Source organism: Bradyrhizobium sp. NC92 (assembly GCF_025200865.1).
Lineage (GTDB): Bacteria > Pseudomonadota > Alphaproteobacteria > Rhizobiales > Xanthobacteraceae > Bradyrhizobium.
The window spans coordinates 57,178-112,765 of sequence record NZ_CP104171.1; the positions used below are offsets into that span (position 1 = coordinate 57,178).

The following is a 55,588-nucleotide window of genomic DNA, read 5'->3' on the forward strand; positions in this document are numbered from 1 at the left end:
GACGGCGAGCTGATGATCGAGAGCGGCGGCGGCAATCTCGGCGCCACCCACGTCGTCACCGGCACGGCCAGTGCCGAGGCGATCAAGGTGCCGTCGCTGCGCTTGATGCGCATTCTGGAGGAGGCCGGCGTCGGGCAGGTCGATTCGCTCAAGATCGACGTCGAGGGCTTCGAGGACCGCGTGCTGATCGGCTTCTTCCGCGACGCGCCACAATCGCTGTGGCCGCATGCGGTGGTGATCGAGCATCTGTCACAAAACGAATGGCAGCAGGATTGTATTGCCGACATGGTCGGGCGCGGCTTTACGATCGTGCGGAAGACACGAAGCAATACGTTTCTGTCCCGCTGACAGGGACGAACAAGGGAGGTTAGCGATGATCGACCATCTGGGTTTCTCCGTCTCCGACTATGAGCGCGCCAAGGCGTTCTACGTGAAGGCGCTGGCGCCGCTCGGCTACAGCCTGATCATGGAGGTCACGGCCGAGCAGACCGGTCACGCTGCGGCCGCGGGCTTCGGCGCCGAAGGCAAGCCCGATTTCTGGATCGGCGGCGAGGGCGCGATGAACAAGCCGGTGCATGTCGCCATTCGCGCCAAGGACCGCGCCACGGTCGATGCATTCTACAAGACGGCGATGGCGGCCGGCGGCCGCGACAACGGTCCGCCCGGCATCCGCCCGCATTATCACGCGAACTATTACGGCGCCTTCGTGCTCGATCCCGACGGCCACAATATCGAGGCGGTCTGCCACACGCCGGAATAAACCGGGCTTCGAAAGCGGGTGGCGCGGAACATCGGCGCTGCGCCGTCGTTGTTGTTCTCTGCACAACGATCCCGATGGTGCCGATGCCGATCGAACCGCCCGAGATTCCGCCCTCGACGCCCGGTACGCCAACTGAGCCACCGCCCGGAATCCCGCCCGGCAATCCGCAGCCCGAAATCACGCCGCCGGTGCGCGAGCCCGGCTCGCCGCCGCGGCCCGACGAATTGCCGGGCCGCATGCCTGAAGAGATTCCATCGCGCGGCCCGCACGGACCGCTCACGCCCAATCCTGCGACGGATGCAATTCCGCCGCGGGATCACGTGTGAAAGGGCCAACCAGTGCAAGGCGATTGCAACCAGCTTCTGAATGCGCAATGAACGTTGCCATAGTGAGATGATTTGCGTGCAGAAATAAATCGAGCCGCGGTTGCATCGCCCGCCACAATGCGGCCTAACGCGTAGCCGTTCATCACGACACTTCGACAAAGAACCTTCCGGGGAAGTTCACCACCATGACCAACCTTCGTTTCGTGCTGCTTGCGACGACGGCTCTGACCGCGATGCAATTGGCCAACACCGCATCGCATGCGCAAGACGCCGCGCCGCTCGTGGTCGCGCAGGCCCAGCCGCAAGACACGGGCCCTGACGGAAAACCGAAGCAGCCGCCGAAGGGACCGCCCGCAGCCGCGCCGCCTGCAGCACCCGCGCGCCCCGCGGCTCCGCCGCCCGCGGCAGCACCGCCCCACCCGCCTGCAGCGCCCCCGCCGGCAGCCGCCCCGCCGCGCCCGGCAGCGCCGCCACCGCCTCCGCCTCCCCCTGCGGCTCGTCCGGCACCTCCCCCGCCCCCGCCGCCGCCTGCTGCTCCGAAGCAGCCTTCGCCGCCTCCGGCCGCGGCCCCGCAGCAACACGCCCCGACACCGCCGCCTCCGCCCCCTGCCGCGCGGCCCGCTCCCACGCCGCCGGCGCCGCCGCCTGCCGCGCGCCCGGCTGCCCCGCCGCCGCCGCCACCTCCCGCGGCGGCGCCGCAGCAGCAGGCCCCGACCACGCCGCCGCCTGCGGCTCGCCCGACCCCGCCCCCTCCGCCGCCGCCTCCGGCAGCGGCTCCGCCGGCCCGGCCGACCCCTGCGCCTGCGCCGACGGCAACACCGCCTGCTCCGACAGCTGCGCCCACGGCACGCCCCGGCGCGCCTGCGCCGGCAGCAACGCCGGCTCCGACGGCGACACCCGCACCGACGACGACACCCGCTCCGACCGCAACGCCGGCTCCGGGCAGCACGCCCGGCGCACCGCCGGCTGGTCGCCCCGGCGCACCTCCGCCCGGCGTACGTCCTGGCGCGCCGCCACCCCCTCAGGGATCACCGGCCCCGGGCGCCACGCCCGCGCCAACGGCCACGCCGGCGCCCGGCAGCACTCCGCCGCCGCCGGCCGGACGACCGGGGTCGGCAACGCCCGCACCCGGCGCCACCCCGGCTCCGACGGCGACGCCAGCCCCGGGACAACAGGGTGGAACGCCTCCTGCCGGCGCGCCCGCCGCCGGGACTCCGGCTGCGCCCCCGCAGGCGGGTGCCCCTGCCCGGCCGCCGGCACCTCCCGCCGGCGCCGCGGCTCCGACCGTGGTCCCCGGCACGCCCGCCGCAGCGCCGCCGCCCGACAGGGCACAATACAGACCGCCGACGGTCGCGCCCGCGTTCCGCGCCGCGCCGACGGTCGCAGCGCCCTTGCCGCCGCCGCCGCGTCCGCAACAGCGTGACCTGACGCCGCTCGCGATCGGTGCCGGCGTGGTGGCCGGCGCCGTGATCGGGGCCACCATCGCCGATCTCCATAGCCAGCGACGCGAGGTCGTCGAAGGCGGCCGCACCGTCTACACCGAGCCGGACCGCATCATCGTCCGCGATCCGGGCGGGCAGGCCTATGTCCGCGGCAACGATCTCTATCGCTTCCGCTACGGCGCCCGCGACATCCGCACCGACACCGTCGGCGGCGAAACCCGCACCGTCGTGATCCGTCCCGATGGCAGCGAGGTGATCACCGTGGTCGGGCCGGACGGCTCGCTGCTGCGTCGTATCCGCAGGGACCCGCGCGGGCGCGAGATCGTGATCATCGACAACACCTACCGCGATCCGCGGGCGGTCGGCGGCTTCTACGTCGACGTGCCGCCGCCGGTGGTCAGCATTCCCTACGATCGCTACATCGTCGACGCCCAGGAGGCGCCGCCGCAGGTGATCTACGAAACGATGCGGGCTCCGCCGGTGCAGCGGATCGATCGGCGCTACTCGCTCGACGAGATCCGCTACAGCCCGAACGTTCGCATGCAGATGCCGAGCATCGACGTCAACACGATCAACTTCGAGACGGGATCGTGGACCATTCCGCCGGACCAGGCGGCGCGGCTTCAAGTGATCGCCGACGGCATCAACCAGGCGCTCCAGGCCAACCCGCAGGAGGTGTTCCTGATCGAGGGCCACACCGATGCGGTCGGCAACGAGGTCGACAATCTGTCGCTGTCGGACCGCCGCGCGCAGGCCGCAGCCGAATTGCTGACGCAGCAGTTCAATGTGCCCGCGGAAAACCTGACGTCGCAGGGCTATGGCGAGCAATACCTGAAGGAGCAGACGCAGGGGCCGAGCCTCATCAACCGGCGCGTCACCGTCCGCCGCATCACGCCGTTGCTCAACGGCGGCCAGGCCAATGCGGCGCCTCCGCCGCGCCAGTAAGACCTTCGCAAGAAGACAATGGCCGGGAGCAATCCCGGCCATTTTTCTTATCACGCCGTCATTGCTTCCGACGGCAGACATGCCTCACAAACCGCGGCAACATGCCGGTGATCAGTGCCGCAACAGCCGCCGAGAATGCGCATGCCGGGGAATGCGCGCCTGAGCAAATGGTAGCGGCGGCCGAGATCTGCGGGATCACCACTGTCTAGCGCCTCCGATTCATCGAGCTCGGCGTGGCTCTTGACCGATGCATTGGCTCTGATGCCGTGGATGCGCTGAACCCAAGCCTCGCCTGTAGCGAGTGCACTCTCGAAGTGCGTTGGGTGTGCGCAATTGATCAGGAAGTATTCGCAAGCCCGCTCCGTTGCGTCGTCGACCGCCTCGATCGCCTCGCGCAGCGACTCTCCCCGGACGAGGCGGCCATCGGTTTCGACCGTGAAAGAGATCGCGACCGGAATGTCCTGTCTCTGGGCCGCACGGACCACGCCAACGGCTTCGTTGATGCTGTTCAGCGTGAATGCAGTCACCATGTCGGCGCCGGCCTCGGCAAAGGCCGCGATCTGGCCCAAGTGGTAGGCTTCAGCCTCCGCCGCGTCCATGTTGCCGGCCTTGTAGCCGTCGCCTCGCGGACCGATCGCGCCGTTGATGACGCAAGGCGTGCCGGGGGCCTCCCAAGCACCGCGCAATTCGTCGAGGAAGCGAATGGCGCGCATGTTGATGGCCTCGAGCCTGGCGGCATCATAGCCGAGCTTGGCGCCCCAATCAGGGTTGGCACGCCAAGTCGGACTGTCGAGCACAAAGCCGAGCCCATGCTGCCGCGCGATACGCAGATAGGCTTCGTAGTACTGCCTCAAGTGCGCGCGGCCATCCGCGCTGTCGAGCAGCACGAATGCCGCAAAGTGGGGCAGCTCCAGCCCGTGGTGAAAGATAAGGGTTGTTTCCATGCCGCCGTCGGTCAGGAAAATGCCGCCGCCGCGCTGCGGCAGACCATGCCTGTATCTGGCCATTGATCGCTCCATCATTTGGACGGGCCCGCTCTCTTCATTCGGTCGCGCCATGCCCGTGTTCGGTCGCGGCATTTGGTGCCGCATAATGTCGCGTCGCTCTAGAAGCCCCGTGGTGCGGCTGAACTTCCACCGGCAAGCGTAGACAAATCAAAGATTTGCACGAGTCACTCGGAGAGGTGCTTGGTCCCAAGGGCCAATTTCCGCACCGTCGGTACAGTTCTGGAGACATCGATGGGAAAGGGCGAAGCGACGCGCGAGCGCATTCTCGAGATCGCGGAAGCGGCGGTGCTCGCAAAGGGCTTCGGCGCCACCTCGATCGAGGAGGTCATTGCCGAGGCCGGACTGACCAAGAGCGGCTTCTTCTATCACTTCAAGGACAAGAACGCGCTCGCACGGGAGATGCTGCGCCGCTACGTGGATACGAATGATCGCCTGTTCGACGAGATCTTCAGGCGCGGACGTGAGCTCTCCGACGACCCGCTGCAGTCGTTTCTGATCTCGCTGAAACTGCTCGCCGAAGTCATGGCCGATCTGCCGAACGGCCATCCCGGCTGCCTGATCGCCAGCATCTGCTATCAGGAGCGCTTGTTCGACCGCGATGTTCGCAATCTGACCGCGCAATCGGTCCGGAGCTGGAATGGGCACTTCCGCGAAATTCTCGACGGGATCGCCGCCGTCTATCCGCCCCGCGAGCCGATGGACCTCGACGATCTCGCGGAGATGATCTCGTGCGTGGTCGACGGCGCAATCATCATGTCGAAGACGCTCAACGACCCGAAGCGGCTGGAGCGACAGATCCTGCTCTTCCGCAGCTTTGTGAAGCTGGTCTTCACGCCGCCTCACTCGTCGTAAATTCATAGGGCGTGAGCGAACCAGGGCGGCCGCCCTGCCGCGCTCGCGTGCGGCAGGCATGTAGTTGTGCCCAGATTGGCAGTCGACCCGTCATCATTGTCGCGCAGCCAATCCCAGCGCGTCGGCCATGACACGGAACACGTCGGTATTGTCCATCGAGCCGTGCACGCGCTCGCTGCCCGGTCCGGTCGCGGTCAGGATGACGTCCTCGCCCGAATGCACGCTGGCGCCGACCAGCGCCGACAGATTGCCGGGGCGCAGCACCGCGCCCGGGACCTCCTTGTATTTGTCGTTGGCCTTGTAGGTGCCGTCGTCGCCAGCCTTGACGGTCGGCTCGTTGGGATTGTCGAGCTTGGGACGGAACGTCTCGTAGTGGTCGGGCAGGCTCGCCGAGAAGATGGCAAGCCGCCGGCTCACGTCGACGCGTGACGGATAACCTTCCGCATCCGGCGCGGGATAGTTGGGAAATCCGGCCTGATCGTAGACTCCGACGCGCTCGCGCAAGGGCACGTTGGGCGTCGTGCCCATGTCGTCATTCACCGTGCCGACGAGGCTGTTGGGATGATTGTGATCGGCCAGCACCAGGATGAGGGTATCGTCGCCGCGTGCGCGCGCCCATTCGCGCGTCTGACGCACGGCGTTGTCGAGCATGATCGTGTCGTAGACGGCGCGCTCCATGTCGAGCAAATGCGCGTATTTGTCGATCATTCCGGATTCGACCATCAGGAAGAAGCCGCTCTCGTTCTTCGCGAGGATCTTCAACGCCGCCTGCACCTGCTCGGTCAGATCTGGCTGCTCGGGGAATTTCCTGACGCCGCCGCCCTTCAGGAATTTGCGGTCGAGCACACCGTCCATGTTGCCGGTGGCGAACAGGCCGAGCAGCCGGCTCGTCTCCTGTTTTGCGGCAGCGGCGCTGAGCTCGCCCGCGGTGGTCGCCACCTGATAGCCGGCATCGCGAAACTTCGCGATGTAGTCGGTCTCGTCCTTGCGCTTGGAGCCGGTAGCCGACTTCGGCAGAAAATTCGCGCTGCCGCCGCCCATCATCACATCCGGCTTCGCCGCGAAGAACTGCTCGACGATGTCGTCATAGGCGGCGCGCCGACGGGTGTGCGCGACCATCGCCGCCGGCGTCGCGTCTTCGATCTCGGTATTGGTGACGATACCGATCGCCATGCCGAGCTGCCTTTTGGCAAGGCTCGTGATGGTTTCGACCTTGGGATCGTCGAGCGGGCTTGCGGTGCGGTCGGCATAGACGCCGAGGGCATTGACGGCGCTCTTGTGCCCGGTCGCATAGGCGCTCGCCGAGTTGGCGGAATCCGTGATGATCGAGTCCGAGCCGGCGGTTGCCACCAGCGCCATATGCGGCATGTCGTCGATGGCGAGCTTGCCGCGGCTCTTGCCTTCCGAAATCCCCTTGGACAGGATTCGCGCGGCGACCCGATGCGCCGGCGACATGCCGTCGCCGATGAACAGGATGACGTTCTTCGCCTTGCGCGCGCCGGTGTCGTAGACCGTCCATGTGACGCTGCGCTGGCGCGTGCCGTCGTTCACGTCGACCACGATGCTGCCGGGCTTGGTCAGCGTGACGTCGCGCAGGATCAGGGCCGACTGCTCCTTGCCGTCCTCGCGCTCGATGAAGCTCCCGGAACGGCCGAACGCGGCGGCATAATCCGCGCCGTTCACCGTCACCTTCAACTTGGCGGGATCGACCAGACCGGGAAGCTCGACCTTGAAGTCGAATTTGGCTCCAGCGAGGATCTCGGCACGATCGATCGGATAGATCGTCTGCGCCTGCAGCGACGATGTCCAGCAAAGGACGATGAGAGAGGCGAGTGCCGATCTCGTGACCATGTTTGATGCTCCGCAATTCCGTTCCGATGGACACAGGAAGCTAGCGATCGAGCATGACACCGTCATTAAGCCCGTAGCCCGGATCGATCGAAGCGCGATCCGGGAATCTCATCGGCCTGGCAGCGGCCCCGGATTTCGCTTCGCTCGATCCGGGCTACGGGGCGTCAGTAATCGTAGAGCCTGTGAGCCAATTCGTTTTGTTTCGGCTTCGGCATCAAGGGGTGGTATCGCCCCTTGATGGGGGAAGCCGGCGGCGTCAGGCTGTTGGTTATCTATGCTTTTGCGAGACGATGCCCTTGCAGGATGTTGTTGGTGAGGGCGTACCAGAGCACGACGGCACGGACCTTCTCGATGCCGCGCACGGTCAGTTGCCTGAGGTCCCAGTTGCGCCAGCGGGCATGGATGCATTCGCAGATGGTACGGGCCTGGTACTGTGCCTTGCCGGCTTCGCTGGCCATGCGAGCACGCCAGGCCGCTATGCCAGGACCGTCGCTGCTCCGGGGTAAGAAGGGATCGACACCGCTCCTGGATTGGGGCGGTGGACAGTAAACCTCGATGCCCTCGCCATGCGCCCATTCGATGTCGTCGCCAGTGCAGAACCCGCCATCGGCGAGGTAGCGGCGTGGCAAGCGCTTCAGCCGAGCGCGCGTTCGCTCCAGCATCGGGCGCATCAAGCCACGATCTGAGCCGCTGTTGTCGACATCGATCGCGACCACGATCAGTTCGCCAGCCGCGCTAGCCACCTGCACATTATAGGCCGGACGGAAGCCGGCATCGGCCATCTTCATCACCCTGGCCTGCGGGTCGGTGGTGGAGGCCCGAGGCTCCTTCGGCTTCTTGCCATTGCCGCCCTTGTCGTCGAGCTGTTTTCGCTTGCGCTTGATCTCGGCCAGCGCGGCCTGCGCGGCTTGCACCCGCTCGCTGCGTTCGCGCGCCGCCCGCTCTTTGGCGGCCCGGATCCGCCGATTGCTGGCTTCCGGGTCCGCATCGACCTCGCGCTTGAGCTCTTCCACAATGGCCTCGGCCTGCGCCATCTGCCGATCCAGCGTCGCCTCCCGCCGGAAAGATCCGGTCCCGGCATTCGCTCGTATCCGCACCCCGTCCTGGGTCAGCTTCTCCAGATCGACCAGCCCTGCCTCGTTCAGGGCCACCAGATGTTCAACCAGCAAACGGTCGAGCAAGTCGGCACAGCCGACCCGGAAGTCCGACAGCCCGTGATGGTTCAACGACACGCCACCGCAGAGCCAGCGGTAGACGTCGTGGCTGTCGCAGAGCCGGTCCAGCGCCCGCGCGCTGCCAACGGCATCGCTCGCGGCGTACAGCCAAAGCGCCAGCAACAACCGTGGCGATGGCGCCGGATGGCCCGGCCTGTTTTCCCGTGCCTTGACGCGATCTTCCAGCTCGCTCAGGTCCAGCCCTTCGACATAAGCCCAGATCACCCGCGCTGGATGATCCTGCCCGATCAGGCTGTCGATATCGACCGCTCGCAATTCGACCTGATTGCGCACAGGCTCGCGCAGCCGAGGTGCGCCTTGCGGCACCGCTTCGGTTCGTGCCGACTGCTCCGGCAATTCACCAAAAAGTCCGTCGTCAGCCATCATCCTCTCCAGCAGATCAGTCTGCCCAGAGAATCACATTCGTCTGACGCGCGGTACAAAAGATTCACAGTCTCGTAGGGTGGCAAAGGCGCGAGAGCGCCGTGCCCACCACTATCTCGGTCGCGGAAAGATGGTGGGCACGCTTTCGCTTTGCCCAGCCTACGACAGCGAGAGCGTCAGCCCTTGTCGCTCTCGAGCCGGAATATCTGCGAGCCTTCAGTGCCCGACAACAGGCCGGTCTTCGAATAGAGACCGAGCTTGGTGCGGGTGTCGGCGATGTCGAGGTTGCGCATGGTGAGCTGGCCGATGCGGTCGGCCGGCGTGAAGGCGGCGTCCTCGACCTTCTCCATGCTGAGCCGCTCCGGCGCATAGGTGAGGTTGGGGCTCTCGGTGTTGAGGATCGAATAATCGTTGCCGCGGCGCAGCTCCAGCGTCACCTCGCCGGTGACGGCGCGGGCAACCCAGCGCTGCGCGGTTTCGCGCAGCATCAGGGCCTGCGAATCGAACCAGCGGCCCTGATAGAGCAGGCGGCCCAGGCGCATGCCGCTGATGCGGTACTGCTCGATCGTGTCCTCGTTGTGGATGCCGGTGACGAGGCGCTCATAGGCGATGTGCAGCAGCGCCATGCCGGGCGCCTCATAGATGCCGCGGCTCTTGGCCTCGATGATGCGGTTCTCGATCTGGTCGCTCATGCCGAGGCCGTGACGGCCGCCGATCGCGTTGGCTTCGAGGAACAGCGCGACTGGATCGGAGAAGGTCTGGCCGTTGAGAGCCGTCGGCTGACCTTCCTCGAAGCGCACCACAACCTTCTCGGCCTTGACGGCGCAATCGTCGCGCCAGAACGGCACGCCCATGATCGGGTTGACGATCTTGATGCCGCTGTCGAGGCTTTCGAGATCCTTGGCCTCGTGCGTGGCGCCGAGCAGATTGCTGTCGGTCGAATACGCCTTTTCGGCGCTCATCTTGTAGGCGAAGCCCTGCGCGGTCATGAATGCCGACATCTCGGCGCGGCCGCCAAGTTCGTCGATGAACTGCTGGTCGAGCCAGGGCTTGTAGATTTTCAGGCCGGGATTGGTGAGCAGGCCGTAGCGGTAGAAGCGCTCGATGTCGTTGCCCTTGAAGGTCGAGCCGTCACCCCAGATGTTGACGCCATCCTCCTTCATGGCCGCGACAAGCATCGTGCCCGTCACGGCGCGGCCGAGCGGCGTGGTGTTGAAATAGGTGATGCCGCCGGTCGAGATATGGAAGGCGCCGGACTGGATCGCGGCGATGCCCTCGTGGACGAGCTGCGTGCGGCAATCGACCAGGCGCGCGTTCTCGGCGCCGAACTCCATCGCCTTGCGCGGGATCTCGTTGTAGTCGGCTTCATCCGGCTGGCCGAGATTGGCGGTGTAGGCGTAGCAGCGCGCGCCCTTCTGCTTCATCCAGAGCAGCGCCGCAGAGGTGTCGAGGCCGCCCGAAAAAGCGATGCCGACTTTCTCACCCTTGGGCAGGCTTTTCAGGATCGTGGTCATGGGGCTTCCAATCGGGTCTCAAGCTGATGTGACGGATGGGTTTGACCGCGCGAATATCAAATTTCGCGGGGCTCGGCACCCCTTTAATGGCTCAAACCGAGGGTTCGGGGCCGGTCTTGCGGCCGAACAGGCGCTGGCGGAGCCGGTAGGCGGGCATGTTCAGCCGGGTCAGGGCGGCATCCACCGCCTCGTCCGAGAACCGCGTCCGCGGCCAGCGGTAAATCAGCGCGTAGGCGAACCAGATCACGACGAAGGTGACGAGGCCGGCGATCGAGACATCGGTAAAGAAGTGCCCGCCGAAGGCCATGCGCAGGGTGCTGGTGACGGCACCGAACACCACGGCGGCGGCATAGGCGAGCGGCCGCCACGCCGGCGGCGCCAGCGCGGCCGGCGCCAGCGTCCAGAATGCCGTTGCCCCTTCGCCGGAGAAGAACGAGCAATTGCGCCCGCAGCCGCCGCGCGGATCCCACCACGGCACGAATTGCTGGTCGCCCGCGAACTCGGTCACCACCACCGGGCGCGGGCGGCCCCAATAAGTCTTGAACGTCAGGTTGGTCAAAATGCCGGCCGACATGATCAGCGTGACCAGCAGGAAAATGATCGTGCGCCCGGGCACCATCAGCGGCCGGTCGGGCCGGACCATCTTGACCACGAGCGCGACGATCGAGGGAAGGGCGAACGCCCAGGCGATCCACATCGCCGCATCGCGCGCAAAGCCGGCCCACTCGTTCAGCTTGAGCGGAAAAGTCCTGGTCTCGGGGTCGAAGAACAGCGAAGCGAGCTTGAGGTCGAGCTCGGGATAGAGGCCGAAGGCGACGCCGATGACGAGCCACAGCGCCAGGGCAATGAAGAGTCCAGTCCGGTTCATGGCGCGCGGTTTAGCGGAGTGGGAAGGGGATGGAAACCCCGGAATCCGTCATTGCGAGCGACTTGTCCGCCGTAGCTCGAAGAGCGAAGGCGGAAGCGAAGCAATCCAGAATCTTTCCGCAGAGGACCCTGGATTGCTTCGTCGCTTCGCTCCTCGCAATGACGGCGTCTCAATCCGGCCGCGAATTCGACGGCATCGGCGGAGGCGGCTTGCGCGCGGGTGGCGGCTCGCGCCAGGCACCGGCGTTGCGGCCGGCGATCAACCAGTAGACCACGCCGGCAACGATGCCGGCACCCGTCATGATTTCCAGGTGACGCCGCACGATGCCCTCGAACTGCAGCGTGTCGGCGTGGAAGGGAACAAGACCGAGATAGCAGGCGAGCCCGACGAGGCCCCCGCCGACGGCATAGGCGATCGCACTGCGGATGTAGAGCGCTTCGGTGATCGCGACGATTACCGCCGCCGGCACCAGTGCGAAGCCCGAGACGAAGATGAAGCCGAAGCCGAGCAGGATGTCGATCGTGCCCTGATCGACCGGACCGGCGCCGAGATCGGCGAATTCCGGAAACAGCAGCGCGACGACGACGATCATGCCGCCGACGAAGCAGGCGGCGAGAAAGCCGATGAAGATGACGACGAGGCGGCCGATCAGGGACATGACGAAAATGCCAACTCAGTCGTCATTGCGAGGAGCGCAGCGACGAAGCAATCCAGACTGCCGCCGCGGAGATATTCTGGGTTGCTTCGCTGCGCTCGCAATGACAGGAATGCGAGAACGACGGCATGAACAACTCAATCCGTCATCGCCATGGCGCGCAGCGCCTGGCGTTCGCGCGCGGATAGCTTTTCGGTCTCCGACTTGAGCTGGCCGCAGGCGGCGAGGATGTCGCGGCCGCGCGGGGTGCGCACCGGCGAGGAATAGCCGGCGTTGAAGATGTATTCGGAGAACTTTTCGATCTGGTCCCAGTCCGAGCATTCATAGGCGGTGCCGGGCCAGGGATTGAACGGGATCAGGTTGATCTTGGCCGGAATGCCCTTGAGCAGCTTCACCAGCAGCTTGGCATCGTCGAGCGAATCGTTGACGCCCTTGAGCATGACATATTCGAAGGTGATGCGGCGCGCGTTGGAGGCGCCGGGATAGTCGCGGCAGGCCTGCAGCAGCTCCTTGATCGGATATTTGCGGTTGAGCGGCACCAGCTCGTTGCGCAGCTCGTCGCGCACCGCGTGCAGCGAGATCGCGAGCATGACGCCGATCTCCTCGCCGGCGCGCACGATGTTCGGCACCACGCCCGAGGTCGACAGCGTGATGCGGCGGCGGGAGATGCCGATGCCTTCGTTGTCGCCGACGATCAAGAGCGCATCGCGCACCGCGTCGAAATTGTAGAGCGGCTCGCCCATGCCCATCATCACGATGTTGGTGACGCGGCGGGTGCCATCCTCGCGATCGGCCCAGTCGTTGAGACGATCGCGCGCGACCATCACCTGTCCTACGATCTCGCCGGCGGTGAGGTTGCGCACCAGGCGCTGGGTGCCGGTGTGGCAGAAGGCGCAATTGAGCGTGCAGCCGACCTGCGAGGAGACGCACAGCGTACCGCGGTCGGTCTCGGGGATGTAGACGCATTCGACTTCGTGCGCCTTCTGAACATTGTCGCCGCTCGGCAGACGCAGCAGCCATTTGCGGGTGCCATCGTTGGAGATCTGCTCGGCCACGACCTCGGGCCGGTCCACGGTGAAATGCTGGGCGAGATCGGCGCGGATGCCCTTCGAGATCGAGGTCATCTCGTCAAAGCTCTGGGCGCCGCGGAAATAGATCCAGTGCCACAGCTGCTGCACCCGCATCTTGCGCTGGGCCGGTGCGACGCCGATCTCGCCGAGGCGATCGGCAAGCTCGGCGCGCGACAGGCCGATCAGCGACGGTTTTGCCGGCGGCACATAGGTTTCGAGCGGAGTCTTCTCCACCAGGATGGCGTTGTGCGGCTCGGTCATCGGTTGCCTGAGATTGCTGCTGTCTCGTCATGCCCGGGCTTGTCCCGGGCATCCACGTTCTCCCCGCCGGAACCAGCGCGTGGATGGCCGGGACAAGCCCGGCCATGACGGCAGCACCTTTGGGATACCCCTATATAGCAACCGGAACCGCCGATTGCGACCTTATCGCCAGCAGACTTAACGCCCGCAGTCTTAACGCCTGCAGTCCTGCGCGATCTTGTCGAGCGCCTGGGCGAGGCCCTTCAGCGAAAACGTGTCGGTCGTCTCGGTGCCCTTGGCCGAGACGCCCTTGACGACGAGATCGGCGGATTTGCGCATGGCTTCGACCATCCGCTCCTCCTCGGCCGCGTTCTTGATCCAGAGCCCGTCGCCCTGCGTGTACATGGCGAAGGAGGCGCCGCCGACCTCGACGGTCGATTCCGAGCCGGGCTTCAGCGCATAGCCGATCATGACCGAGACTTCGTTGTTGACCTTCTCGGCCGGCCGGGTCGAGACGAAGGCATAGGCGGGATCGCGCGGCCGGTTCGGCGGGTTGGTTTTCGACGACGACGGCTTGGCCAGCGCGAAGCAGACCTTCTTGCCGTTCGGCGTCGCCGAATAGGCGCCCCAGGTGCCGAACTGCCCGATCAGGGTCGGCTCCGCGCCCCCCGCAACTGCCGCAGCCGGGGCCGCCGGCTTGCTCTCGGGCTTCGGGGTCGCCTTTGCGTTGGTGTTGGCCGGCGGCGCGGCCGGTTTGGGTGTAGCCTCTTTTGGAGCAGAACCGGACTTGGGCGCCGGTTGCGCCGTCTGCGCCCGCGCAGAAACGGCGATCCCCCCGGCCGCCACGCCAGTCGTCAAAGCTAAAATCAGCACCCGCCACATGCCGCAGTGGTTCCCTCAATATTGTGACTGGAAGATGGCCCGAGCGCGCGTTGTCCCCGGCCAGGGATAGCCGGGAAAGTCCAATTTGGGAAGGCAGTTAGCGGTATCGGCGGCGGTTACGCCTTGGATCTGGCGGCGCGTTGAGCGGCCCATTGCGCCTTGGTCCAGCCGAGCAGATCCTCGGCACCGGAACTGCGCAAATGCGCGCCGCCGTCGATCACCACCATCTCGCCATTGATGTAGGCGGCACGGTCCGAGACCAGGAAGCTGGCGAGATCGGCCAGCTCGCTGTGCTCGCCGGTGCGCCCAAGCGGGTTGCGCGAGGACCAGCCCTCGTCGCGGCCTTCGGGACGGAGCTGCCCGGTGGCCCCTGCGGTCGGAAACGGGCCCGGCGCGATCGCGACGGTGCGGATGCGCTTCGGGCCCCATTCCACCGCAAGGCTCCTGGTCATCGCCAGCAGCGCCGACTTCGCCATTGCCGAGGGAACCGTGAAGGCGCGGCCGGTGATGGTGGAGGTGGACAGGATCGACAGCACGACGCCGGCATGCTTGGCCTCGATCCAGCGCCGGCCGGCGGCGAGCGTGCAATACATCGCGCCGTGCAGCGTCGGCGCCAGGATCGCATCCGCGGCGCGGAAGGAGAGATGCTCGCTTTGTGCGATGAAGGTGGCAGCGGCATTGTTGACGAGAATGTCGAGCGGCGCCTCGCGCCAGATCGCATCCATCATGTTGTCGACGGCCGCACCGTCGCGGATATCGCAGGCGATCGCGGTGACCCTGCCGCCGGTCTCTTCGCGCATCTCGCGCGCCGTTGCCTCGAGGCGATCGAGCTTGCGGCCGCAGATCACGAGCTCGGCGCCGAGCGCGAGGAAGCGGCGGCCCATCGCGGCGCCCAGGCCCGAGCCGCCGCCGGTGATGAGGATGCGCTTGGTCCCGAGCAGGCTTGTTTCAAACATCGTTTGAATCCTTTCTCCGCGAATTTCGTCATTGCGAGCGCAGCGAAGCAATCCAGACTATTTCCGCGGTGCGGACTCTGGATTGCTTCGCTGCGCTCGCAATGACGGGAGGTTAGGCCGTCGCGTGGTCCGAGACAAAGAATCCGGATTGTCCGGCCGCAGTAAATCCGGCAGAAACGACCCAACTATAATTCCACTCGAAACGCTCTCAAGGTGCCGCCATGAAAGCCATCCTCTGCTCGCAATATTGCCAGCCCGACGACCTCGTTCTGACTGAGGTGCCGGATCCGGTGGCAGGGCCCGGCGAAGCCGTCATCGCAATCAAGGCGGCGGCGCTGAATTTCTTCGACATCCTGATGATCCAGGGCAAGTACCAGATCAAGCCGCCATTCCCGTTCTCGCCGGCGGCGGAAGTTGCCGGGGTGATCGAGAGCATCGGCGCCGGCGTCACTGACCTCAAGGTCGGCGACCGCGTCGTCGCCTCCTGCGGCCACAATGGCGCGCGCGAGAAGATCGCGCTGCCGGCGGCATCGATCGTGAAGATCCCCGACAGTCTCGACTACGACCGCGCGGCCGGCATCATCATCATCTACGGCACCGCGCTGCACGCGCTGGAGGATCGCGCCAGCCCCAAGCCGGGCGAGACGCTCGCCGTGCTGGGTGCAGCTGGCGGCACCGGCCTTGCGGCCTGTGAGCTCGGCAAGCTGATGGGCTTGAAGGTGATCGCTTGCGCCTCATCGGACGAGAAGCTTGAATTCGCCAAAGCGCATGGCGCCGAGCTGACGCTGAACTACGCCAAGGAAGATCTGAAGGAAGGCCTGCGCAAGCTCACCAATGGCAAGGGCGTCGACATCATCTTCGATCCGGTGGGTGGTGCTTACGCCGAACAGGCGCTGCGCTCGATCGCATGGGAAGGCCGCTTCCTCGTCATCGGCTTTGCGGCCGGCGACATTCCCAAGATGCCGCTGAACCTCGCGCTGCTGAAGGGCTGCGACATCCGCGGCGTGTTCTGGGGCGCCTGGACGCGGCTCAACCCGGCGAAAAATCGCGCCAATCTCGAGAAGCTGGTGAAGTGGACCGCGGAAGGCAAGATCTCATCGCATGTCGACCGCACCTTCCCGCTGGCCCAGACCGCGGATGCGCTGAAGGTGCTCGCGGGCCGTCAGGCTATGGGCAAGGTGATCCTGCATCCGTGATCGCGATGTCATCGCGACGCTGTTTCAACATCCACAGCTGTCATCGCCCGGCTCGACCGGGCGATCCATTATTCCAGAGACGTTAGTGGATCTAGCCGAGACGCCGCGGTGTACTGGATTCCCCGCTTGCCGCCTACGCTCAAGCTTCGGCGTGCCCAAGACCGAAACCTCGGCGAAGCCTTGGCGTAGCCGGGTCGCGGGGAATGACAGCGGAGGGCGAGACGGGCAGCGTCGACGACCGCGACATCGCAAAGCTGCGCACGCCGCCGCATCGTAAAATCCCGCTCAACCATAGCGAGCAAAATTCCGGTGCATTCCGCCGCGCCGCCGTAATCAAACCCAAATATTTCCAGATTCGCGCAAACCACCGTCGTTTTTTGGGCTGAATCGGACGGCGATTTACCGGTTCCAGTTAGCGGGGACCTCTGGACAACAACAAGAAGACTGAAGCCGGGACTGCCCCTGCGTTGCGTCAGTAAAGGGGAGCATCACACCATGGAGACGACGGCCTACCGTCTGTCGAAGGAATCGCACGCGCACGATTCCGATCGATCTGCATCACATCCGCCCATCGCGTCCTATATCCGTGCACGTGCCAAGCGCGCCGAGCTCGCGCAGGACGATCCAATTCCACTGTTTCTGTCCGATCCGCTCGGTGCGCCGGACCCGAGCGAATATGCACCGGTGACATTGCGCTCCAGAATGGTCCCAAGTGTGCTCGCGGCCGTTCTGGCGGCATCCACTCTGGCAGTTCTGGTCACACTGTTTCAGTCCGACTTGCGCGGCCTCTTCGCCACTCATGCCGATAGCTGGGTCCGCATCATGGCGGACCCAGCGATGGCGTCGGCCAGCGCACCGACCACACCGCAGATCCCGCCCAAGGATGCGGCCCGCGTGAGCGACACGAGGCTGGCGAGCGCCGACACGCAGGCTCTCTCTGCACCTGCCGCACCGAGTCGCGAGGCGATCGCGACCGCCTATCAGACGGCGCTGCAAGTCCAAGGACAAACCCAACCAGCGCCCGCGCCCGTCGCGGCGCCGCCCGCACCGCCTGCGCCCGCGAAGACGCTCGATGCTGACACGCTGGCCGCGCTGATGACGCGCGCGAAGAGCCTGTTGGGCGTCGGCGATATTGTTGCTGCCCGCCTGCTGCTTGAACGCGCGGCCACTGCACAGGATGCGACGGCTGCGTTTCTGCTGGCGCAGAGTTATGACCCGGCCGTGCTTGGCACCAGCGACTCGCGGCGCATCGCCGCTGACGCGACCGCCGCGCGCGACTGGTATCAAAAGGCTGCCAGTCTCGGATCGGCGGAAGCGCGCCAGCGCCTCGCCCAATTCTCGAATTAGGCCAATTCAGAGGGGACATCATGCGTAACACTTTGAAAATGGCGCTTGCCGCCATCACGACCATCTGTGCCTTCGCCGCCCACGCCGAGCAGGCCGAATACGATCCGGCCAAGGTCTCGGACAGCCTGAAGGCCATCTTCCAGTTCGGCTCGACCTCGACCAAGCAGGCGCTGAACGCCAACACCGTCACGCTGATCACGGGCACGATCGGTGGCACTTATGTGCAGTTCGGCGCCGACCTCGCCTCGGTGCTCGACGACGGCAACAAGATCCGCGTGCTGCCGATCGTCGGCCGCGGCTCGGTGCAGAGCGTCGCCGACATCCTGTTCCTGCAGGGCGTTGATCTCGGCATCGTGCGCGCAGACACGCTCGACTATCTCGAGCGCAAGGGCTTCGCCAAGGACATCAAGAAACAGTTCACTTACGTGACCAAGCTCTACAATGAAGAGATGCAGGTCATCGCGCCGAAATCGATCGCAACGCTGAAGGACCTCGAGGGCAAGAAGGTCAGCGTCGATCTGCCCAATGGCGGGACCTTCGTCACCGCACTGACGGTGTTCGAGCGGCTCGGGATCAAGGCGAACTTCGTCTATGTCGAGCAACGCATCGCGATGGAGAAGCTGAAGGCCGGACAGATCGATGCCGTCATCGTGGTCGGAGGCAAGCCGTACAAATCGGTCTCGACCTTCGGCAATGACGGCCGCTTCCATCTCGCGAAGGTGGACTATGCAAAGCCGCTGCAGAGCGACTATCTGCCGGCAACCCTGACCGCCAAGGACTACCCGAATCTCATCAAGGAGGGTGAGAGCGTCGACACGATCGCGGTGCCCGCGGTGCTCGCGGCCTACAATTGGGCGCCCAACACCGAACGTTATCGCAAGCTCGCGCTGTTCGTGGACGCGTTCTTCACGAAATTCACGGCACTGCAGAACCCGCCCTTCCATCCCAAGTGGAAGGAGGTCTCGCTGGCGGCGCCGCTTTCCGGCTGGAACAGATTGCCGGTGGCGCAGCAATGGCTCGACAAGCACGGCATCGAGCCGGTGACACGGCAGCGCTTCGAGGCGTTCTTGAAGCAGAGCCCTGCGGCAGCAACCGTGTCTGATGCGGACAAGGAGACGCTGTTCAGGCAATTCCAGGCGTGGGACGCGGGGAAGGCGCGGGCGGAGAAGAAATAGCGGCCGTCATTGCGAGGAGCGGAGCGACGAAGCAATCCAGAATCCCTCCGCGGAAAGAGTCTGGATTGCTTCGCTTCGCTCGCAATGACGATGCTCGCGGCAGCAGCAGCCACACACTCACTGTCATCGCCCGGCTTGACCGGGCGATCCAGTACTCCGTGACGTCAGTGATTGAATCGAGAGGCCGCGGCGTACTGGATGCCCCGGTCAAGCCGGGGCATGACAGCGGAACGTGTGGTTGAATCCGCCTTGACTACGCCGCTTCCACGTCCGCCTCGCTCACCCCGCGCTTCAGCGCGGCGCGGGCGGCTTCGCGGTGCTCGTTCGTGATGTGGCCGGCAACCATGCGGATGGCGGTGGCGAGCACGGCGGCGTCATCGGCGAAGCCGAGCATCGGCATGACGTCGGCGACGAAGTCGAACGGCAGGATGAAATAGGCGATTGCGCCTAACAGCGAGGCCTGGACGTGGCGCGGCGTCTGCCGGTCGAACGCGCAGTAATAGGCCGCAAGCAGATCCTCGGCGAACGGCAGTTGTGCGGCGACGCGCTTCAGCTTGCGCCAGAAGCGGCGGCGCACGCTCTCGCGATCTTCCGCAAGCCGATCGGCCGGCTCAAAGCCAACACTGTGCTCGGCAGCCATGCTGCAACTCCCCGTTCAGCAAGGGGCGGCGGATCGCCGCATGCCCTGCTGATCACAAGATGGGGATGCGGCCGGGCGCTGCAAGATGTCAGCTAGGTGTCAGCTAAGCCGTCGGCTTGGCGATGCCGTTCATCGCCTTGGCGAGCTCGATGTCGCGCGCCGTGACGCCGCCGGCATCATGGGTCGACAGCACCACCTCCACGGTCTTGTAGACGTTACGCCATTCGGGGTGATGATCCATCTTCTCGGCGACCAGCGCGGCGCGGCTCATGAAGCCGAACGCCTCGTTGAAATCCTTGAAGACAAAGGTTTTCCCGATGGCGTCGCGGCCTTGGACGTCGGTCCAGCCGGGTAGTCCGCCCAGCGCCTGCCTGCGCGCCTCTGCCGAGAGCCGTTCTGACATGACCATCTCCGTCCTTCAGGGGAACTTTACCCTAACACCGCGCTGACGCCCGGGTTCACACGGGGATTTCCTCGATCCGCTAACCATGACGGAGATGTAACCCCGCCGGACAAGAAATTTGCTACAATTGCGGGCGTAAATCGCCGGCCAAGATGAAACTGAGCCTGAAGCGCCTGTTTGGGAGATCTATGACCGGGGGATTGGACCTGGCCGAAGCGCCCCCTCCGCCTTCGCCGCGATCCGCGGCGCGGAAGACGGCCCTCGTGTCTCTGGCCCTGGTGCTCGCGATCATCGGCGCGCTCGCCGGCGGCTACTATTTCGCGATGCGACCGGTGACGCTGAGGATCGCGGTCGGCCCTGCCAACAGCGACGACGTCAAGGTTGTGCAGACGCTGACGCAAGGCTTCGCGCAACACAAGAGCCAGGTGCGGCTGCGCCCGATCCAGACCGACAGTGCCATCGCCAGCGCCAGTGCGCTCGCGGACGGCAAGGTCGACCTCGCCATCGTGCGCGGCGACCTCGAGGTGCCGAAGAACGCACAGGCGGTCGCGACCCTGCGCAAGAACGTCGTGGTGCTGTGGTCCGTGCCCGCCAAGGCCAAGAAGAAGGGCGCGAAGATCACCAAGATCGCGCAGCTCGCCGGCCATCGCATCGGCGTCGTCGGCCGCACCCAAGCCAACGTCAACCTCCTCAAGGTGATCCTGCAGCAATACGGCGTCGATTCCGCCAAGGTCGAGATCGTGCAATTCCCGGCGAACGAGGTTGCCGACGCGATCAAGGCGCAGAAGGCCGACGTCTATCTCGCGGCCGGCCCGGTCAACAGCAAGATCACGGCCGACGCGATCGCGGCATCTATCAAGGAAGGCGGCACGCCGACCTTCCTCGAGATCGATTCGGCGGACGCAATCGCACAGAACCATCCGGTCTACGAAGCCTCGGAGATCCCTGCCGGCACCTATGGCGGCTCGCCCGCTCGACCCGAGGACGAGGTCAAGACCATCAGCTTTTCGCATCACATCGTGGCGCGCAAAGGCGTGTCCGAGACCACCATCGCGGCGTTCACGCGCCAGCTGTTCGCCGTGCGGCAGCAATTGGTGACGGAATTCCCGCTGGCGGCAAAGATCGAAACGCCCGATACCGACAAGGACGCCGTGATCCCGGTGCATCCCGGTGCAGCCGCCTTCGTCGACGGCGAGGAGAAGACCTTCCTCGACAAATACAGCGATTACATCTGGTGGGGCTTGATGGCGCTGTCCGCCATGGGCTCGATCGGCGCGTGGTTTGCGGGCTATCTGAAGAAGGACGAGCGCGACAACAACAGCCATCTGCGTGATCGGCTGTTGGACATGATCGCGGCCGCGCGCAAGTGCGAGACCACCGAAGAGCTCGACCAGATGCAGACCGAAGCCGACGACATCCTGCGCGATACGCTGCGCTGTTACGATCACGGCGCGATCGAGGAAGGCGCGCTCACCGCCTTCAACATTGCCCTCGACCAGTTTCATTCGGCGGTCGCCGACCGCAAGGCCCTGCTGATGAGCCTGCCGCAGAACCTGCAGCGCGCCGGCGCGCAATTCCGGGCCGCCGGCAACGCCTGAGCCTGCGCTTGGGCGCGTTATTGCTGCGTCACATTGTCTCAATATAGCTTGCCCCGTCATCCCGGGCGCGCAACGCGCGAACCCCGGAATGAGGTGCCTTCCTGCAAGCTCGGGTTCGGAGCCATCTTCATGAACATTAGGTTCTCCCGCCGCCGCTTCCTCGCCACGGGCGCGGGTGCACTCGGCACGATGGCGATGCCATATCTTTCCCGCGCGGCCGACCGGCCGGTGGTCACCCACGGCGTGCAATCGGGCGACGTCACCGTGGACGGCGGCGTGGTGTGGGCGCGCGCCGACCGTCCATCGCAGATGCTGGTGGAGGTGGCGACCACCGAGTCGTTCAAGGATGCCCGCGCGCTGCCGCCGATCGCGGCGCTGCCCGAGAGCGACTTCACCGCGAAGTTGCTGGTCGAAAATTGTCCGGCCGGCCAGGACGTCTTTTACCGCGTCCGCTTTCGCGATCTCTCCCACAGCGCGATCAAGGGCGAGCCGGTGACCGGCCGCTTCCGCACCGCGCCCGCCGACCGCCGCGACGTCAGCTTCGTCTGGGGCGGCGACGTCGCAGGGCAGGGCTGGGGCATCAATCCCGACGACGGCGGCATGTTCACCTTCTCAACCATGCGCAAGCACCGGCCGGACTTCTTCCTGCATTCGGGTGACACGATCTATGCCGATGGCCCGATCCAACCCGAGGTGAAGCTCGCCGACGGCAAGATCTGGAAGAACCTCACCATCCCGGAGAAGGCCAAGGTCGCCGAGACGCTGGACGAGTTCCGCGCGGCGCACAAATACAATCTCACCGACGACAATCTCCGCGCCTTCAATGCCGAGGTGCCGATCTTCGTGCAGTGGGACGACCACGAAGTCACCAACAACTGGTCGCTGTCGAAAGACTTGCCGGCCGCCTACAAGCTGCGCGACATCTCCCTGCTCGCGGCCCGCGCAGGCCGCGCCTTCCACGAGATGTACCCGCTGCGGGAGAGCATCACCGAGCCCGGCCGCGTCTATCGCCAGATCTCCTACGGCCCGCATCTCGACGTGTTCGTGCTCGACGAGCGCAGCTATCGCGGGCCGAACGGCGCCAATCTCGAAACCGCCTATGGCCCTGCCAGCTATTTCCTCGGCCCGGACCAGATTGCCTGGCTCAAGCGCGGCCTGCTGAACTCGCGCGCGACTTGGAAGGTGATCGCGTCCGACATGCCGATCAGCCTGATCGTCTCGGACACGCCGAACGGCGGCTCGGAAGCCGTTGCGCAGGGCGACGGCCCGGTGCGCGGCCGCGAGCTCGAGCTCGCCGACATCCTGCGCTTCATCAAGATGGCGCCGATCAGCAACACGGTGTGGCTGACGGCAGACGTGCATTACGCCGCCGCGCACTATTACGATCCGAACAAGGCGCAATTCCAGGAGTTCGAGCCGTTCTGGGAATTCGTCTCGGGCCCGCTGCATGCCGGCACGTTCGGTCCGAACGCGCTCGACAACACCTTTGGCCCCGAGGTGCGCTTCGTCAAGGCGCCGGGCAAAGACAGCCAGAACCTGCCGCCGTCAGCGGGCATGCAGTTCTTCGGCCACGTCAAGATCGACGGCGCCTCCGGCCAGATGACGGTGACCCTGCGCGACCGCGCCGACGTCGCGCTGTGGTCGACCACGCTCGACCCGAAGCAGAGCTGACCGCTAATCGGCGGCGCGCGCCTGAAGCGCCGCTTCCAGTGCCTCGCTGGAGCACGGCTTCTGCAGCCGCGGCCGGCCCGCCAATTCGGACGGAATACGCGCTTCGGCGCCGTAGCCGGTGACGAAGACGAACGGAATCTTCAGCGCGATCAGCCGCTCGGCGATCGCAAAGCTCGTCTCCCGGATCAGCTCGACATCGAGCAGCGCGAAATCGGGTGTCCGTTTCGCGATGGCGTCCAACGCCTGCGTCACCGAACCCACGGTCCGCACCGCGGATACTCCAAATCCGAGCAGGCGATCCTCGAAATCGATCGCGATGATCGGATCGTCCTCGACGATCAAAACATCGGCCGGCCAGCCTGTGCCATTGGAGGGTGCGGGTGCCATGATCGCATCTTGGTTTGGGGTTTTTTGGATCAGGACTGCCGCGACACGATGCCTGCGCCCAGCGCATCGGAGGGTTCCCGGAACGAAACTCACCACATCGTCGTTGTCCGGTCTGTCCACTTGTGCACACAGGAAACGGATGGAACTCGCTAAGGTGAAAGGAAGGGTGGGAGTTCAGGATGGATGCGCGCATCGGCAAGGTCACCGAGGTCGAGAGCCGGCCGGCCAATAATCTGCTGCGGCGCTTGAGCCAGGTCGATTACGGCCTCCTGGCACCGCACGTGACCGTCGAGGAGTCTGCAGCAGGCCACTTGCTCTACAATCCCGGCGATGATGTGCAGGTCGTCCACTTCCCCTGCGGCCCGTCGCTCGCGACTTTCCTCGTCCCCAACGAGGACGGCCGCGACGTCGAAACCATTCTGGTCGGCCGCGAAGGCGCGGTCGGCGGCATCGTCAGCGAGGGGTTTCTGCCGGCCTATACCCGGATCTGCGTGAAATTCGGCGGACCGTTTGCGCGCATTCACGTCGCCAAGCTGGAAGCAGCCAAGCTGCGCTCGGCATCACTGCGCAACGTCTTCGCCCGCTATGCCGATTGCATGCTGGCCCAGATCTTCCAGTCGACCGCCTGCAACGCGATCCATTCGATCGAGCAGCGCACCGCCAAATGGATTTTGGCTGCGATGGAGCGGACCGGCGACGAGACCAGCGTGCCGCTGACCCATGAACAGCTCGCGACGCTGCTCGGGGTGGGCCGCTCCTATGCCAGCCGCGTGCTTCAGTCGTTCAAGGCCGAAGGCGTGCTCGACACGAGGCGCGGCTCGATCCTGGTCCGCAGCCGCGACGGCCTGAGGCTGCGCGCCTGCCTGTGCAACGATGCCGTGAAGATGCATTTCGAGGAGGTGCTGCGCGGGGTTTATCCGACCGAGGAGCGGGAGGCCGGATAGCTTCTTGCTTTTCCCTTGTGGCGCGATAATGCGCGGCGCGCCGTTCTAATTGCGGTCGTGCTATACTGCCCCCGCATGAGCGGGGCTTTCCTTCACACTCTCTTCGACATCCTGGCCTGGCTGGCGGCGGCGGCCGCCGTCTATTGGCTGTCGCGACGGGGCTTGCAGTTTCCGGCGCAATCCTTCGCGCTGCCCTATGTCGCCGCGCTGGTGTTTGGCGCAGGCCTTGGCGCGTATCTGTTCGGCTCCGCCAATCTGTGGCTGTCAGGGCAAAACGGCATTGCGCGCTCGGTCGAGGGCGCGCTGGCCGGCGGCATCGTGGCGGTCGAGCTCTACAAATGGTCCGCAGGGATCACGGTCCGAACCGGCGCGCGGTTCGCGTTGCCGCTGGCGCTCGGCATCGCGATCGGCCGGATCGGCTGTTACCTCGCGGGTCTCGACGATTTCACCTATGGCACGCCGACGGCCCTGCCCTTCGGCCATGATTTCGGCGATGGCGTTCGCCGCCATCCCGTGCAGCTCTACGAGACCGCGGCCATGGCTCTGTTCGCGCTCGTCTATACGCTGGCGGTTTTGAACCAGAACGCGTTCGCGATCACCAATGGTTTCTACCTGGTGCTCGCCTATTACGGAGCGCAACGCTTCCTATGGGAATTCCTCAAGCCCTATGGCACGCTGGTCGGGCCCCTGACCCTGTTTCACCTGCTGTCGCTGTCGATCCTGCTCTACGCCGCTTTCATGCTGGCGACGGCACCCAAAGCGAGACCCCTGCATGAACGCGCCGTTGCGTAAGTCGCGTCCCTACATCTTCTGGGGCCAGACCCAATCCCTGTGCGAGACCTGCCTGAAGCTGGTGCCGACCAAGATCCAGATCCAGGACAACGAGGTCTGGTACGAAAAGCGCTGCCGGGAGCACGGCGTGCAATCGACGCTGGTGTCGACGGATGCCGCCTATTGGCGGCTGTGCAAGGATTTCATCAAGCCGGGCGACCGGCCGCTGCAATTCCAGGAGCGCACCCAATTCGGCTGCCCCTATGATTGCGGCCTCTGTCCCGACCACGAGCAGCATTCCTGCCTGGCTCTGATCGAGATCACCGAGCACTGCAATCTCACCTGCCCGGTCTGCTTCGCCGAATCCTCGCCGGCACGAACGAAATTCACGCCGCTCGCGACGGTCGAGAGGATGCTCGACGCGCTGGTTGCGAGCGAAGGCGAGCCCGATCTCGTGCAGATTTCCGGCGGCGAGCCGACGCTGCATCCTGACTTCTTCGAGATCCTGGACGCGGTACGCGCCCGCCCGATTCGCCATGTCATGATCAACACCAACGGCCTGCGCATCGCCCGCGAGAAGGATTTCGTGGCACGGCTTGCCGAGAACAGGCGCGGGCTGGAGGTCTACCTCCAGTTCGATTCGCTGCAGCGCGATGCGCTGATCAACCTCCGCGGCGCCGACTTGCGAAAAATCCGCCAGCAGGCGCTGGAGAATCTCGAGCATTACGGCATCTCGACCACGCTGGTCGCGACCATCAAGCGCGGCGTCAACGATGCCGAGATCGGCGACATCGTGCGCCACGCACTGACCTGGAAATGCGTGCGCGGCGTGACCCTGCAGCCGGTCCAGGATGCCGGCCGCAACGAGAATTTCGACAAGAATACCGACCGCATCATGCTGTCGGAGATCCGCAAGCGCGTCGTCGAAACCGGCGTGTTCGGCGACAAGGACATGATCCCGCTGCCCTGCAACCCCGAGAGCATCTCGATCGGCTATGGCCTGCGCAACGGCGAGAAGGTGCTGCCGCTGACGTCGCTGATCCCGCAGGAGCAGCTGGTGGCGGTGATGCCCAACACCATCAGCCCGGAAAAATATCCGATGCTGCGGGAAAAGTTCATCGACCTGTTCTCGCTGTCCTCGGGACCCCTCAACACGTCCGAGCGCGTCTGCGAATTGTTGTGCTGCCTGCCGAGCTTTCAGGTGCCGGACGGGCTCACCTACGAGAACGTCTTCCGCGTCACCATCGTGCAGTTTCTCGACCGCTTCAATTTCTGCGTCGGCAACGTCAAGCGCAGCTGCATCCATTTCGTGACCGAGCAAGGCGCGATCATTCCGTTCGACACCTACAATCTGTTCTACCGCAACGGGAAGATCGACGGCATCCGTGCCGCGCTGGCCGGCGACACTTATCGAGAAGCCAGGCAGAGCGAGGAGATGCCTCGTTGAGCGAGACGTCGTCACCTCCACCGTCGCGAAGCGGATGCGCCACCGCGCTCATGGTGATGTTCGGGGTGATTCTGCTGTTGCCGGGCATCTGCGCCTTGATTTTCGTCGCCGACTCGTCGTTCCACGTCGATAGCCGTTTCATCCCCGTCCTCGTCCTTGCACTACTGGCGGCATTCGCCGGCGTGTTGCTGATTGGGGCCGCGAGAAAGAAATCATGAGCGATTCCAGTCTCAACCCACCGGCAGTGCCTCCGCAGGCCCCGCAACAGCGCGGCGGCTGCCTCACCGCGCTGATGGCGATCGCCGGGATCTTCATGCTGCTACCGGGCCTCTGCGCACTGCTGTTCGGCGGAATGTCGGTGGTCGAGGACGGCAAGATCCCCTCCGACATCGCGTCGCTGGTCTTTTTGGGACTAGTCATTGGCATCGGCGGGGTCGCCATGATCTGGGCGGCGATCAAGGGGCGCAAGGCCCCCGCCCATCCCCCGAACCAGCCCTAAGCCCCGGGGATTCCCGGACAAAATTCAGTCAACCAACGGCCAAAGAACACATTGTTTTTTGGCCGTTTTTGCATATATTGCGCCGCAACGCGCAGGGCGCCCGGTCCGATGGCCGGGCTTCCTTTTTGGGCGCAAAGCGCCCCGTTTCCAGTCTTCCAGCGTTGTTTCGAGAAGAGGTCCCGGTCCGACCGGCGAGATCGCGCTTAACCCATTGTTCGACCGCAAAGAAGCTCACTCATGAATCTTCGTAACGTCGCCATCATCGCCCACGTCGACCACGGCAAGACGACCCTGGTCGACAAACTCCTGCAGCAGTCCGGCACGTTCCGCGAGAACCAGAAGGTGACCGATCGCGCCATGGACTCCAACGATCTGGAGCGCGAGCGCGGCATCACCATCCTGGCCAAGGCGGCCTCGGTGCAGTGGAAGGACACCCGCATCAACATCGTCGACACCCCTGGCCACGCCGATTTCGGCGGTGAGGTCGAGCGCATCCTGAACATGGTGGACGGCGCCCTGGTGCTGGTCGACGCCGCCGAAGGCCCGCTGCCGCAGACCAAATTCGTGGTCTCCAAGGCGCTCAAGGTCGGCCTCAAGCCGATCGTCGTCATCAACAAGGTCGACCGCCCCGACGCGCGCCCGACCGAAGTCATCAACGAGGTGTTCGACCTGTTCGCTGCGCTCGATGCCAGCGAGGAGCAGCTCGATTTCCCGATCCTCTACGGGTCGGCCAAGCAGGGCTGGATGGCGGACAGCCCCGAAGGTCCACAGGACAAGGGCATGGAGCCGCTGTTCGACCTGATCCTGCGCCACGTCGCCCCGCCGAAGGTCGAGGAAGGTCCGTTCCGGATGATCGGCACCATCCTCGAGGCTAACCCCTATCTCGGCCGCATCATCACCGGCCGCATCTCCTCCGGCACGCTGAAGCCGAACCAGCAGGTCAAGGTGCTGAACGCCGACGGCAAGCTGGTCGAGTCCGGACGCATCACCAAGATCCTGGCCTTCCGCGGCCTCGAGCGCACCCCGCTCGACGAAGCCGAAGCCGGCGACATCGTCGCCATTGCGGGCCTGACCAAGGGCACCGTCGCCGACACCTTCTGCGACCCGACCGTCGAGGTGCCGCTGCCGGCGCAGCCGATCGACCCGCCGACCGTGTCGATGTCGTTCATCGTCAACAACTCCCCGCTCGCCGGCACCGAAGGCGACAAGGTGACGAGCCGCATGATCCGCGACCGTCTGCTCCGCGAGGCCGAGGGCAATGTCGCGCTGCGCGTCGTCGAATCCGCCGACAAGGACGCGATGGAAGTGTCGGGCCGTGGCGAACTCCAGCTCGCAATCCTGATCGAGACCATGCGCCGCGAGGGTTTTGAGCTCTCGGTGTCGCGTCCTCGCGTCGTCTACCAGAAGGACGAAGCGACCGGCGCCACCATGGAGCCGATCGAGGAGGTCGTGATCGACGTCGACGAGGAGCATTCCGGCGTCGTCGTGCAGAAGATGAGCGAGCGCAAATCCGAGCTGATCGAGATGAAGCCCTCGGGCGGCAACCGCCAGCGCCTGGTGTTCTACGCGCCGACCCGCGGCCTGATCGGCTACCAGGGCGAACTGCTCACCGACACCCGCGGCACCGCGATCATGAACCGCCTGTTCCACGGCTATGCGCCATACAAGGGCGAGATCCAGGGCCGTCGCAATGGCGTCTTGATCTCCAACGACCAGGGCGAGGCGGTGGCCTATGCCATGTTCAAGCTGGAGGACCGCGGCCCGATGATGATCGAGCCGGGCTGGAAGGTCTATCGCGGCATGATCGTCGGCGAGCACACCCGCGACAACGATCTCGAGATCAACGTGCTCAAGGGCAAGCAGCTCACCAACATCCGCACGACCTCGAAGGACGAAGCGGTGCGCCTGACCCCGCCGATCCGCATGACGCTGGAAAAGGCGCTCGCCTATATCGAGGACGACGAGCTGGTCGAGGTCACCCCCAAGTCGATCCGTCTGCGCAAGAAGCACCTCGACCCGAACGAGCGCAAGCGCGCGGAAAAGGCCAAGGAAGCGGTGGCGTAAGGTCGCCGCTCTAACTGTCATTCCCCGCGAAGGCGGGGAATCCAGTGCCGTAGGGTGGGCAAAGCGCAAGCGTGCCCACCAATCGAGATCCCCATAGGCAATGGTGGGCACGGCGCAAGGGCGCCTTTGCCCATCCTACGAAACCCAACGACTGTCATGCCCCGGCTTGACCGGGGCATCCAGTACGCCGCGGCTTCTCGGCTCTATAACGACTGCCTCTGGAATACTGGATCACCCGCCTGCGCGGGTGATGACAGCCGACTTGTGGCGGCTTCAGCACACCCGGCGAACGTGCTAGAGCCCGTCCATGACCTCTCTCCCCTCCTCCGTCGACGTTGCGATCATCGGCGCTGGTGCCGCCGGTCTCGGCGCAGCCCATACGTTGCACGGCTCCGGCCTCTCCGTCATCGTGTTGGAGGCCCGTGACCGGCTCGGCGGCCGGGCCTGGACGGTGCAAGCCTCGCCTGAAGTGACCTTCGACGTCGGCTGCGGCTGGCTGCATTCGGCGGACAAGAACTCCTTCGTGCCTATCGCGCGACAGCTCGGTTTCGAGCTGAACAAGGACCTGCCGCCCTGGCGCGAGCGTGCCTATGGCAACGCCTTTCCGGAAAGCGAGCGCGACGATTTCATGCGTGCGATGGACGCGTTTTACCAGCGCGTGTGGAAGGCCGCGCAAACGGGCAAGGACGAGCCCACGAGCTCGCATTTGGAGCCTGGCAATCGCTGGAATCCGATGATCGACGCGATCTCGACCTATATCAACGGCTGCGAGCTGAAGGATATGTCGACGCTGGACTGGGACGCTTATGAGGATACGAACTTCAATTGGCGCGTTCGCCGCGGCTACGGCGCGCTGATTGCGGCTTATGGTGCGCCCTGCCCGGTGGCGCTGAACTGCAACGTCACGCTGATCGATCACTCGGACAAGCGCATCCGCATCGAGACGTCCAGGGGCACGCTGACCGCGGACAAGGTGATCGTCACCGTGTCGACCAATCTGATCGCCGATGAAGCGATCCGCTTCTCACCGCCGCTCCCCGCAAAGGTGAACGCAGCGGCCGGCCTGCCGCTCGGCGTCGACGACAAGGTGACACTGGGGCTCGACGACGCCGAGGCTTTCCCGAAGGAGGGCAACTTACGCGGCGCCACCATGCGCACCGACATGGGCACCTACCACATCCGCCCGTTCGGCCAGCCCTGCATCGAGGGCTTTTTCGGCGGCAGCTTTGCCCGCGAGCTGGAAGATGCCGGTGACGGCGCCATCGCCGCGCAAGCTATCAACGAGATCGCGGGTTTCCTCGGCAACGATATCCGGCGCAAGCTGAAGCCGCTCTGCGAGTCCCGCTGGGCTCGCGATCCCTTTGCGCGGGGGTCGTATTCGCATGCGCTGCCGGGGCATGCCGGAGATCGCGCTGTGCTGGCCGCGCCGGTGGATGGGCGATTATTTTTTGCGGGGGAAGCGACGTCCCCAACGTTCTTCACGACGGCGCATGGCGCGCGGGACAGTGGCGAGCGGGCGGCGGGGGAAGTGCTCGCGACCCTGGGCAAGTCGTAGCTCCACACTTCCGTCATTGCGAGCGTAGCGAAGCAATCCAGACTGCCACCGCGGAGGGATTCTGGATTGCTTCGCTGCGCTCGCAATGACGAATTATTCGATCACCCGCGCCCGCAAATCCGCGTCGGGCACGAAGCAGGCATCGTACTTGCCGAAGATGCGATAGCGGTTGCGCGCGACGAGGCTGTACACGAGGTCCCGCAGCGGCTTCGGCACGGCGAACAGCCCACGCACCCAGCCCCAGCCGGGGGGCTGCGACAGCACCGTCAACGCAGCATCCGACTTCATGAACACTTCGCCGCCATGGATCACCGCATTGGTATCGGGATCATCGGGGTCGATACCGAACGTGCGCGCCAACCGCGCCCCATAGTCCGACTGGATCGGCGTGAAGCGAAAGCGCCTTGCCTCATCGCGCGCCGCAACGAACCGCACCCAGCGCGAGCAGAAGATGCAGATGCCGTCGAACAGGATAACGTCATCGTCGGGCCATTTTGGCATCAGACTCTCTTTTTGACGCGTTTTCTTCATGCGAACCGGAATCCACTTCGCTCGAAAACGCTATCGATTATCCAGGATGAGCAACGCAACGAGCATCAGCACGATCGCCGGCCCGGTTTTCACCAGCGCGCCGAGCGGTTCGATCCACAGGACGGGCGTCAGGATCGCCGCGCCCACCATATACCCGAGCGAGGCGACGATTCCCGTGACGAGCCCGACCGCCGCGGTGCGGCGGAAGGCGATCAATACGCCGATGCTCATGTCCATCAGGCTGGTGCCGATGGTGATGGGATCGACCAGCGCGGGCGGAAAATTGTGCGCGCTCAAGATGCCGGCGGCGGCAGGATAGGACACGAACAAGGCGATGAAACCGGAGACGACCCAGAACGCGACCAGGCTTGCGAAGATCAGTGCCTTGACCAGAAACAGGCGCGTGAACCATTTGTCCTGGATGCTGGCAGGATGGCGTCCGATCGTCTCAGGCAGCGTCTTCGGCGCGATGCCCGTCGCGGCGATCCACGCTGACGGATCGCCTGTCACGCCGCGACGGAGCTCGGCAATGGCGGTGGAGCGCATCGGCGGCATCCAGCCGAGATGGCTGGCGATATCACCGAGTTTCGCGCCGAGATCGAGCATGAGGCGCGGCATCGCGATGCGCGGCCAGCCGGCCGTGCCGAATGCAAGGCGAAACGGCTTGATGACGCCGGCCATGGTGACCGGTTCGGCCGCCATCAGGTCCCAGCTCACCGCCCTTAACGAGGCACCGTCGATGTCGCATGCCGCGAGCCAGGCGATGGTCACCGAAATATCCTCGATCGCCACGGGCTGGAATGGCGTTGCCATTTCCTTGGCCGGCAAATCGATCGGAAAGGCAGCAAGCGTGCGGAGCATGGCGCTGCCGCCATAGGCTGAGGGTGCGACCACGAAGCCGGGCCGCAGGATGGCATGGGGAATGCCGCTAGCCCCGATCAGGCGCTCGGCCTCGCGCTTGGTCGTGGCGAAGGCGGTGCGATCCGCCTCCGCGGCGCCGGGGATCGAGATGTGCACCAGTCGGATTGCGCGGCCGCAGCCTCCGATCGCCTGAAGCAGCCGCGCGACGAAATCGCGATGCACCGCGCTCGTGTTGCTGCCGGGGCCATCCTGGAGCACGCCGAGGCAGTTCACGACGACGTCCACCGCATGCTCGCTGAGGAAACGCATCAGCGCGGCCGCGTCGAGGATGAGGATCGGCAGCTCGATGTCCAGCGCGCTCATCCTCTGCGCCGGCGACAGGCTCCGCGCCACGCCGACGACGCGAAAGCCCCGCGTGCGCAGATCGTCGGTGACGAAGCGGCCGATCAGGCCGGAGGCGCCGAGCACGAGAATGGTGCGCTGGTTCATCACGTGTCTCAAAACGGTTTCGCGATCATCAGCCACAGGATGGCCATCGTCGCCCCGAAGCCGGGAAAGCCGAACGCGAACCAGCGGCGGAACAGCACGAAATAGCGCTGTGGCAGCGCACTGCGCTGCCAAGCAGCCTTGCGCGCGAGGTCGCGCATCTCGATCTGCATGAACACCACCGGCACCCAGAACAACCCGGCAATCGCATAGAGCGCGAGTGAGGCCAGCAGCCAGCGCTCCGCGATCGACGTCGCCGACAGCATCATCAGCACGCCGCCGCTGACCGGCTGGAGGATCACGGCCGACAGCGTGAAGATCGCGTCCGCGATGACGACGACCGAAGCGGTGCGGGCGATGAACTCCGGATCCTGCGTGCGATGCGCCATCAGCATGAAGAAGGCGATGCCGGTCCCGGTGCCGAGAATGACGATGGCGCCGAGCACGTGAACAAATTTGACCAGGAAATACAGCGTCATGGCTTCTTGGTCGCCACAGGCTTGCGCGGGTTCAGCACGCGCGCGAGCTCGCTGCCGGCGGCTTTGACGCCGGCTTCGGTTTCGATCATCCAATGGCCTTCGCTGCCGACGGCCGGCAGCGGGCGAAACTCGGCCTTGCCGCCAGTGCCGCGAAACGCATCGACGAGTTTGTGCGAGAATGCAGGCGCAAAATAGCTGTCATTGCGCGCAACAAGCCAGGTGACGGGAATGCGGGCGGTCTTGCCGAACTCCGCTGCCGCGGCGAGCAGCGTATGCGGCGCGCAGATTCTGTTCGGCTCATCATTGGCATGGCCGCCGCGTCCCGGAGCAAACACCGTGATGGCGGAAATCACCTTCGGATCGGCATTGGCGAGCGCCAGCGCACCCCATCCGCCGGCGGAATGGCCGATCACGATCGCGCCGTCCTTGCGGATGAAGTCCTGCTTTTGCAGATGAACCAGCGCCCGCGAGATTGCGTCGGCCGTTGCGCGGCCCGAGCGTGCGTAATCGGCTTCGTCGCAGCCGCCCTGATCCTCGAGGTAGCGGCCGCCGGTTGCACCATGGCCGGGCCGCTCCGGCACCAGCACGGCAAAGCCGCGCGCGACGAGATAGGCGGCAAGCGGACGGTATTCCGGCTGCGGCATTTGCGCCCGACGCAACGTGTTCTGCGTCGAGGCGTGGGCGATCACCGCGAGCCGGAACGGACCTGGGCCGGAGGGGCGAAACAGCACGGCATGCGCGGCAAGGTCGGTATCCGGCGTGGGCACGCGCCAGTCCTGCCGACGCAACGGCGCGCCCTCCTCTCCCGATGGACCAAACCTGACCTGCGCACACAGAGGCGGCGCAGTCAGCAAAGCCAGCAGAGGCAGAAGCGCGATGATGTTGAGGAGCCGCATGAATTGCCGAGAGCGAGCGCGAACAGCGACAGCCAGATTAGTAGGAACGAATCATTATCGGCCGACTTTCTGCGGTGCCATTGCCGTCCCCTCGTTGCCGCGACGTAGTTTTGCACCGACGCCGGCCCTGCTGTTGGCGTTTGACATGGCGGCTTGTCCTCTTTCGGCACAACATGGCCGAAATACTGATGCAGAAAGTCCACAGGTTAACCGATAATTAACGATAGGTCTTGCCGCCGACGCGGCGACTTGGTTTGATCGCGTCCATGAGCACAACCCTGATCGAGGTCCGGCCGGCCAAAGCCGCAGATGCAACTGCGGTGGCGTCGACCCATGACGAAGCCTGGCGTTCGGCCTATCAGGGCATCATTCCCGGGGCCGAGCTGGAGAAGCTGATCAACCGCCGCGGTCCGCAGTGGTGGGACAGCGCGATCCGCAAAGGCAGCCGCGTCAGCGTGCTGGTGTTCGGCGACAAGATCGCAGGCTACGCCAATTACGGTCGCAACCGGGCCCGCAGCCTGCATTTCGACGGCGAGATCTACGAGCTGTATCTGCGGCCCGAATTTCAGGGCCTCGGCTTCGGCCGCCGCCTGTTCGCCGCCGCCCGCCGCGACCTCATGCAGAGCGGCCTGAAGAGCATGGTGGTGTGGGCGCTCTCGGACAACGACCCCGCCACCGAGTTCTACCGGGCCTTGGGTGGCCGCATGGTGGCACGCTCGTCGGAGCGGTTCGGGCCGAAGGCGCTCGACAAGGTTGCCTTCGCTTGGACCAATTGAGCTGCTGAAACCCTAATCGGGCAGCGTTCCCATCCGTCGATACCGCCGGCCGCTCGAGCCGGTGATCGCCGGATTCATTATTTCACAAAAACGCGATGGATCAGCGGGCCAAGCCCGCGTATGACAGCGCCAAAATCGCTGCCGGGCGCGATTTATCCTCGGCAACAACGGAGTCTTGAATGCGTATCGATGCGGTCTCGATCGGAAAAAACGTCCCCCACGATGTCAACGTCATCATCGAGGTCCCCGTGGGCGGCGAACCGATCAAGTACGAGATGGACAAGGAGGCCGGCACGCTGGTGGTCGACCGCTTCCTCTACACGCCGATGCGTTACCCCGGTAATTACGGCTTCATCCCGCACACGCTGTCGGATGACGGCGACCCTTGCGACGTGCTGATCATCAACACCCGCGCCATCATCCCCGGCGCCGTCATGAGCGTGCGCCCGGTCGGGGTGCTATTCATGGAAGACGAAGCCGGCGGCGACGAGAAGATCCTGGCGGTGCCGTCGTCCAAGCTGACGCAGCGCTACGACAAGGTGAAATCGTACTCCGACCTGCCCGACATCACGCTGCAGCAGATCCAGCACTTCTTCGAGCACTACAAGGATCTCGAGAAGGGCAAGTGGGTGAAGATCCTGCGCTGGGGCGGCCCGGAGGAGGCGCACAAGCTGATCCTCGAAGGCATCGAGCGCGAGAAGAAGAAGAAGGGCTAGGCTTCCGTGCCCCGGACGCAGCGCAGCGTGAAACGATGCGCTGCTGAGCCGGGGCCCAGTACGGTGGCGCCACGGGTCCCGGCTCAGCGTCGCGTCCGGGACGCGAGAGCTTGCTTACACCGCCGGCTTCGGCAGCCCTGCGATGGCACACGCCGCGCGCAGCGTGTTCACCAGGAGGCACGCCACCGTCATCTGGCCGACACCGCCCGGCACCGGCGTGATCGCGCCGGCAACGGCAAGCGCTTCCTGATAGGCGACGTCGCCGACGAGGCGCGTCTTGCCGTCCTCCTTCGGAATGCGGTTGATGCCGACATCGATCACGGTCGCGCCCGGCTTCAGCCAGTCGCCGCGCACCATCTCTGGTCTTCCAACCGCGGCATAGACGAGGTCCGCTTTCTTCACGAGGCCGGGCAGATCGCGCGAGCGCGAATGCGCGATCGTCACCGTGGCGTTCTCGTTCAGCAGCAATTGCACGAGCGGGCGGCCGACCAGGTTCGAGCGGCCGATGACGATCGCGTTCATGCCCTCCAGCGAGGCATGCACGCTCTTGGTGAGGATGATGCAGCCGAGCGGCGTGCAGGGCGACAGCGCATCGAAGCCGCCGGCGAGCCGGCCAGCATTGTTCGGATGCAGCCCGTCGACGTCCTTGCCGGGATCGATGGCGTTGATGACGGCCTCGGTGTTCAATCCCTTCGGCAACGGCAATTGCACGAGAATGCCGTGCACGGCGGGATCGCGGTTGAGCTTTGCGACCAGCGCCAGCAGATCTGCCTGCGAGACGTCGGCCGGCAGCTTGTGCTCGAACGAGGCCATGCCCGCGGCCTGAGTCTGGGTGTGTTTTGAGCGGACATAGACCTCGCTGGCGGGGTCATTGCCGACCAGGACCACTGCAAGGCCCGGCACCAGGTTGTGCTCGCGCTTGACGCGGGCGACCTCCTCAGTGACGCGGCCACGGAGTTCTGCCGCAATGACTTTTCCATCGATGATCTCAGCGGTCATGTCAGTTCCCTCAGTCCTTCGATTTGGCCGATACAAGCTGGCGCAGGGCTTCGCCGAGCCGCGCCGGATCGCCGTCGACTGCGATCTGCTTCAGCCGCGACGTGGCTCCGGATAGCAATTTCACGCTGGCCTTGGGCACGTCGAGTGATTTCGCCAGCAGCAGCAGAACGGCCTTGTTGGCCTCGCCGCCATCGGCGATGGCGCGCACCCGCACCTTGAGCACGCTGCGGCCATCCGAAAGTTGCTCGATCCCGTCGATGTCGTCGCGGCCGCCGCGCGGCGTCACCCGCAGCGCAATGCTGATCCCTGCGGCCGAGTAGCGCCAAGCCTCCTGACAACAAGGCTCCTTGTTGGCAACCAAGGCGCTCCCGCCCGCTTAGATCACGTTCGGGTAGATGTAGTACAGAATCACCCGCTCGATGAACATGATGATCAGGATCAGGATGATCGGCGAGATGTCGAGACCGCCGAGACTGGGCAGGAAATTGCGAATCGGCGCAAGCAGGGGCTCGGTGATCCGGTACAGGAACTCCGCCACCGCCGAGACGAACTGGTTGCGGGTGTTGACCACGTTGAAGGCGATCAGCCAGGACAGGATCGCGGAGGCGATCAGCAGCCAGACGTAGAGATCGAGCACGATGATGACGATGTCGAGAACGGCACGCATGGCTTTTGAGGCCTCTGGCTTTTGAAAACTCTGGCTCGGTCGGGATTGACGCCCCGTTTGCTAGATATCGGTTCCCCCCGGCCCAAACAAGGGAAGTCGGCGCCCGGATGGCTAAAACCCGGTTACACGCGTCCTTGACTTGACCTTGGCGGGGACTTAAATGGCGCCCGGTTGTCGGCCGCGTTCACCAGAGCGGCCAGCAAAGGGGCCATAGCTCAGCTGGGAGAGCGCGTCGTTCGCAATGACGAGGTCGGCGGTTCGATCCCGCCTGGCTCCACCACGCTTCGCCCTTCGGGCTACGCGTGGCGCAGCCGCGCGGAGCTCGAAGCAGGAAGCGTGGTGTCCGGCGAAGCCCAAAGGGCGAAGATGGACTTTCCAGACTGCTCCCCCTACCTCCCCGTAAACCTCGGCGGCCGCTTCTCCATGAAGCTGGCTACACCCTCGCGGAAATCGCTCCCGTTCAACGCCACCATCATCTCGCGGTTGGCCTCGATCGTCGCCTCGGCCAGCGTCTGGAACGGCACCTCGTAGAGCTGGCGCTTGATCACGGCCATCGCGCTCGGCGAGACGAAATCGGCGAGATCGCGCGCGTAAGCATAGGTTTCCTCGCGCAGCTTCTCCGGCGAACACAGCCGGTTGACCAAGCCCATCCGCAACGCCTCATCGCTGGAGACGCGCCGCGCCGAGAGCAACAGATCCAGCGCATTGGCGTGGCCGACGATGCGCGGCAGCATCCAGCTGATGCCGTGCTCGGCGATCAGGCCGCGCCGCGCGAAGGCGGTGGTGAACACGGTGTTGTCGGCGGCAAAGCGCAGGTCGCAATAGAGCGCATGCACGAGGCCGATGCCGGCCGTGGCGCCATTCAGCATCGCGATGACCGGCTTCTTGATCGAAGGATAGTAGCCGTACCGCGTCTGCCAGTCCGGCCGGCGATTCATGTCGAACGGCGGCAGGTTCGAGGCACGCCTGACGTCGTTGGGATCGAGGCCCTTCAGCGCATCCATGTCGGCGCCGGCGCAGAAGGCGCGGCCCGCGCCGGTGAGGACGATGACGCGGACATTGTCGTCGGCGTTCGACGCCTCCATCGCGCGGCGCACGTCGCGCTCCATGATCGGCGTCCATGCATTCATGCGATCGGGGCGATTGAGCGTGATGGTCGCGATCTTGTCGCTCACCTCATAGAGAATGTGTTCGTAGGCCACGGCGCTCTCCCTTGCTTGCCGGCACGCATTGGTGCGCGATCGTTTGCAGAGAGCCTAGCATATCCAGGGAAGAGGCAAGGACTTGCGCGAAGGCGCGATCACTCGGCGGCTTGCGCCAGCACCGGCCGGCGCTCCAGCCAGCCGTCGATGAAATGATCGAGCCAGGCGCGTTCGGCGACATCGTAGACGGCACGATCCGCGAAATGATGATGCCGCTGCCGCGCCCCAGGCGCGCTGAAGCCGTCGTAGCCGCGCGTTGTCCAGCGGCACATCATCGCGAAGGTCACATCGGGGTGGAACTGCACACCGAAAGCATTGCCGGCGCGGAACGCCTGCACCGGGAAATCATCGCCTTCGGCGAGCAAGTCGGCACCGAGCGGCAGCTCAAAGCCCTCGCGATGCCAATGATAGACCTGCGCCGGCCAATGCGGGCAGAGCGCGCGGCCTGCGGCGGTCGGCCTGATCGGATAGTAGCCGATCTGGGTCAGCGCCTGCGCATGCGGCGCGACACGGGCCCCGAGCTGCATCGCCAACATCTGCGCACCGAGGCAAATGCCGAGCAACGGCCGCTGTTCGCGGAGCGGAATTTCGATCCAGTCGATCTCGCGACGGATGTAATCGTCGGGATCGTTGGCGCTCATCGGGCCGCCGAAGATCACGGCGCCGGCGTGCTGATCGAGCGTCTCGGGCAGGGGATCGCCGAAGCGGGGACGGCGGATGTCGAGGCGATGGCCGAGCGCGCGCAGCGCATTGCCGACGCGGCCGGGCGTCGAGCACTCCTGATGCAGGACGATCAGAACCGGCAGCCGGGTTTCAGCGGCGGCGGCGCGCGGCGCCCTCTGTGGGAAGGCGACCACCTCTGCGCCACCAAACCTGTCCGTCCGGAACGACATGGCCTCTGCGAGTGCTATCGGTTCAGACCGCCAGCATAGCTAAGCGATAGTTAACATCGTGTGAGTTTGCGCACACACGCCGCGTGCTTGAAGCAAGCTCCGGGCCACTACGGACGCGGGCGGCGTTGTTCAGCGCCGCTGCCTCTGGAACCGGCTGGTGGCGGCCAGGATGAAGCCGCGCGGAAAGAAGCGCAGCGCGAACGGCACAATCTTGATGCCGAAACCCGGCAGCACTGCCCGTTTGTTGGCCATCAGGCCGCGATACGCCTCCCGCGCAACTTCGGCGGCAGAAACGTTGAGCATGGCCGTATCATGTTGCGAGCCAACACCAGCGCGGGCCTGGAATTCCGTGGGCACCGGGCCCGGGCAGAGCACGGTGACGCGGACGCCGCGGGGCGCGAGCTCCGCCCGCAATGCTTCGGTGAAGGAGATCACATAGGCCTTGGACGCGTAGTAGACGGCCATGCCGGGGCCGGGCAGGAAGCCTGCAACCGAGCCGACGTTGAGAAGACCGCCCTTGTTCCGGACGAGTTGATCGGCGAAGCGCAGCGACAGATCCGTCAGGGCCCGGACGTTGACGTCGACGATGCCGAGCTGCGTGTCGTGATCGCGCTCGATGGCATCGCCGAACACGCCGAAGCCGGCATTGTTGACGAGATGATCGAGTTCGACGCCCTCGGCGGCAAGTGCTGCGGCGATCCTCTCGCCGGCATCCGCGTCCTCGAGGTCGCAGGCGATCACGATCGGCTTCTTGCCGCCCCTGGCGGTGAGCTCGCTCGCGAGCGCTTCGAGCCGATCCACCCGTCTCGCGGTCAATGCGAGGCGATGTCCATTGGCGGCAAACACACGCGCCAGCTCCATCCCGATGCCCGCCGAGGCACCGGTGATCAACGTTACCCGCTCAGTCACGATCGAAGTCTCTTGAATTGAAGTCTGTCGCCCCGGCAATGGCTGAACGAGAGCATAGGCCGTGCGCGCCATGCAAGCGGCGCAGGCAGCATGGCTGCTTGAGAAGGCGACAGGGGATCAGGAAAGACCGGTATTTGCAGCCGAATCCACAAAAGCGGGGCCGCCCGGCTTACATTAAAGTTTCGTCATGTGGCGCGCAGGCCAGGCAATCCGCCGGGGACAGGTCCGACGGCGCGATCCTTGACCTGGCCACCGGCACGCTCCGCAACGGCGTGCTTCAGCTCGATGCGGTCGCGCTGGGAAATCCCGAGCAGATCGGACGCGCGCCAGACCACATTGTCCTCGAACTCGCTGACCTCTCCGTCGGCATAGACCAGCTCCCACATCATCTGCACGATCCGCTTGCGGCCCGCTTCGTCGAGCGAGCGCATGATGACGCTGGTGAAGTGATAGAGGTCGACGGCCTCACCCTCGACCTGGGTGGCATCCGCGATCAGACGGTCAGCGGTGCCGCGGTCGAGCCCGAAATGGCTTTCGATCAGGCTGTGCAGCTTGCGCTGCTCGGCCGCGCTGGGCTGGCCGTCCAGCGAGACCACATGGACCAGCAGCGCGGTCGCGGCCAGCCGATAATCGCTGTCGCCGAAGGCGCGGTCCTGGGCTTGGGGACCGACAATGTCGGCGATGAATTGGCGCAAGCCGTCGAGCATAGGTCCTACCGAGATCGATGACGCCGCAAGGAGCGCGGCCGTTACCAGCATTATATGAGCGGGAAACTCAACCGCCGCAACGTGCGTCAGTTCCGCGCGCGCATTACGTTTCGGCAATCTGTGAGGTGCCTTCGGCCCTCATGGCAGGGCCTGACCCTGCCATGACGATGGAGGATGTATCACCCATCTGCCTCAGCACCGTCATTGCGAGCGCAGCGAAGCAATCCAGAACTCTTTCCGCGGAGACAGCCTGGATTGCTTCGTCGCATCAGCGCAAAATTGCTTCGCAATTTTGTCGCGAGCTCCTCGCAATGACGGAGATGGTGGCAAATTCCGCTGGTCTCACGGTATCTCGTACACCACCATCTTGTCGGCGATGCCGCGGAGCGCGGCCTGTTTCTGAATCGGCTTGATCTCGCGCTGTTGAAGGATTTCGGCAACCGCCGGCACGTCGAGCACCGGGCCGGTGATGTGGATCTCCTGCGCGGTGGACAGGCTCTGCACGCGGGCGGCGATGTTGACGGTCTGGCCGAAATAATCCTGCCGCTCGTTGAGCATCACCGCAAGGCAGGGGCCTTCATGGATGCCGATCTTGAGAATGAGATCGTTGGCGCCGCGTTGCTTGTTCAATTCGTCCATGGCTGCACGCATGTGCAGTCCCGCGGTGATGGCGTGCTCGGGCCTGACGAAGGTCGCCATGACGGCATCGCCGATCGTCTTCACCACCGCGCCCTTCTCGGCCGCGATGATCTCCAGCAGCGCCCGGAAATGCGCTCGCACGAGATCGAAGGCACTGAGATCGCCGACGCGCTCGTACAAGGCCGTCGAGCCCTTTAGGTCGGTGAACAGGAACGTCAGGGACGTGATCTTCAGCCGCTGGTCGACGTTGAGATTGTCGGCCTTGAAGACGTCACGGAAGGTCTGATTGGAAAGCATCCTCTTGGCGGTCAGGATCGGCTTGCGCTTGCCGATCATCTCATGCAACGCGTCGGCGGCAATCCAGACCGACGGCAACACGCGATTGCCTGATTGGTTCTCGAGCGTGAGACGCAGCGGTCCGGGACGCATCACGGTGGTCCCCGTGGGCGCCTCCAGCTTGTTGAACATGATCGAAAGCTGCTGGCGTTCGCTGGTCGGCTCACCCTGGACATCCAGGAAGTGGGCGGAATGGGTGACCGGCTCGAAAACGATGATGAACTGGCTGGGCAGGTTCAGCGAGAGGATCGCCTTTTCTCCCGCAGGCAATTCGAGCGCTTCAAGCGTCACTTCGTTGATCAGGCGTGAAAACGATTCCTCGTTGATGTCGACACCCGAGCTCCAGAACATCTGTCGCACATATTCCCAGATCGGCAGCGTGTCGGGATCGTGAGCCCCGATGCGGCGGACCCGCGGACTGACGGTGAAGGCGACTTCGACCATCTCGTCGACGGACGCCTCGTATCCGGCCGCACAGAGAGCGCAGTTGTAGTCCTCGTGCTTCAGCGATTTCAACGTTGCATGCGCGCCCAAGACACCACCGCAGCCCGGACACAGCACGTTCCAGCTCATGTCAAACAGGCCGAGCCGTGAGGCATGGAGGAATCCGGAAATGACCTTCTCCTGATCGAGCCCGGTACGATCGGCAAAATCGAGCACATTGATACGGTTGAGATCGCGATCATCACCATTGGCGATCAGCTGCGCGATCGCATCGACCACCTCTGGATCGGCGGTCTGCTTCAGAACGGAGAACTGGGCCTGGATGTCGCTCATGGCGAAACTCTATCTAGGGTGGGCCACGCCAACGGCCAGACGCGCGCCTGTCACCGACGCGTGATGCGGAACATGGGTGAGTGGTCCGGCTGGGTGGTGACGACGCCAAGCGGGATCACGGCGGTCGCGGCGTCGGCGAGCTCGACACGGAATGCGCCGATCAACCGCGCCAGCGCCAGCACGGATTCGGCCTGGGCGAACGGCGCGCCGATGCAGACGCGCGGACCCGCGCCGAACGGCAGGTAAGCAAAACGGTCCGGTGCCTCCTTCGACATGAAGCGCTTTGGAATGAAGGCGTTCGGCTGATCCCACAGCTTCTCGTGCCGGTGCAACAGCCAGGGCGCGATCATGATGATGTCGCCCTTGCCGATCTCGACGCCCGCCGCGTTGTCCTTGTCGCGCGCGGCACGCGCGACCAGGAAGGCCGGCGGATAGAGCCGCATCGTCTCGTCGATCACCGCGCGGGTGAATTTCTGGCGATCGATGTCGGCCGTGCTGTCGAGATGCTCGCCGCGGGTCTCGGACGCCACCTCCTCCTGCGTTTCAGGATCGAGCGCGAGCAGGTAGAGCGCCCAGAACAGCGCCGTTGCCGTGGTCTCGTGGCCGGCGAGGATCATGGTCGCGACCTCGTCGACGAGCTGCTCGTCCGAGAAGCCCTTGCCCGTTTCGGGATCGCGTGCCTCGTCCATGAGATCGAACAGGTCGCGCGGTGGCGCGCCGTCCTTCTTGCCGGCCTTACGCCGCTCGGCGATCAGCATGGCCACGAACTCGGTCCAGCGCTTGCGGAAACGGGCGCGGGCAAAATCCATCGGGCTCGGCCAGGACACCGGCAGCACCATGTCGAGGAAATAGGGACGTCCCAACCGCGCGGCATATTCGATGATGAAGTCGCGCAGCGTCGCGCCGTGCTGGTCCATGCCGAACGAGAACATCGTGCGCCCGGCGATCTCGAGCGTCATACGCTGCATGATTTGGCGCAGATCGACCGGCTCCCCGGTTTTCCCGTCCAGCCTGGCGATGGTCTCGTCGAGCACCGCCGTCATATGCGGAACGAGGTTCGCGGTCGCGCGCGGCGTGAAGGCCGGCGCGAGTGTGCGGCGCTGGAACGTCCAGGAATGACCTTCCGCGATCAGAAGGCCGTCGCCGAGCACGGGGCGCAGCATACGGATGCCGGCCGGCGTGCGCGTGTAGTTCTCGTAATTGCTGAGCAGGACGTGCCGGATCGCGTCCGGCTGGTTCAGGATGAAGCTGTTGCGGAAGAAGAAGCGGCCCGGGATGACCTCTTCCTCATAGGCGCGCTGCCCCCAGGTCGCGATCATGTTCTGCCGGATAACCGCGAGCCGGCCGAAGAACGACATATCGTCGGGCGCACGCGGGGGAGCCGGAGGGATGATGGGCCGACGCACGCTGGCGATATTCATGGCTCTCTCCCGCAGGGTGGGACAGGTAAATAGCTAGTAAGTCAGCTCGGCAATGGCAATCCGGTTCTCGGACGCAGGCCAGGCGCGTGCCACAATTCGTTCTTCGCCGAATTGGGCGACGATGTTACGTCCAACCTCGCTGGCGGGAAGCCGCAGGGTTGCTGCCGCATCCGTGGGCACGCCCGGCTTGACGTCGGCCGGCTCCTTGCCGTCAAGCAGCACCACGTCGCGCGGCAGGCCGAAATAGCCGCGCGGACGCGACATGATCACGACGGCGCCGGCGTCCTTGTCGGCCGGCCCGAGCGGGCGCGCAGGCCGCAGATGCACGACCTCGGACGAGCGCGGGAAGGGCGAGCGATAAATGTGCGTCGTCGGCGCATCCGGCGAGGTCAGCACGAATTCGAGCGACCAGGCGGGATCGACCTGCGCCGGCCCCCAGCGGCCATCGGAGCCCGTCTTCGAGCTGTGCAGCACACCGGCTTTGCGCTCACCGGTATCAGGATCGACACGGAAGACATCGACGGTTGCACCCGCGACCGGGCGATTGGTCGGCGCGCCGCCCGGCGTGCCGGTGACCAGGCCGCTCAATGTCACACTGGCCTCCGGCGCGATCGCGATGCGCGCAGGCTCACGGCCGGCGATGAACTTGTAGATCTCCCGGAACGCGCGCGGGTGAAAAGCCACCTCGCGATGGTCGAGCGCGCCGAGCACGAGATTGGTGGCGCCCTTCAGCTCCGGCCCTTCGGCCGTGACATTGGTCGGCGTGCCGGGCTTGCCGATGAAGCGGCCGTCGCTCTGCGCATATTTGTCCATGCCATCGCTGCGCAGCGTGAGGAAAGCAACGCCCGGCGTCACCTCGCTCTCGCCCTCGTTCAGGCTGCGCAGGAACGTGCCGCGGCCGTTGAACTCGTTGTTGGGCTGGTCGTCGGTCGCGAACACGCCGTGATTGGGCGTGCCGCACAGCACGGCATGGCTGACATCGCCGGCGCCGCCGTTCCTGATGACGTTGCGGATGGCGTTGCCGCCGCGCGAGCTGCCGACCAGCGCCACGCGAGGCGCGCCGGTGCGGCGCTTCAGTTCAGCGATGGCGGCAGCAAGCTCACGGCGCTGGTCCTCGGTCGAGGAGCGGCCCGCCTGCTCGACCTTGTCGTCGTTGCGCGCCAGGGGGTCGGTGAAATTGATCGCCATCATGCGATCGCGTGCGACGCCATTCGACTCCATCCGCCACAAGGTGGTCATCCAGAGCGCGCCGTAATCGCCATTGCCGTGGACGAACAGAATCGGCGGCAGCTCGGTGCCCGCCGCGGCGGCGGGCGCGGTCTGGGCAAGCGCGTCCGTCCGCAAGCTCGCAAGTGCGAAAGGCACGCTCGCAGCCCCTTGCAAAATCGTCCGTCGCGACAGCTTCATCTGTTCCTCCCGGCAGCCCGCCTCTTTGCACTGCTTATAGCGGCCTAAGCACTGGACAGCGAAGGACTTTCGCGGGCATCACTGAATTGGCCGGAATCACCACGGCCACTTCTGCCATCCGACATGGAAGGGGATATGACCGAGCAGCCGAACCGCCCGAAAATGGCCGCCGACGGCATCACTGCGCCCCTGCGGTACACCGTGTTCCGGCGGATCTGGCTCGCCAGCCTGCTCTCCAATCTCGGCCTCCTGATCCAGGGCGTGGGCGCGGCCTGGGCGATGACGCAGATGGCGGCCTCGGCAGACAAGGTGGCCCTGGTGCAGACCGCCTTGATGCTGCCGATCATGCTGATCTCGATGCCCGCCGGCGCCATCGCCGACATGTATGACCGTCGCATCGTCAGCGTGATTTCGCTGTCGGTCGCGTTGATCGGCGCGAGCGCGCTCACCGTGCTGGCCGGCTTCAACCTGATCACCCCCGAATTGCTGCTCGCCTTCTGCTTCGTCGTCGGCAGCGGCAATGCGCTGTTCGGCCCGGCTTGGCAGTCCTCGGTCAGCGAACAGGTGCCGCCCGAGGCATTGGCGTCCGCGGTGGCGCTCAACGGCATCAGCTACAACATCGCGCGCAGCTTCGGTCCGGCGGTCGGCGGCGTCATCGTCGCTGCACTCGGCGCGGTGGCCGCGTTCGCCTGCAATGCGATTCTCTATCTGCCGCTGCTTGTGGTGCTGCTGCTCTGGCGCCGCAGCAACGAGCCGTCGCGCCTGCCGCGGGAAAAGCTCAACCGCGCCATGGTCTCGGGCGTGCGTTACATTACGAATTCGCCGCCGATCAAGATCGTGCTGTTGCGCACGCTGGTGATGGGCCTGATCGGCGGCGCGGTGATGGCGCTGATGCCGCTGGTCGCGCGCGACCTCCTGCATGGCGGCGCACAGACCTACGGCATCATGCTGGGCGCCTTCGGCATGGGCGCAGTGATCGGCGCACTCAATATCCACGAATTGCGCAAGCGCATGAGCGGCGAGGCCGCGATCCGCGCCTGCACCATCTCGATGGCCTTCGCCATGGCCGCCCTCGCTTTGAGCACGGAGCCGGTGCTGACGGCAACCGCGCTGGTCCTGGCCGGCGCGGTCTGGATGGCTGCGATCGCGCTGTTCAACATCGGCGTGCAGCTCTCGGCGCCGCGCTGGGTCGCGGGCCGCTCGCTCGCCGCGTTCCAGGCCTCGATCTCCGGCGGCATCGCGATCGGCGCCTGGGGCTGGGGCCATCTCACCGATTATGCCGGCGTCGAGATGGCGCTGCTGACCGCGGCAGGCCTGATGCTGGTCTCGCCGCTGCTCGGCATCTGGCTCGCGATGCCGCGCGTCGGCGCGCGCAACGAGGATGCGGACGTGCTGGCCGATCCCGAGGTGAAGCTGTCGCTGACCGGACGCAGCGGGCCGCTGGTGGTCGAGATCGAGTACCGGGTCGCGCAAGAGAATGCGCGCGCGTTCCACAACGTCATGCAGGACGTGCAGCTCTCCCGCCAGCGCAACGGCGCCTATGGCTGGTCGATCGCGCGCGACATCGCCGACCCCGAGCTGTGGACGGAGCGCTATCACTGCCCGACCTGGCTCGACTATTTGCGTCAGCGCAACCGTTCGACCCAGTCCGAACGCGCGCTGCATCAGCAGGCGATCGATTTTCACATCGGCCCCGAGCCGGTGCGGATCCGCCGCATGCTGGAGCGTCCATTCGGCTCGGTGCGCTGGAAGGACGAGACGCCGGACCGCGCCAACAGCGAGGTGCTGCCGGTGGTCGCGGCCGGGAGCAGTACGTAACTCTGGTCATTCCGGGGCGCGCGAAGCGCGAACCCGGAATCCATCGAGCAGCATGAGCGTGGAGAAATGGATTCCGGGCTCGCGCCTTACGGCGCGCCCCGGAATGACGAGGATGTGTTTACTGCCCGTGATCCGTCAGCACCTTGTCGCAGCCCTTGCTGAGCCGGGTGCGGTTCTGCTTCAGGCAGGCGAGCACGGCGCCGTCGCCATTGTTCATCACGGCGCGGCAGAAGCGGCTGACATCGCGCGCGCAGGCATCATGGCCGGGCTGCTGTTGCGCTGATGCTGCCGATGCGCACAAGAGCAAAGGAAGAATGAAAAGAAATCTGGTCATCGCGTAATGCCTCTACCCGGAAGAAAGTGCGGGCGAAGCTAGTGCGACGATCCGGAGGCTGCAACGGCTTTATTGCCGGGCAGGAGGCAAGCCACCGCGTGGCCCCGGCGTGACACCGGGGCACATCGCGAGGGGGAGCTGACCAGCGCGACGATCGTTGTTGCGTGCGCTCTTACTGGCTGTCCCGGGCGTCAGCGACCTTGCGCGAGGCGCCCTTGGCGAGGTCCTTGTCCATCACCGCGCGGCAGCCGGCGCTGAGGTCCGAGCGATGCTTGATCATGCACGCCGTGATCTTCGGGATGTTGGGGATCTCCGCCGAGCAGAGACGGAAGGCATCGCCCGTGCACATCTGCTGCGCCTCAGCCGTGAAGGCGAAGCTCGCGCTCGTCGAAGCGATCGAGACGATGGCGGCAAAGCCCAGGGCCAGGCTGGTGTCGCGGATCTTGCTGGTAAACGACTTGGTCATTTGAAGCTCCCATTGGCACCGCCTCAGCGGGCCCGTTATCGATGGGAGCTACGATGCTCCGGCAAAACCGTTTCCACTGTGATGACAGTCACGGGAGACCCACCCTCTGTGATCTCGGTCACTTTGGCGCACCCTACTGAAATTCCACCGCAACCGCTGTCGTGTTGGTGTCACGTTAACTCTTGGTTCGCATTAATGGCTCGTCGCGCGGGAAATTCCGCCGGTTTGGTTGCGTAATTGGAAAGATTAGCGATGCGTAATGCGTTGGGCCTGATGCTGGCCAGTGTAGTTGCGGCGGTCGTGATCGCCGCCGGCGGTTGGTTTTATTATTCCACGCGCGCCGACCAAGGCGCTCCGAAGACAGTTGCCGCCCGTGTCGCCGACCCATTGCCGGCACAGGCGAAGCTCGCCGCGAAGGACGACGTCGAGACCACCGCGACCGTCGCGGCCAAGCCAGCCGCTCCGGCACCTGCGCCGGTCATGCCGATGCAGCCGAAACAGGTCTGCGCCAATCCGAACGCGATGGGTGTGTCCCGCGTCGTCGAGATCGACACGACGGGCGGCCCCGGCTTCGGCTTCGAGCATTTCAAGCAGTTCGACTTCCTGACCGAGAAGGAGGTCGTGCTGACCTTCGACGACGGTCCGTGGCCGGTCAACACCCCTACGGTGCTGAAGGCGCTCGCGGACGAATGCACCAAGGGCCTGTTCTTCTCGGTCGGCAAGCACGCGACCTACCATCCGGAGATCCTGAAGCAGGTGCTGGCCCAGGGCCACACGGTGGGCACGCACACCTGGTCGCATGTCAATCTGAACAGCAAGAAGTTGACCGAGAGCCAAGTCAAGGACGAGGTCGAGAAGGGCTTCAGCGCGGTGAAATTCGCGCTCGGCACCAATCCGGCGCCGTTCTTCCGCTTTCCGCAGCTGCAGCACAATCCCGCGATGGTGAGCTATTTCGGCACCCGCAACGTCGCGATGTTCTCAACCGAAATCGACTCCTTCGACTTCAGGAAGGGCGCGACGCCGGAGAAGATCGTCGAGACCGTGATGACGAGGCTGGACAAGCTCGGCAAGGGCATCATCCTGATGCACGACTTCCAGAAGAACACGGGCCTCGCCCTGCCGACGCTGCTCGCGCGGCTGAAGGCCGGCGGCTACAAGGTCGTGCAGATGAAGGCTAAGGCGAGCCTTCAGACGCTGCCTGAATATGACGAGGCGCTGATGAAGGACATGAAGGTGCCGACCGCGGGCACGAACACCCGCCCGATCGCGAGCGTGGTGCAGACGGTGTCGCAGTAAGCGCGATCGTTCCAAAACTCTTGCGTCATGGCCGGGCTTGTCCCGGCCATTTGCGTGTCTGGATCAGGCGAAGACGTGGATGCCCAAGCCCAGGCATGACAGCAAGATTGCGGGATCCGAATTGAGCGGCCCGAGACATAGGTGACAAATCGTACCGGACACATGGGTTACACTTTCCGCTTTTGTTCTGCGGGAGGTGTGGATGCCGTGGAAAGCGAGTTCGGTAATGGAAGAGCGCCTGCGATTTGTCGCCCGGCTTCTAGATGGGGAAGCCATGACCGAGGTGTGCCGGGAGTTCGGCATCTCCCGCAAAACCGGCTACAAGATTTTCGACCGCTACAAGGAGCACGGGCTGGAGGCGTTGAGCGACCGCTCCAGGCGGCCGATACGCTATGCCAACCAGCTCCCGCAGCAGCTCGAGACCCTGATCGTCCGGCTGAAGAGCGAGAAGCCGCACTGGGGCGCCCGCAAGATCCGCGAACTGCTGGTGCGCCGGCTCGATGGCGAGGTCAGGGTTCCCGCCAAGAGCACCATTCATGCGGTGCTCGATCGCCATGGCCTAGTCAAGCGCGGCGGCGGGTCGCGCCACCGCGCGCGCGGCACGCCGCTGTCGCAGGGCACGCTTCCCAATGATCTGTGGTGTGCCGACTTCAAGGGCGAGTTCAGGCTCGGCAATGGCCAGTACTGTTACCCACTGACCGTCAGCGATCATGCCTCGCGCTTCCTGCTGCTCTGTGAAGCGCTGGACTCAACGCGCGAAGACCCTGCCATTACCGCCTTCGAGCGGCTGTTCCGCGAACGCGGTCTGCCGCTGGCCATCCGCTCCGACAATGGCGTGCCCTTTGCCAGCCCCAACGCCTTGTTCCATCTCTCCAAGCTGTCGGTGTGGTGGCTTCGGCTGGGCATTGCCATCGAGCGGATCAAGCCAGGCCATCCACAACAGAACGGCCGTCATGAGCGCATGCATCTCACGCTCAAAAAGGAAGCGACTAGACCGCCTGGGTTCAACAGCCTCCAGCAGCAGGATCGCTTTGACAGCTTCCTGCACGAGTTCAATGAGGAACGTCCCCACGAGGCGCTCGACATGAAGTGCCCTGCCGAGCTCTACACCGCTTCAGCGCGCCACTACGATGGCCTGCCCGAACTGTCCTATCCCTTCCACGATCGCGACGTCATCATCACATCCTGCGGCCGCCTTTGCCTGCATCGCAAGAAAATCAACATCTCCATCGTGCTGGCCGGCCAGAAGCTCGGTATCAAGGAAGTCGACGACGGCATTTGGCTCGTCAGCTTCATGCACTACGACCTGGGATACTTCGACCTGGAGCAAAAGACCTTGCAGCCCCTCGACAACCCGTTTGGTCCGAGGCCTGTCACCGATGTCTCGGGTACGACATCGTCTCTCTGACCGAGATAGGCACTCTTGCTCATTCTTGGCATGGCAGCCACTTGCTTGGCCGCACTGAGCAGTCAACCCCCGAAGCCCGCAGGGGCGCGCCCCTTGGCGCGCGGGGTTGACGGCGAATGTGCGGGCCGAGCAATAGTGGTCCGCGCCATGAGTGCGTGGAGTGACCCCGCAACCCTCGACACCCGTTCGGCACGAGGTTGTCACCCATGTCTCAGGTACGTTCTGTTACCTATGTGTCCGGGCTGGACAAATCGGGCGCTGGTGCCGCAAGAGGGATTCGAACCCCCGACCCCGTCATTACGAATGACGTGCTCTACCGACTGAGCTATTGCGGCGAACCTGCCGGGACCGAAGCAATGCCGGCCCCGATACGCGCGCTCCTGATATCGGGCATGGCCCGAATTGGCAAGGACAAGCCGGGGGCGAAATGCGGCTCACGCGCCCCAGCGGGACCAGAATCCGCGCCAGCCGCCCGCCTGGGCCTTTGCGTGGGCTTTGGGCGTGCCGATTTGTTCCGTAAATTCATCGCTTGGGCCCTCGTCGTCGATCCCGGGATCGTCGGGTGCACGGACGATCGGAATGACGGTCTGGATCGGCGCCGATGCGGGCTTACTGAGGTCGGCCCGGGTCCGGAAGACGGGCGTTGCCGCCGGAGGCGATGATTCGGCGGGCGGCGGAGCCGGATTCGCCGGCTCAGCGGGTGTGACGGCCGGCTCGTCGACCTCCGCAGTTTCCTTCGCAGCTTGCTCCGCGGTTTCCTTGGGAGCTTCCTTGGCAGCTTCCTTGACAATCTCCTTCGCGGCCTCCTTGGCCGGAGGGGGTGAATTGTCCTGCGCGGCCGGTGCCGGCACCGGGGCCACCTCCGGCGGTTCCACCGAGGCCTCGCTGGGAACCGCAGTCACCCGCTTCGGCGGCGGAGCGGCCAGCATGGCTTCCTCGAAGGCGGAGGATTCGAGCGTGGGGCCCCTGTCCGAGGGCAGGCTCGCGACCGGCGTCTGCCACTGGAACGCATCGAGGCGGCCGGTGACCGGGGAGACCGGACGCCAGCGGTCGCTGACATAGCCGTCCGCGGTCCAGGCGGGATCGAGGCGGGCGCGCACCGCGCGCAAGGTCCAGGCGCGGGCTCGGCCGCCGTCACCATGCTCGGTGCGCTCGAGCTCGGCCATCAGCAGCGCGACGCGCTGGGTCGGATCCTTGAGATAAGGCGCGAGCACCTCGCGCGCGCGGGCGAACTCCGAGGCCTCGATCGCAGCGCGCGCGATGGCGAGCTGCCCTTCGACATAACCGGGCTTGTCGGCGGGGGTCTTCGCGGCGAGAGTCTCCACCCGCTGCAAGCGGTGCCATGCGGTATCGCCGAGCTTCACATGCGCATAGGCTTCCGCAAGATCGGGATGCGGATTGGCGAGCCAGGCGGCTTCCACCATCTTCATGGCGCGGCGCACCTGATGCGCCTCGCTCTCGAATTTTGCCGCGAGCACGGCCGCCGGCACCAGGGTCGGGGCGAGCTTGACCGCTTCCATCGCGCTCTCCCGCGCGACGTCGCGGTCCATCGTTTCCAGCTCCAGCGCACGCGCGGTGAGCAGCACGCCGCGCTGCCGGCGATAGGTCTGCTTGTCGATCAGGCCCGCGGAGAGATTCGAATCGAGGATCGCGAGCGCGCCGCTCCAGTCGCCGCGCGCGCAGCGGAAGCCGAGCACCGCGTGCGAGGCCCAGGTCGCGGACGGCGACAGCTTGATCGCTTCCTCCGCGATCATCACGGCGCCGACCGCATCATCGGCGCGCTGCGCCTCGATGAATAGACCGCGCAGGCCGAGCAGCCGCGTATCCTCGCGCTCGGCCATGACGCGGAAGACGCGCTGCGCCTCGTCGCGATTGCCTTCGAGCTGCGCCGACTGCGCGTGCAGCAGCAGCGCGAGCGGATCGTTCGGTGCATGCCGCCGTGCCGCCTCGGCGTGCCGCCGCGCGAGCGCGGGATCGCCATGGCCGATCGCGAGCAGGCCATGGGTGATGGCGTGACGGCCGCGGGCATGGCGCTTGTCATGACGCCGGCGGCGCAAGCGCCCCGGCATGCGCCAGACCATCGTCAGGATGCTCCAGACCAGCACGACGGAAGCGGCAAAGAGCCCGAGCAGGAACACGAACCTCGGCAGCGTCGTCGAGATGCGGAAGCTGCCCGCGGTCAGGACGAGATCGCCGGGCTGGTCGGCAACCCAGGCCGCGCCGACAGCCGCCAGTGCGATCAAGACGAGAAAGAGGACGATGCGAAGCATGGTCGATCCCTATACGCGCCGATTGTTGCGCGAATCTTATTGAGTAGATTTGGCGAGATCCGCCATGGCATCGTCGGCGAATTTGCGGGACGCGGCGAGCGCGGCGTCGCGGGCGTCGGCCTTGTCGAGCCAGGCCTGTGCCGCGGCGCGATCTGCCACGGGCAGCGTCTTCAGCTCGCGCCGCGCCTCGGCGAAATCGCTGCGGAGCGCCGCCGCCGTCACGCGCGACACGATGGCGCCGCGATCGTTGCCGACGCCGTCGGTGCGCTCGATCCGCACGAGCTTTGAGGCGCCGGCCTGGAGACGCTCGACAATGCCGGCCTCGCTCGACGGAGCTTCAGCCGGCGGCGACAGCTTCGGCACGATGTTGAGGAGCTCGCGGCTCAGCGCAGCCGACGTCGGGATGCCGGACGATGCAAACGCCTCGAGCGGCTTGAGCATGTCGGGCTTGGCCGTCAGCGACCGCGCCGCGGCCAATTGCGATTGATAGGGATCGCCGTGGCGAACGGCAACGTCGAGCAGCGACGCCGCCACCACATAACGGAGCGGCTTGTCGTCCATCGTCTTGGCCTCGGCGATCTTCTCGCCCTGCTGCGCGAGCTCGGCCCGCTCGGTCTTGCTGGCGCGCTCGAGCTGAGCGATGCGGTCGGCGAGCGCGGCAAGATCGGGCGCGGCAGTCGGCGGCGCGGATTTCGTATCGTTCAGCGCGCTCTCCATCTTGTCGAACTGCGCGCGCAAATTGGCGATGTCGCCGCGCAGGGCGCTCGCCGCTTTCTCCAACGCATCGATTCGCGTCACTTGGGCCGGATCGGCCGCGGGCTTGGCGGCCTTGGCTTCGACCGCGGCAACGCGTCCGCTCAGCGCATCGACGGTCGCATTGGTGACCTGCGGCGCGGCCGGCGGGGCTTGTACCGCCGGCCAGCCCAGCATCCAGCCGACCGCGATCACGACCGCAGCTGCGACCGCGCCGGAGAACGGTGCAACGACCCAGGGGGAGATCGGCGCCGATACGAGCGCCGCCGCCGACGCCTGCTGCTCTGCCGATTCGGGCTGAGGCTCGGCCTTGAGCTCTTCCGAGCCGGGCTCTTCCACCCTGGCCTGCTCCTGCGCGACATGCTCGGACGGCTCGGGCTCGCCGGCGACCTGCTGCGGCTGGGTCGAGACTTCCGTCGCCTCGAGGTCGATGGTGGGCGGGGTGCGCTTGGCACGACCCGGATCGGGCGCCAATCCAGCGTCTTCAGGCTTATCGTCGGCCATCGTGACGGTTCCTCACACTTCCATACCAGGGTGGATCAGATTGCGTCGGATTCGGCCCGACCTTTACGCCAAACGGGTGCGCAACGCACGCTCCAAGGAGTCGAATAAGGCAGTTTCGTCCGGCGTTGCGGCCACCAGAACCTGCGACGCGCCGGCCTCGCGCAGCACGCCCGCAACGGTCTCGGACAGGCAGCAATGCGGAATCGCCAGCGCCGAAATTTCGACACCTTCGTCCCGCGCCGCATCGAGGAACGCACGCGCGCTACGCCGGGAGTAGTGCAGCACCGCCTCGATCCCATGGGCGGCAAAGCCTTCGCAGACCTCGCGCGGCAAATGCTTCACCGGCGCCATGCGATAGGTCGTCCGCGTCACCACGCGGAAACCTTCCGCACCGAGCTCGCCGCCGAGGTCGCGCGACAGATCCCCGCCGGCGAGATACAGCAGCGCGCTCTTTTTCTTCAGCACCTTGTCGCGCGCGCTCTGCATCACCTTGTCACGCAAGGACGCGGCATCGCCGCCGGCGACGATCACCTCGGCAAAACCGGCCTCGCGCGCCGCAGCAGCCGTATGCTCGCCGACCGCGAACAAAGGCAGCTGCAATAGACCGAGGTCGGGCAATTGCAGCACCACGGTGCGGATCGCGTTGGCCGAGGTGACGAGAACGGCATCGTAAGAAACGTCACTCTCGCCTTGGAAGGCGACCGGCTCGAGCTTGAGCGCCGGCGCAAGCAGCACCGCATGCCCGCGCGCGCGCAGATTGTCCGCGGTCGCCTCGTTGTCGGGATGCGGCCGTGTGACGAGAATGGACATCGCTGGTGTTCCCGGACCATTTGGCGGTGACGCATTGACCAGAACGGCTGCGCGTGACGATTGCGCAAGCCGACCCCGGGATGCTACCGGACGTACCAGAACTCTGCTTTACAGATGAGCGCAAGGGCGCAAATTGGATAACAATTCGCCAATGCTGGTGCTGGGCATCGAAACCACCTGCGACGAGACCGCTGCGGCCGTGATCGAACGCGCGGCCGACGGCAGCGGCAAGATCCTGTCCAACATCGTGCGGTCGCAGATCGAGGAGCATGCCCGTTTCGGCGGCGTGGTGCCGGAGATCGCCGCGCGCGCGCATGTCGACGTGCTCGACGGGATCATCGACCGTGCCATGGCCGAGGCCGGCATCGATTATGCTGAGCTCGACGGCGTCGCGGCGGCCGCGGGGCCCGGGCTGATCGGCGGCGTCATCGTCGGGCTCACCACCGCGAAGGCGATCGCGATGGTGCACGACACGCCGCTGGTCGCCGTGAACCATCTCGAAGCGCATGCGCTGACACCGCGCCTCACCGACGGTATCGAATTTCCCTATTGCCTGTTTCTCGC

At 65.2% G+C, this 55,588-nt stretch carries 55 protein-coding genes and 2 tRNA genes (2 of these 57 running past the window's edge); 25 read left to right on the plus strand and 32 right to left on the minus strand.

What is annotated here, in order from left to right; all coding sequences use genetic code 11:
- The 4 genes from N2602_RS00250 to N2602_RS00265 all read left to right on the plus strand — a co-directional run.
- Positions 1–348 carry the end of an FkbM family methyltransferase gene (locus N2602_RS00250; RefSeq protein WP_260381402.1) on the plus strand. 477 nt of this gene lie to the left of the window's left edge, so the window shows 348 of its 825 coding nt (coding positions 478–825); its start codon lies off the left edge, out of view; its stop codon occupies positions 346–348.
- A gap of 25 nt (positions 349–373) precedes the next feature.
- On the plus strand, positions 374–760 hold the full coding sequence (locus N2602_RS00255) for a VOC family protein (RefSeq protein ID WP_212255550.1): 387 nt from the start codon (positions 374–376) through the stop codon (positions 758–760).
- An 83-nt stretch (positions 761–843) separates the two neighbouring features.
- Positions 844–1,086, plus strand: a complete 243-nt coding sequence (locus N2602_RS00260; RefSeq protein WP_172788008.1) for a hypothetical protein — start codon at positions 844–846, stop codon at positions 1,084–1,086.
- Positions 1,087–1,271: 185 nt separating this feature from the next.
- Entirely contained in the window at positions 1,272–3,473 is a 2,202-nt protein-coding gene (locus N2602_RS00265; protein WP_260381403.1) for an OmpA family protein, read from the plus strand.
- A 50-nt stretch (positions 3,474–3,523) separates the two neighbouring features.
- Here the strand turns inward: N2602_RS00265 and N2602_RS00270 are convergent, their stop codons facing one another.
- Positions 3,524–4,480: a homocysteine S-methyltransferase family protein gene (locus N2602_RS00270; RefSeq protein WP_260381404.1), complete on the minus strand. Its 957-nt coding sequence runs from the start codon at positions 4,478–4,480 to the stop codon at positions 3,524–3,526.
- A gap of 231 nt (positions 4,481–4,711) precedes the next feature.
- Here N2602_RS00270 and N2602_RS00275 point away from each other — a divergent pair, with 231 nt between their 5' ends.
- Positions 4,712–5,332: a TetR/AcrR family transcriptional regulator gene (locus tag N2602_RS00275; protein WP_260381405.1), complete on the plus strand. Its 621-nt coding sequence runs from the start codon at positions 4,712–4,714 to the stop codon at positions 5,330–5,332.
- Between the two features lie 93 nt (positions 5,333–5,425).
- Here the strand turns inward: N2602_RS00275 and N2602_RS00280 are convergent, their stop codons facing one another.
- From N2602_RS00280 to N2602_RS00315, 8 genes are all read right to left on the minus strand, one after another.
- Entirely contained in the window at positions 5,426–7,183 is a 1,758-nt protein-coding gene (locus tag N2602_RS00280; protein ID WP_172789499.1) for an alkaline phosphatase, read from the minus strand.
- A gap of 272 nt (positions 7,184–7,455) precedes the next feature.
- Complete coding sequence (locus N2602_RS00285) at positions 7,456–8,784, minus strand: IS1182 family transposase (protein WP_212257604.1); 1,329 nt, start codon at positions 8,782–8,784, stop codon at positions 7,456–7,458.
- Between the two features lie 173 nt (positions 8,785–8,957).
- Positions 8,958–10,295, minus strand: coding sequence for an argininosuccinate synthase (gene argG / locus N2602_RS00290; protein WP_172789500.1), 1,338 nt, complete (start codon positions 10,293–10,295; stop codon positions 8,958–8,960).
- A gap of 91 nt (positions 10,296–10,386) precedes the next feature.
- Positions 10,387–11,163, minus strand: coding sequence for a phosphatase PAP2 family protein (locus N2602_RS00295; protein ID WP_172789501.1), 777 nt, complete (start codon positions 11,161–11,163; stop codon positions 10,387–10,389).
- 169 nt (positions 11,164–11,332) lie between these two features.
- Positions 11,333–11,821 carry a hypothetical protein gene (locus N2602_RS00300; protein ID WP_172789502.1) on the minus strand — a complete coding sequence of 163 codons (489 nt, stop codon included), beginning with the start codon at positions 11,819–11,821 and terminating at the stop codon, positions 11,333–11,335.
- Positions 11,822–11,955: 134 nt separating this feature from the next.
- Positions 11,956–13,149, minus strand: coding sequence for a 23S rRNA (adenine(2503)-C(2))-methyltransferase RlmN (gene rlmN, locus N2602_RS00305; protein WP_260381406.1), 1,194 nt, complete (start codon positions 13,147–13,149; stop codon positions 11,956–11,958).
- 192 nt (positions 13,150–13,341) lie between these two features.
- Entirely contained in the window at positions 13,342–14,010 is a 669-nt protein-coding gene (locus N2602_RS00310; protein ID WP_172789504.1) for an invasion associated locus B family protein, read from the minus strand.
- Between the two features lie 116 nt (positions 14,011–14,126).
- A complete protein-coding gene (locus N2602_RS00315; RefSeq protein WP_260381407.1) occupies positions 14,127–14,966 on the minus strand; it encodes an SDR family oxidoreductase in 840 nt (279 codons plus the stop codon).
- 221 nt (positions 14,967–15,187) lie between these two features.
- On the opposite strand from N2602_RS00315, the gene N2602_RS00320 reads away from it, so the two are divergent.
- From N2602_RS00320 to N2602_RS00335, 4 genes are all read left to right on the plus strand, one after another.
- Entirely contained in the window at positions 15,188–16,162 is a 975-nt protein-coding gene (locus tag N2602_RS00320) for an NADPH:quinone oxidoreductase family protein (RefSeq protein WP_260381408.1), read from the plus strand.
- A 203-nt stretch (positions 16,163–16,365) separates the two neighbouring features.
- Positions 16,366–16,548, plus strand: a complete 183-nt coding sequence (locus tag N2602_RS00325; protein WP_260381409.1) for a hypothetical protein — start codon at positions 16,366–16,368, stop codon at positions 16,546–16,548.
- A 109-nt stretch (positions 16,549–16,657) separates the two neighbouring features.
- On the plus strand, positions 16,658–17,509 hold the full coding sequence (locus tag N2602_RS00330) for a hypothetical protein (protein WP_260381410.1): 852 nt from the start codon (positions 16,658–16,660) through the stop codon (positions 17,507–17,509).
- 20 nt (positions 17,510–17,529) lie between these two features.
- The gene (locus N2602_RS00335; protein ID WP_260381411.1) at positions 17,530–18,684 is read left to right on the plus strand and encodes a TAXI family TRAP transporter solute-binding subunit; all 1,155 of its coding nucleotides are present in this window, start codon (positions 17,530–17,532) and stop codon (positions 18,682–18,684) included.
- A gap of 253 nt (positions 18,685–18,937) precedes the next feature.
- Here the strand turns inward: N2602_RS00335 and N2602_RS00340 are convergent, their stop codons facing one another.
- Both N2602_RS00340 and N2602_RS00345 read right to left on the minus strand, forming a co-directional pair.
- Complete coding sequence (locus N2602_RS00340) at positions 18,938–19,324, minus strand: YkvA family protein (RefSeq protein ID WP_172789509.1); 387 nt, start codon at positions 19,322–19,324, stop codon at positions 18,938–18,940.
- A 103-nt stretch (positions 19,325–19,427) separates the two neighbouring features.
- On the minus strand, positions 19,428–19,727 hold the full coding sequence (locus N2602_RS00345; RefSeq protein ID WP_260381412.1) for a 4a-hydroxytetrahydrobiopterin dehydratase: 300 nt from the start codon (positions 19,725–19,727) through the stop codon (positions 19,428–19,430).
- Positions 19,728–19,879: 152 nt separating this feature from the next.
- On the opposite strand from N2602_RS00345, the gene N2602_RS00350 reads away from it, so the two are divergent.
- On the plus strand, positions 19,880–21,325 hold the full coding sequence (locus N2602_RS00350) for a TAXI family TRAP transporter solute-binding subunit (protein WP_260381413.1): 1,446 nt from the start codon (positions 19,880–19,882) through the stop codon (positions 21,323–21,325).
- A gap of 129 nt (positions 21,326–21,454) precedes the next feature.
- Positions 21,455–22,996, plus strand: coding sequence for an alkaline phosphatase (locus tag N2602_RS00355; protein WP_260381414.1), 1,542 nt, complete (start codon positions 21,455–21,457; stop codon positions 22,994–22,996).
- A 3-nt stretch (positions 22,997–22,999) separates the two neighbouring features.
- Here N2602_RS00355 and N2602_RS00360 read toward each other — a convergent pair whose 3' ends face one another.
- Positions 23,000–23,383, minus strand: coding sequence for a response regulator (locus N2602_RS00360; RefSeq protein WP_260381415.1), 384 nt, complete (start codon positions 23,381–23,383; stop codon positions 23,000–23,002).
- A gap of 179 nt (positions 23,384–23,562) precedes the next feature.
- Here N2602_RS00360 and N2602_RS00365 point away from each other — a divergent pair, with 179 nt between their 5' ends.
- The 7 genes from N2602_RS00365 to N2602_RS00395 all read left to right on the plus strand — a co-directional run bounded on the left by N2602_RS00365 (position 23,563) and on the right by N2602_RS00395 (position 30,663).
- Complete coding sequence (locus N2602_RS00365; protein WP_212260398.1) at positions 23,563–24,327, plus strand: Crp/Fnr family transcriptional regulator; 765 nt, start codon at positions 23,563–23,565, stop codon at positions 24,325–24,327.
- Between the two features lie 75 nt (positions 24,328–24,402).
- Positions 24,403–25,119, plus strand: coding sequence for a prolipoprotein diacylglyceryl transferase (locus N2602_RS00370; RefSeq protein WP_260381416.1), 717 nt, complete (start codon positions 24,403–24,405; stop codon positions 25,117–25,119).
- A complete protein-coding gene (locus tag N2602_RS00375) occupies positions 25,100–26,545 on the plus strand; it encodes a radical SAM protein (RefSeq protein ID WP_260381417.1) in 1,446 nt (481 codons plus the stop codon). Before N2602_RS00370 ends, N2602_RS00375 begins: the two co-directional genes overlap by 20 nt.
- The gene (locus N2602_RS00380; RefSeq protein WP_212260395.1) at positions 26,542–26,763 is read left to right on the plus strand and encodes a hypothetical protein; all 222 of its coding nucleotides are present in this window, start codon (positions 26,542–26,544) and stop codon (positions 26,761–26,763) included. The genes N2602_RS00375 and N2602_RS00380 overlap by 4 nt, the downstream gene beginning before the upstream one ends.
- A complete protein-coding gene (locus N2602_RS00385) occupies positions 26,760–27,044 on the plus strand; it encodes a hypothetical protein (protein ID WP_260381418.1) in 285 nt (94 codons plus the stop codon). Before N2602_RS00380 ends, N2602_RS00385 begins: the two co-directional genes overlap by 4 nt.
- A 237-nt stretch (positions 27,045–27,281) precedes the next feature.
- Positions 27,282–29,108, plus strand: coding sequence for a translational GTPase TypA (typA, locus tag N2602_RS00390; RefSeq protein ID WP_172789519.1), 1,827 nt, complete (start codon positions 27,282–27,284; stop codon positions 29,106–29,108).
- A 307-nt stretch (positions 29,109–29,415) separates the two neighbouring features.
- The gene (locus tag N2602_RS00395) at positions 29,416–30,663 is read left to right on the plus strand and encodes an NAD(P)/FAD-dependent oxidoreductase (RefSeq protein ID WP_260381419.1); all 1,248 of its coding nucleotides are present in this window, start codon (positions 29,416–29,418) and stop codon (positions 30,661–30,663) included.
- Positions 30,664–30,756: 93 nt separating this feature from the next.
- On the opposite strand, the gene N2602_RS00400 is transcribed toward N2602_RS00395, so the two are convergent.
- The 4 genes from N2602_RS00400 to N2602_RS00415 are packed head-to-tail and all read right to left on the minus strand — an operon-like array spanning position 30,757 to position 33,916.
- Positions 30,757–31,164, minus strand: a complete 408-nt coding sequence (locus N2602_RS00400) for a thiol-disulfide oxidoreductase DCC family protein (protein ID WP_260381420.1) — start codon at positions 31,162–31,164, stop codon at positions 30,757–30,759.
- 60 nt (positions 31,165–31,224) lie between these two features.
- Positions 31,225–32,544: an SDR family oxidoreductase gene (locus tag N2602_RS00405; protein WP_260381421.1), complete on the minus strand. Its 1,320-nt coding sequence runs from the start codon at positions 32,542–32,544 to the stop codon at positions 31,225–31,227.
- An 8-nt stretch (positions 32,545–32,552) separates the two neighbouring features.
- Positions 32,553–33,020 (minus strand): DUF2269 domain-containing protein, encoded by a 468-nt coding sequence (locus N2602_RS00410; protein ID WP_260381422.1) that lies wholly within the window; start codon positions 33,018–33,020, stop codon positions 32,553–32,555.
- Positions 33,017–33,916 (minus strand): S9 family peptidase, encoded by a 900-nt coding sequence (locus N2602_RS00415; RefSeq protein ID WP_260381423.1) that lies wholly within the window; start codon positions 33,914–33,916, stop codon positions 33,017–33,019. The genes N2602_RS00410 and N2602_RS00415 overlap by 4 nt, the downstream gene beginning before the upstream one ends.
- A 266-nt stretch (positions 33,917–34,182) precedes the next feature.
- Here N2602_RS00415 and N2602_RS00420 point away from each other — a divergent pair, with 266 nt between their 5' ends.
- Both N2602_RS00420 and ppa read left to right on the plus strand, forming a co-directional pair.
- Positions 34,183–34,692 (plus strand): GNAT family N-acetyltransferase, encoded by a 510-nt coding sequence (locus N2602_RS00420; RefSeq protein ID WP_024338772.1) that lies wholly within the window; start codon positions 34,183–34,185, stop codon positions 34,690–34,692.
- Between the two features lie 179 nt (positions 34,693–34,871).
- The gene (gene ppa / locus N2602_RS00425; protein WP_027573074.1) at positions 34,872–35,408 is read left to right on the plus strand and encodes an inorganic diphosphatase; all 537 of its coding nucleotides are present in this window, start codon (positions 34,872–34,874) and stop codon (positions 35,406–35,408) included.
- A gap of 114 nt (positions 35,409–35,522) precedes the next feature.
- On the opposite strand, the gene folD is transcribed toward ppa, so the two are convergent.
- The 3 genes from folD to N2602_RS00440 are packed head-to-tail and all read right to left on the minus strand — an operon-like array spanning position 35,523 to position 37,074.
- Positions 35,523–36,407 carry a bifunctional methylenetetrahydrofolate dehydrogenase/methenyltetrahydrofolate cyclohydrolase FolD gene (folD, locus tag N2602_RS00430; RefSeq protein ID WP_260381424.1) on the minus strand — a complete coding sequence of 295 codons (885 nt, stop codon included), beginning with the start codon at positions 36,405–36,407 and terminating at the stop codon, positions 35,523–35,525.
- Positions 36,408–36,417: 10 nt separating this feature from the next.
- A complete protein-coding gene (locus N2602_RS00435) occupies positions 36,418–36,768 on the minus strand; it encodes a DUF167 domain-containing protein (protein ID WP_212260387.1) in 351 nt (116 codons plus the stop codon).
- A 15-nt stretch (positions 36,769–36,783) separates the two neighbouring features.
- Positions 36,784–37,074, minus strand: a complete 291-nt coding sequence (locus tag N2602_RS00440; RefSeq protein WP_018645113.1) for a YggT family protein — start codon at positions 37,072–37,074, stop codon at positions 36,784–36,786.
- 204 nt (positions 37,075–37,278) lie between these two features.
- Between N2602_RS00440 and N2602_RS00445 the strand changes: the two genes are divergently transcribed.
- A tRNA-Ala gene (locus N2602_RS00445) sits at positions 37,279–37,354 on the plus strand.
- 109 nt (positions 37,355–37,463) lie between these two features.
- On the opposite strand, the gene N2602_RS00450 is transcribed toward N2602_RS00445, so the two are convergent.
- From N2602_RS00450 to N2602_RS00480, 7 genes are all read right to left on the minus strand, one after another.
- Complete coding sequence (locus N2602_RS00450; protein WP_260381425.1) at positions 37,464–38,276, minus strand: enoyl-CoA hydratase; 813 nt, start codon at positions 38,274–38,276, stop codon at positions 37,464–37,466.
- Between the two features lie 98 nt (positions 38,277–38,374).
- Entirely contained in the window at positions 38,375–39,169 is a 795-nt protein-coding gene (locus N2602_RS00455) for a glutamine amidotransferase (protein WP_212260384.1), read from the minus strand.
- Between the two features lie 129 nt (positions 39,170–39,298).
- Positions 39,299–40,078 (minus strand): SDR family oxidoreductase, encoded by a 780-nt coding sequence (locus tag N2602_RS00460; protein ID WP_260381426.1) that lies wholly within the window; start codon positions 40,076–40,078, stop codon positions 39,299–39,301.
- A 185-nt stretch (positions 40,079–40,263) separates the two neighbouring features.
- Complete coding sequence (locus N2602_RS00465; RefSeq protein WP_172787902.1) at positions 40,264–40,785, minus strand: TerB family tellurite resistance protein; 522 nt, start codon at positions 40,783–40,785, stop codon at positions 40,264–40,266.
- A gap of 342 nt (positions 40,786–41,127) precedes the next feature.
- Entirely contained in the window at positions 41,128–42,537 is a 1,410-nt protein-coding gene (locus tag N2602_RS00470) for an adenylate/guanylate cyclase domain-containing protein (RefSeq protein ID WP_212260382.1), read from the minus strand.
- A gap of 50 nt (positions 42,538–42,587) precedes the next feature.
- Positions 42,588–43,958 carry a cytochrome P450 gene (locus N2602_RS00475; protein ID WP_260381427.1) on the minus strand — a complete coding sequence of 457 codons (1,371 nt, stop codon included), beginning with the start codon at positions 43,956–43,958 and terminating at the stop codon, positions 42,588–42,590.
- 33 nt (positions 43,959–43,991) lie between these two features.
- Positions 43,992–45,365, minus strand: a complete 1,374-nt coding sequence (locus N2602_RS00480) for a hydrolase (protein ID WP_260381428.1) — start codon at positions 45,363–45,365, stop codon at positions 43,992–43,994.
- A 135-nt stretch (positions 45,366–45,500) separates the two neighbouring features.
- On the opposite strand from N2602_RS00480, the gene N2602_RS00485 reads away from it, so the two are divergent.
- The gene (locus tag N2602_RS00485; protein WP_260381429.1) at positions 45,501–47,183 is read left to right on the plus strand and encodes an MFS transporter; all 1,683 of its coding nucleotides are present in this window, start codon (positions 45,501–45,503) and stop codon (positions 47,181–47,183) included.
- A 118-nt stretch (positions 47,184–47,301) separates the two neighbouring features.
- Here N2602_RS00485 and N2602_RS00490 read toward each other — a convergent pair whose 3' ends face one another.
- Both N2602_RS00490 and N2602_RS00495 read right to left on the minus strand, forming a co-directional pair.
- Positions 47,302–47,517, minus strand: a complete 216-nt coding sequence (locus N2602_RS00490) for a cysteine rich repeat-containing protein (protein WP_172787883.1) — start codon at positions 47,515–47,517, stop codon at positions 47,302–47,304.
- Positions 47,518–47,689: 172 nt separating this feature from the next.
- Positions 47,690–47,983: a hypothetical protein gene (locus N2602_RS00495; protein WP_172787882.1), complete on the minus strand. Its 294-nt coding sequence runs from the start codon at positions 47,981–47,983 to the stop codon at positions 47,690–47,692.
- A 252-nt stretch (positions 47,984–48,235) separates the two neighbouring features.
- On the opposite strand from N2602_RS00495, the gene N2602_RS00500 reads away from it, so the two are divergent.
- Together N2602_RS00500 and N2602_RS00505 are read left to right on the plus strand one after the other, a co-directional pair.
- The gene (locus tag N2602_RS00500) at positions 48,236–49,279 is read left to right on the plus strand and encodes a polysaccharide deacetylase family protein (RefSeq protein ID WP_260381430.1); all 1,044 of its coding nucleotides are present in this window, start codon (positions 48,236–48,238) and stop codon (positions 49,277–49,279) included.
- A gap of 202 nt (positions 49,280–49,481) precedes the next feature.
- Positions 49,482–50,687, plus strand: coding sequence for an IS481 family transposase (locus tag N2602_RS00505; protein ID WP_260379387.1), 1,206 nt, complete (start codon positions 49,482–49,484; stop codon positions 50,685–50,687).
- A 259-nt stretch (positions 50,688–50,946) separates the two neighbouring features.
- On the opposite strand, the gene N2602_RS00510 is transcribed toward N2602_RS00505, so the two are convergent.
- The 4 genes from N2602_RS00510 to N2602_RS00525 all read right to left on the minus strand — a co-directional run bounded on the left by N2602_RS00510 (position 50,947) and on the right by N2602_RS00525 (position 55,024).
- Positions 50,947–51,022, minus strand: a tRNA-Thr gene (locus N2602_RS00510).
- Between the two features lie 99 nt (positions 51,023–51,121).
- The gene (locus tag N2602_RS00515; RefSeq protein ID WP_260381431.1) at positions 51,122–52,957 is read right to left on the minus strand and encodes a heme biosynthesis protein HemY; all 1,836 of its coding nucleotides are present in this window, start codon (positions 52,955–52,957) and stop codon (positions 51,122–51,124) included.
- A 36-nt stretch (positions 52,958–52,993) separates the two neighbouring features.
- Positions 52,994–54,214 (minus strand): COG4223 family protein, encoded by a 1,221-nt coding sequence (locus N2602_RS00520; RefSeq protein ID WP_172787879.1) that lies wholly within the window; start codon positions 54,212–54,214, stop codon positions 52,994–52,996.
- Between the two features lie 63 nt (positions 54,215–54,277).
- Positions 54,278–55,024, minus strand: coding sequence for a uroporphyrinogen-III synthase (locus N2602_RS00525; protein WP_260381432.1), 747 nt, complete (start codon positions 55,022–55,024; stop codon positions 54,278–54,280).
- A 157-nt stretch (positions 55,025–55,181) separates the two neighbouring features.
- Between N2602_RS00525 and tsaD the strand changes: the two genes are divergently transcribed.
- Positions 55,182–55,588: the start of a tRNA (adenosine(37)-N6)-threonylcarbamoyltransferase complex transferase subunit TsaD gene (tsaD, locus tag N2602_RS00530; protein WP_260383814.1), read on the plus strand. The gene runs 661 nt beyond the window's last position; 407 of the gene's 1,068 nt are visible here — the first part of the coding sequence; its start codon is at positions 55,182–55,184; the stop codon falls past the right edge of the window.

What these genes read in the sequence shown, in the direction of transcription:
- N2602_RS00360 (WP_260381415.1), bottom strand. Translation starts at nt 23,383, where the DNA reads ATGGCACCCGCACCCTCCAATGGCACAGGCTGGCCGGCCGATGTTTTG.
- N2602_RS00340 (WP_172789509.1), bottom strand. Translation starts at nt 19,324, where the DNA reads ATGGCTGCCGAGCACAGTGTTGGCTTTGAGCCGGCCGATCGGCTTGCG.
- N2602_RS00440 (WP_018645113.1), bottom strand. Translation starts at nt 37,074, where the DNA reads ATGCGTGCCGTTCTCGACATCGTCATCATCGTGCTCGATCTCTACGTC.
- N2602_RS00500 (WP_260381430.1), top strand. Translation starts at nt 48,236, where the DNA reads ATGCGTAATGCGTTGGGCCTGATGCTGGCCAGTGTAGTTGCGGCGGTC.
- N2602_RS00270 (WP_260381404.1), bottom strand. Translation starts at nt 4,480, where the DNA reads ATGGCCAGATACAGGCATGGTCTGCCGCAGCGCGGCGGCGGCATTTTC.
- N2602_RS00455 (WP_212260384.1), bottom strand. Translation starts at nt 39,169, where the DNA reads ATGTCGTTCCGGACGGACAGGTTTGGTGGCGCAGAGGTGGTCGCCTTC.
- N2602_RS00365 (WP_212260398.1), top strand. Translation starts at nt 23,563, where the DNA reads ATGGATGCGCGCATCGGCAAGGTCACCGAGGTCGAGAGCCGGCCGGCC.
- N2602_RS00285 (WP_212257604.1), bottom strand. Translation starts at nt 8,784, where the DNA reads ATGATGGCTGACGACGGACTTTTTGGTGAATTGCCGGAGCAGTCGGCA.
- N2602_RS00525 (WP_260381432.1), bottom strand. Translation starts at nt 55,024, where the DNA reads ATGTCCATTCTCGTCACACGGCCGCATCCCGACAACGAGGCGACCGCG.
- N2602_RS00515 (WP_260381431.1), bottom strand. Translation starts at nt 52,957, where the DNA reads ATGCTTCGCATCGTCCTCTTTCTCGTCTTGATCGCACTGGCGGCTGTC.
- N2602_RS00520 (WP_172787879.1), bottom strand. Translation starts at nt 54,214, where the DNA reads ATGGCCGACGATAAGCCTGAAGACGCTGGATTGGCGCCCGATCCGGGT.
- N2602_RS00485 (WP_260381429.1), top strand. Translation starts at nt 45,501, where the DNA reads ATGACCGAGCAGCCGAACCGCCCGAAAATGGCCGCCGACGGCATCACT.
- N2602_RS00255 (WP_212255550.1), top strand. Translation starts at nt 374, where the DNA reads ATGATCGACCATCTGGGTTTCTCCGTCTCCGACTATGAGCGCGCCAAG.
- N2602_RS00420 (WP_024338772.1), top strand. Translation starts at nt 34,183, where the DNA reads ATGAGCACAACCCTGATCGAGGTCCGGCCGGCCAAAGCCGCAGATGCA.
- N2602_RS00350 (WP_260381413.1), top strand. Translation starts at nt 19,880, where the DNA reads ATGAAACTGAGCCTGAAGCGCCTGTTTGGGAGATCTATGACCGGGGGA.
- N2602_RS00310 (WP_172789504.1), bottom strand. Translation starts at nt 14,010, where the DNA reads ATGTGGCGGGTGCTGATTTTAGCTTTGACGACTGGCGTGGCGGCCGGG.
- N2602_RS00265 (WP_260381403.1), top strand. Translation starts at nt 1,272, where the DNA reads ATGACCAACCTTCGTTTCGTGCTGCTTGCGACGACGGCTCTGACCGCG.
- N2602_RS00505 (WP_260379387.1), top strand. Translation starts at nt 49,482, where the DNA reads ATGCCGTGGAAAGCGAGTTCGGTAATGGAAGAGCGCCTGCGATTTGTC.
- N2602_RS00495 (WP_172787882.1), bottom strand. Translation starts at nt 47,983, where the DNA reads ATGACCAAGTCGTTTACCAGCAAGATCCGCGACACCAGCCTGGCCCTG.
- N2602_RS00375 (WP_260381417.1), top strand. Translation starts at nt 25,100, where the DNA reads ATGAACGCGCCGTTGCGTAAGTCGCGTCCCTACATCTTCTGGGGCCAG.
- N2602_RS00275 (WP_260381405.1), top strand. Translation starts at nt 4,712, where the DNA reads ATGGGAAAGGGCGAAGCGACGCGCGAGCGCATTCTCGAGATCGCGGAA.
- N2602_RS00475 (WP_260381427.1), bottom strand. Translation starts at nt 43,958, where the DNA reads ATGAATATCGCCAGCGTGCGTCGGCCCATCATCCCTCCGGCTCCCCCG.
- argG (WP_172789500.1), bottom strand. Translation starts at nt 10,295, where the DNA reads ATGACCACGATCCTGAAAAGCCTGCCCAAGGGTGAGAAAGTCGGCATC.
- N2602_RS00295 (WP_172789501.1), bottom strand. Translation starts at nt 11,163, where the DNA reads ATGAACCGGACTGGACTCTTCATTGCCCTGGCGCTGTGGCTCGTCATC.
- N2602_RS00320 (WP_260381408.1), top strand. Translation starts at nt 15,188, where the DNA reads ATGAAAGCCATCCTCTGCTCGCAATATTGCCAGCCCGACGACCTCGTT.
- N2602_RS00345 (WP_260381412.1), bottom strand. Translation starts at nt 19,727, where the DNA reads ATGTCAGAACGGCTCTCGGCAGAGGCGCGCAGGCAGGCGCTGGGCGGA.
- N2602_RS00370 (WP_260381416.1), top strand. Translation starts at nt 24,403, where the DNA reads ATGAGCGGGGCTTTCCTTCACACTCTCTTCGACATCCTGGCCTGGCTG.
- N2602_RS00330 (WP_260381410.1), top strand. Translation starts at nt 16,658, where the DNA reads ATGGAGACGACGGCCTACCGTCTGTCGAAGGAATCGCACGCGCACGAT.
- typA (WP_172789519.1), top strand. Translation starts at nt 27,282, where the DNA reads ATGAATCTTCGTAACGTCGCCATCATCGCCCACGTCGACCACGGCAAG.
- N2602_RS00385 (WP_260381418.1), top strand. Translation starts at nt 26,760, where the DNA reads ATGAGCGATTCCAGTCTCAACCCACCGGCAGTGCCTCCGCAGGCCCCG.
- N2602_RS00335 (WP_260381411.1), top strand. Translation starts at nt 17,530, where the DNA reads ATGCGTAACACTTTGAAAATGGCGCTTGCCGCCATCACGACCATCTGT.
- N2602_RS00490 (WP_172787883.1), bottom strand. Translation starts at nt 47,517, where the DNA reads ATGACCAGATTTCTTTTCATTCTTCCTTTGCTCTTGTGCGCATCGGCA.
- N2602_RS00405 (WP_260381421.1), bottom strand. Translation starts at nt 32,544, where the DNA reads ATGAACCAGCGCACCATTCTCGTGCTCGGCGCCTCCGGCCTGATCGGC.
- folD (WP_260381424.1), bottom strand. Translation starts at nt 36,407, where the DNA reads ATGACCGCTGAGATCATCGATGGAAAAGTCATTGCGGCAGAACTCCGT.
- N2602_RS00465 (WP_172787902.1), bottom strand. Translation starts at nt 40,785, where the DNA reads ATGCTCGACGGCTTGCGCCAATTCATCGCCGACATTGTCGGTCCCCAA.
- rlmN (WP_260381406.1), bottom strand. Translation starts at nt 13,149, where the DNA reads ATGACCGAGCCGCACAACGCCATCCTGGTGGAGAAGACTCCGCTCGAA.
- N2602_RS00470 (WP_212260382.1), bottom strand. Translation starts at nt 42,537, where the DNA reads ATGAGCGACATCCAGGCCCAGTTCTCCGTTCTGAAGCAGACCGCCGAT.
- ppa (WP_027573074.1), top strand. Translation starts at nt 34,872, where the DNA reads ATGCGTATCGATGCGGTCTCGATCGGAAAAAACGTCCCCCACGATGTC.
- N2602_RS00300 (WP_172789502.1), bottom strand. Translation starts at nt 11,821, where the DNA reads ATGTCCCTGATCGGCCGCCTCGTCGTCATCTTCATCGGCTTTCTCGCC.
- N2602_RS00260 (WP_172788008.1), top strand. Translation starts at nt 844, where the DNA reads ATGCCGATCGAACCGCCCGAGATTCCGCCCTCGACGCCCGGTACGCCA.
- N2602_RS00325 (WP_260381409.1), top strand. Translation starts at nt 16,366, where the DNA reads ATGACAGCGGAGGGCGAGACGGGCAGCGTCGACGACCGCGACATCGCA.
- N2602_RS00480 (WP_260381428.1), bottom strand. Translation starts at nt 45,365, where the DNA reads ATGAAGCTGTCGCGACGGACGATTTTGCAAGGGGCTGCGAGCGTGCCT.
- N2602_RS00395 (WP_260381419.1), top strand. Translation starts at nt 29,416, where the DNA reads ATGACCTCTCTCCCCTCCTCCGTCGACGTTGCGATCATCGGCGCTGGT.
- N2602_RS00410 (WP_260381422.1), bottom strand. Translation starts at nt 33,020, where the DNA reads ATGACGCTGTATTTCCTGGTCAAATTTGTTCACGTGCTCGGCGCCATC.
- N2602_RS00355 (WP_260381414.1), top strand. Translation starts at nt 21,455, where the DNA reads ATGAACATTAGGTTCTCCCGCCGCCGCTTCCTCGCCACGGGCGCGGGT.
- N2602_RS00400 (WP_260381420.1), bottom strand. Translation starts at nt 31,164, where the DNA reads ATGCCAAAATGGCCCGACGATGACGTTATCCTGTTCGACGGCATCTGC.
- N2602_RS00280 (WP_172789499.1), bottom strand. Translation starts at nt 7,183, where the DNA reads ATGGTCACGAGATCGGCACTCGCCTCTCTCATCGTCCTTTGCTGGACA.
- N2602_RS00315 (WP_260381407.1), bottom strand. Translation starts at nt 14,966, where the DNA reads ATGTTTGAAACAAGCCTGCTCGGGACCAAGCGCATCCTCATCACCGGC.
- N2602_RS00415 (WP_260381423.1), bottom strand. Translation starts at nt 33,916, where the DNA reads ATGCGGCTCCTCAACATCATCGCGCTTCTGCCTCTGCTGGCTTTGCTG.